The organism is Bradyrhizobium betae (assembly GCF_004123905.1).
GTDB lineage: Bacteria > Pseudomonadota > Alphaproteobacteria > Rhizobiales > Xanthobacteraceae > Bradyrhizobium > Bradyrhizobium betae_A.
Map to the genome: position 1 here is coordinate 1 of NZ_MZXW01000050.1, position 57,671 is coordinate 57,671.

48 protein-coding genes and 3 pseudogenes (1 of these 51 running past the window's edge) are annotated in these 57,671 nt (G+C 61.1%); 34 read left to right on the forward strand and 17 right to left on the reverse strand.

What is annotated here, in order from left to right; translation table 11 throughout:
• The 3 genes from B5V03_RS32610 to B5V03_RS32620 all read left to right on the forward strand — a co-directional run.
• Nucleotides 1–6,782: cadherin domain-containing protein (locus B5V03_RS32610; RefSeq protein WP_206736216.1), on the forward strand; the 6,782-nt coding region annotated here is incomplete at its 5' end.
• A 151-nt stretch (nucleotides 6,783–6,933) separates the two neighbouring features.
• Nucleotides 6,934–8,604, forward strand: coding sequence for a type I secretion system permease/ATPase (locus tag B5V03_RS32615; RefSeq protein ID WP_129274925.1), 1,671 nt, complete (start codon nucleotides 6,934–6,936; stop codon nucleotides 8,602–8,604).
• Nucleotides 8,605–8,695: 91 nt separating this feature from the next.
• Nucleotides 8,696–9,985, forward strand: coding sequence for an HlyD family type I secretion periplasmic adaptor subunit (locus tag B5V03_RS32620; protein WP_245502404.1), 1,290 nt, complete (start codon nucleotides 8,696–8,698; stop codon nucleotides 9,983–9,985).
• 4 nt (nucleotides 9,986–9,989) lie between these two features.
• Here the strand turns inward: B5V03_RS32620 and B5V03_RS32625 are convergent, their stop codons facing one another.
• Both B5V03_RS32625 and B5V03_RS32635 read right to left on the reverse strand, forming a co-directional pair.
• Entirely contained in the window at nucleotides 9,990–10,172 is a 183-nt protein-coding gene (locus B5V03_RS32625) for a hypothetical protein (protein WP_129274502.1), read from the reverse strand.
• 828 nt (nucleotides 10,173–11,000) lie between these two features.
• A complete protein-coding gene (locus B5V03_RS32635) occupies nucleotides 11,001–12,404 on the reverse strand; it encodes a TAXI family TRAP transporter solute-binding subunit (protein ID WP_129274504.1) in 1,404 nt (467 codons plus the stop codon).
• Nucleotides 12,405–12,791: 387 nt separating this feature from the next.
• Between B5V03_RS32635 and B5V03_RS43085 the strand changes: the two genes are divergently transcribed.
• From B5V03_RS43085 to B5V03_RS32660, 5 genes are all read left to right on the forward strand, one after another.
• A complete protein-coding gene (locus tag B5V03_RS43085) occupies nucleotides 12,792–13,064 on the forward strand; it encodes a DUF6894 family protein (RefSeq protein ID WP_433995356.1) in 273 nt (90 codons plus the stop codon).
• Nucleotides 12,997–13,305: a DUF6894 family protein gene (locus B5V03_RS32645; RefSeq protein ID WP_245502405.1), complete on the forward strand. Its 309-nt coding sequence runs from the start codon at nucleotides 12,997–12,999 to the stop codon at nucleotides 13,303–13,305. The genes B5V03_RS43085 and B5V03_RS32645 overlap by 68 nt, the downstream gene beginning before the upstream one ends.
• 40 nt (nucleotides 13,306–13,345) lie before the next feature.
• Nucleotides 13,346–13,816 carry a metallophosphoesterase family protein gene (locus B5V03_RS32650; protein WP_129274505.1) on the forward strand — a complete coding sequence of 157 codons (471 nt, stop codon included), beginning with the start codon at nucleotides 13,346–13,348 and terminating at the stop codon, nucleotides 13,814–13,816.
• 255 nt (nucleotides 13,817–14,071) lie between these two features.
• Nucleotides 14,072–14,950: an NAD(P)/FAD-dependent oxidoreductase gene (locus B5V03_RS32655; protein ID WP_129274506.1), complete on the forward strand. Its 879-nt coding sequence runs from the start codon at nucleotides 14,072–14,074 to the stop codon at nucleotides 14,948–14,950.
• A 176-nt stretch (nucleotides 14,951–15,126) separates the two neighbouring features.
• Complete coding sequence (locus B5V03_RS32660; protein WP_129274507.1) at nucleotides 15,127–15,387, forward strand: hypothetical protein; 261 nt, start codon at nucleotides 15,127–15,129, stop codon at nucleotides 15,385–15,387.
• A gap of 379 nt (nucleotides 15,388–15,766) precedes the next feature.
• On the opposite strand, the gene B5V03_RS32670 is transcribed toward B5V03_RS32660, so the two are convergent.
• The 6 genes and pseudogenes from B5V03_RS32670 to B5V03_RS32695 form a co-directional block, all read right to left on the reverse strand.
• Entirely contained in the window at nucleotides 15,767–15,994 is a 228-nt protein-coding gene (locus B5V03_RS32670) for a DUF6894 family protein (RefSeq protein ID WP_129274508.1), read from the reverse strand.
• Nucleotides 15,995–15,997: 3 nt separating this feature from the next.
• Nucleotides 15,998–16,729, reverse strand: coding sequence for a Crp/Fnr family transcriptional regulator (locus tag B5V03_RS32675; protein ID WP_129274509.1), 732 nt, complete (start codon nucleotides 16,727–16,729; stop codon nucleotides 15,998–16,000).
• Nucleotides 16,730–16,878: 149 nt separating this feature from the next.
• Nucleotides 16,879–17,957, reverse strand: a pseudogene (locus B5V03_RS32680) (DUF305 domain-containing protein).
• A 406-nt stretch (nucleotides 17,958–18,363) separates the two neighbouring features.
• Nucleotides 18,364–18,606: pseudogene (locus B5V03_RS32685) on the reverse strand (alpha-amylase family glycosyl hydrolase); the annotation flags it as partial.
• 4 nt (nucleotides 18,607–18,610) lie between these two features.
• Nucleotides 18,611–19,162 (reverse strand): hypothetical protein, encoded by a 552-nt coding sequence (locus tag B5V03_RS32690; protein WP_129274510.1) that lies wholly within the window; start codon nucleotides 19,160–19,162, stop codon nucleotides 18,611–18,613.
• A gap of 14 nt (nucleotides 19,163–19,176) precedes the next feature.
• Nucleotides 19,177–20,352, reverse strand: a complete 1,176-nt coding sequence (locus tag B5V03_RS32695; RefSeq protein ID WP_129274511.1) for a zinc-dependent alcohol dehydrogenase — start codon at nucleotides 20,350–20,352, stop codon at nucleotides 19,177–19,179.
• 162 nt (nucleotides 20,353–20,514) lie between these two features.
• On the opposite strand from B5V03_RS32695, the pseudogene B5V03_RS32700 reads away from it, so the two are divergent.
• From B5V03_RS32700 to B5V03_RS32730, 7 genes and pseudogenes are all read left to right on the forward strand, one after another.
• Nucleotides 20,515–21,298: pseudogene (locus tag B5V03_RS32700) on the forward strand (SDR family NAD(P)-dependent oxidoreductase).
• A gap of 76 nt (nucleotides 21,299–21,374) precedes the next feature.
• Nucleotides 21,375–22,532 (forward strand): alpha-amylase family glycosyl hydrolase, encoded by a 1,158-nt coding sequence (locus B5V03_RS32705; protein WP_245502408.1) that lies wholly within the window; start codon nucleotides 21,375–21,377, stop codon nucleotides 22,530–22,532.
• A 631-nt stretch (nucleotides 22,533–23,163) separates the two neighbouring features.
• Nucleotides 23,164–23,880 carry a helix-turn-helix transcriptional regulator gene (locus B5V03_RS32710; RefSeq protein WP_129274512.1) on the forward strand — a complete coding sequence of 239 codons (717 nt, stop codon included), beginning with the start codon at nucleotides 23,164–23,166 and terminating at the stop codon, nucleotides 23,878–23,880.
• A 117-nt stretch (nucleotides 23,881–23,997) separates the two neighbouring features.
• Nucleotides 23,998–24,702, forward strand: a complete 705-nt coding sequence (locus B5V03_RS32715) for an ABC transporter ATP-binding protein (protein WP_129274513.1) — start codon at nucleotides 23,998–24,000, stop codon at nucleotides 24,700–24,702.
• Entirely contained in the window at nucleotides 24,699–25,907 is a 1,209-nt protein-coding gene (locus B5V03_RS32720; protein ID WP_129274514.1) for an ABC transporter permease, read from the forward strand. Before B5V03_RS32715 ends, B5V03_RS32720 begins: the two co-directional genes overlap by 4 nt.
• Before the next feature lie 88 nt (nucleotides 25,908–25,995).
• Nucleotides 25,996–27,429, forward strand: coding sequence for a TolC family protein (locus B5V03_RS32725; protein ID WP_164988452.1), 1,434 nt, complete (start codon nucleotides 25,996–25,998; stop codon nucleotides 27,427–27,429).
• 29 nt (nucleotides 27,430–27,458) lie between these two features.
• Nucleotides 27,459–28,802, forward strand: a complete 1,344-nt coding sequence (locus B5V03_RS32730) for an efflux RND transporter periplasmic adaptor subunit (protein WP_164988453.1) — start codon at nucleotides 27,459–27,461, stop codon at nucleotides 28,800–28,802.
• A 24-nt stretch (nucleotides 28,803–28,826) separates the two neighbouring features.
• On the opposite strand, the gene B5V03_RS32735 is transcribed toward B5V03_RS32730, so the two are convergent.
• The gene (locus B5V03_RS32735; RefSeq protein ID WP_129274517.1) at nucleotides 28,827–29,468 is read right to left on the reverse strand and encodes an acyl-homoserine-lactone synthase; all 642 of its coding nucleotides are present in this window, start codon (nucleotides 29,466–29,468) and stop codon (nucleotides 28,827–28,829) included.
• 155 nt (nucleotides 29,469–29,623) lie between these two features.
• Entirely contained in the window at nucleotides 29,624–30,355 is a 732-nt protein-coding gene (locus B5V03_RS32740) for a helix-turn-helix transcriptional regulator (RefSeq protein WP_245502409.1), read from the reverse strand.
• A gap of 493 nt (nucleotides 30,356–30,848) precedes the next feature.
• Between B5V03_RS32740 and B5V03_RS32745 the strand changes: the two genes are divergently transcribed.
• The 5 genes from B5V03_RS32745 to B5V03_RS32765 all read left to right on the forward strand — a co-directional run bounded on the left by B5V03_RS32745 (nucleotide 30,849) and on the right by B5V03_RS32765 (nucleotide 33,555).
• Nucleotides 30,849–31,283 carry a hypothetical protein gene (locus tag B5V03_RS32745; RefSeq protein WP_129274518.1) on the forward strand — a complete coding sequence of 145 codons (435 nt, stop codon included), beginning with the start codon at nucleotides 30,849–30,851 and terminating at the stop codon, nucleotides 31,281–31,283.
• Nucleotides 31,284–31,480: 197 nt separating this feature from the next.
• A complete protein-coding gene (locus tag B5V03_RS32750; RefSeq protein WP_129274519.1) occupies nucleotides 31,481–32,167 on the forward strand; it encodes a hypothetical protein in 687 nt (228 codons plus the stop codon).
• A gap of 117 nt (nucleotides 32,168–32,284) precedes the next feature.
• Entirely contained in the window at nucleotides 32,285–32,503 is a 219-nt protein-coding gene (locus B5V03_RS32755; RefSeq protein ID WP_129274520.1) for a hypothetical protein, read from the forward strand.
• A gap of 64 nt (nucleotides 32,504–32,567) precedes the next feature.
• Nucleotides 32,568–33,077, forward strand: coding sequence for a hypothetical protein (locus B5V03_RS32760; protein ID WP_129274521.1), 510 nt, complete (start codon nucleotides 32,568–32,570; stop codon nucleotides 33,075–33,077).
• A gap of 199 nt (nucleotides 33,078–33,276) precedes the next feature.
• Nucleotides 33,277–33,555, forward strand: coding sequence for a hypothetical protein (locus tag B5V03_RS32765; RefSeq protein ID WP_129274522.1), 279 nt, complete (start codon nucleotides 33,277–33,279; stop codon nucleotides 33,553–33,555).
• Between the two features lie 87 nt (nucleotides 33,556–33,642).
• On the opposite strand, the gene B5V03_RS32770 is transcribed toward B5V03_RS32765, so the two are convergent.
• Nucleotides 33,643–34,356 (reverse strand): MOSC domain-containing protein, encoded by a 714-nt coding sequence (locus tag B5V03_RS32770; protein ID WP_164988455.1) that lies wholly within the window; start codon nucleotides 34,354–34,356, stop codon nucleotides 33,643–33,645.
• Nucleotides 34,357–34,417: 61 nt separating this feature from the next.
• Nucleotides 34,418–35,296, reverse strand: coding sequence for a GNAT family N-acetyltransferase (locus B5V03_RS32775; protein WP_129274524.1), 879 nt, complete (start codon nucleotides 35,294–35,296; stop codon nucleotides 34,418–34,420).
• A 399-nt stretch (nucleotides 35,297–35,695) separates the two neighbouring features.
• On the opposite strand from B5V03_RS32775, the gene B5V03_RS32780 reads away from it, so the two are divergent.
• From B5V03_RS32780 to B5V03_RS32790, 3 genes are all read left to right on the forward strand, one after another.
• Nucleotides 35,696–36,619 carry a 2-hydroxyacid dehydrogenase gene (locus B5V03_RS32780; RefSeq protein WP_129274525.1) on the forward strand — a complete coding sequence of 308 codons (924 nt, stop codon included), beginning with the start codon at nucleotides 35,696–35,698 and terminating at the stop codon, nucleotides 36,617–36,619.
• A gap of 13 nt (nucleotides 36,620–36,632) precedes the next feature.
• The gene (locus B5V03_RS32785) at nucleotides 36,633–36,989 is read left to right on the forward strand and encodes a cupin domain-containing protein (protein ID WP_129274526.1); all 357 of its coding nucleotides are present in this window, start codon (nucleotides 36,633–36,635) and stop codon (nucleotides 36,987–36,989) included.
• Between the two features lie 280 nt (nucleotides 36,990–37,269).
• Nucleotides 37,270–38,727, forward strand: a complete 1,458-nt coding sequence (locus B5V03_RS32790; protein ID WP_129274527.1) for an NAD-dependent succinate-semialdehyde dehydrogenase — start codon at nucleotides 37,270–37,272, stop codon at nucleotides 38,725–38,727.
• 155 nt (nucleotides 38,728–38,882) lie between these two features.
• On the opposite strand, the gene B5V03_RS32795 is transcribed toward B5V03_RS32790, so the two are convergent.
• Complete coding sequence (locus B5V03_RS32795) at nucleotides 38,883–39,521, reverse strand: hypothetical protein (RefSeq protein ID WP_129274528.1); 639 nt, start codon at nucleotides 39,519–39,521, stop codon at nucleotides 38,883–38,885.
• 372 nt (nucleotides 39,522–39,893) lie between these two features.
• Entirely contained in the window at nucleotides 39,894–40,586 is a 693-nt protein-coding gene (locus B5V03_RS32800; protein WP_129274529.1) for a haloacid dehalogenase type II, read from the reverse strand.
• 315 nt (nucleotides 40,587–40,901) lie between these two features.
• On the opposite strand from B5V03_RS32800, the gene B5V03_RS32805 reads away from it, so the two are divergent.
• Complete coding sequence (locus B5V03_RS32805; RefSeq protein WP_129274928.1) at nucleotides 40,902–42,278, forward strand: aspartate aminotransferase family protein; 1,377 nt, start codon at nucleotides 40,902–40,904, stop codon at nucleotides 42,276–42,278.
• Nucleotides 42,279–42,341: 63 nt separating this feature from the next.
• Here the strand turns inward: B5V03_RS32805 and B5V03_RS32810 are convergent, their stop codons facing one another.
• Together B5V03_RS32810 and B5V03_RS32815 are read right to left on the reverse strand one after the other, a co-directional pair.
• Nucleotides 42,342–42,818, reverse strand: coding sequence for an Lrp/AsnC family transcriptional regulator (locus B5V03_RS32810; RefSeq protein ID WP_129274929.1), 477 nt, complete (start codon nucleotides 42,816–42,818; stop codon nucleotides 42,342–42,344).
• 113 nt (nucleotides 42,819–42,931) lie between these two features.
• The gene (locus B5V03_RS32815; RefSeq protein WP_129274530.1) at nucleotides 42,932–44,257 is read right to left on the reverse strand and encodes an NAD(P)/FAD-dependent oxidoreductase; all 1,326 of its coding nucleotides are present in this window, start codon (nucleotides 44,255–44,257) and stop codon (nucleotides 42,932–42,934) included.
• Between the two features lie 682 nt (nucleotides 44,258–44,939).
• Here B5V03_RS32815 and B5V03_RS32820 point away from each other — a divergent pair.
• The 8 genes from B5V03_RS32820 (at nucleotide 44,940) to B5V03_RS32855 (ending at nucleotide 55,472) form a co-directional block, all read left to right on the forward strand.
• Complete coding sequence (locus B5V03_RS32820; protein ID WP_129274531.1) at nucleotides 44,940–46,604, forward strand: ABC transporter ATP-binding protein; 1,665 nt, start codon at nucleotides 44,940–44,942, stop codon at nucleotides 46,602–46,604.
• 39 nt (nucleotides 46,605–46,643) lie between these two features.
• Entirely contained in the window at nucleotides 46,644–48,314 is a 1,671-nt protein-coding gene (locus B5V03_RS32825; protein ID WP_129274532.1) for a peptide ABC transporter substrate-binding protein, read from the forward strand.
• Between the two features lie 75 nt (nucleotides 48,315–48,389).
• Complete coding sequence (locus B5V03_RS32830; protein ID WP_129274533.1) at nucleotides 48,390–49,340, forward strand: ABC transporter permease; 951 nt, start codon at nucleotides 48,390–48,392, stop codon at nucleotides 49,338–49,340.
• A 34-nt stretch (nucleotides 49,341–49,374) separates the two neighbouring features.
• Entirely contained in the window at nucleotides 49,375–50,256 is an 882-nt protein-coding gene (locus tag B5V03_RS32835) for an ABC transporter permease (protein ID WP_129274534.1), read from the forward strand.
• Between the two features lie 322 nt (nucleotides 50,257–50,578).
• Nucleotides 50,579–51,463 carry a GNAT family N-acetyltransferase gene (locus B5V03_RS32840; RefSeq protein WP_129274930.1) on the forward strand — a complete coding sequence of 295 codons (885 nt, stop codon included), beginning with the start codon at nucleotides 50,579–50,581 and terminating at the stop codon, nucleotides 51,461–51,463.
• A gap of 10 nt (nucleotides 51,464–51,473) precedes the next feature.
• Nucleotides 51,474–52,667, forward strand: coding sequence for an alanine racemase (locus B5V03_RS32845; protein WP_129274535.1), 1,194 nt, complete (start codon nucleotides 51,474–51,476; stop codon nucleotides 52,665–52,667).
• Between the two features lie 73 nt (nucleotides 52,668–52,740).
• Nucleotides 52,741–54,018 carry an NAD(P)/FAD-dependent oxidoreductase gene (locus tag B5V03_RS32850; RefSeq protein ID WP_129274536.1) on the forward strand — a complete coding sequence of 426 codons (1,278 nt, stop codon included), beginning with the start codon at nucleotides 52,741–52,743 and terminating at the stop codon, nucleotides 54,016–54,018.
• Nucleotides 54,015–55,472, forward strand: a complete 1,458-nt coding sequence (locus B5V03_RS32855; RefSeq protein ID WP_129274537.1) for an aldehyde dehydrogenase family protein — start codon at nucleotides 54,015–54,017, stop codon at nucleotides 55,470–55,472. The genes B5V03_RS32850 and B5V03_RS32855 overlap by 4 nt, the downstream gene beginning before the upstream one ends.
• 35 nt (nucleotides 55,473–55,507) lie before the next feature.
• Here the strand turns inward: B5V03_RS32855 and B5V03_RS32860 are convergent, their stop codons facing one another.
• Nucleotides 55,508–56,359 (reverse strand): LysR family transcriptional regulator, encoded by an 852-nt coding sequence (locus tag B5V03_RS32860; protein ID WP_245502410.1) that lies wholly within the window; start codon nucleotides 56,357–56,359, stop codon nucleotides 55,508–55,510.
• A gap of 98 nt (nucleotides 56,360–56,457) precedes the next feature.
• Here B5V03_RS32860 and B5V03_RS32865 point away from each other — a divergent pair, with 98 nt between their 5' ends.
• Both B5V03_RS32865 and pdxA read left to right on the forward strand, forming a co-directional pair.
• Nucleotides 56,458–56,694 carry a hypothetical protein gene (locus B5V03_RS32865; RefSeq protein ID WP_245502411.1) on the forward strand — a complete coding sequence of 79 codons (237 nt, stop codon included), beginning with the start codon at nucleotides 56,458–56,460 and terminating at the stop codon, nucleotides 56,692–56,694.
• A 29-nt stretch (nucleotides 56,695–56,723) separates the two neighbouring features.
• Nucleotides 56,724–57,671: the 5' portion of a 4-hydroxythreonine-4-phosphate dehydrogenase PdxA gene (pdxA, locus tag B5V03_RS32870; RefSeq protein ID WP_433995357.1), read on the forward strand. The gene runs 33 nt beyond the window's last position; only the first 948 of its 981 coding nucleotides appear in the window; the start codon lies at nucleotides 56,724–56,726; its stop codon lies off the right edge, out of view.

Below are 57,671 nucleotides of genomic sequence, written 5' to 3' on the forward strand. Positions count from 1 at the left end.
ACGTGGCGCCCTCGACCCCGGTCGATGGCAACGCCGCCGCCAACACGGTCTCGGAAGCCGCCGCCAATGGCGATCTGGTCGGGATCACCGCGACCGCCAGCGACATTCATGGTGGCACCGTCACCTTCGCGCTGAGCGATGATGCCGGCGGCCGTTTTGCGATCGATGCCGCGACCGGCGTCGTCACCGTCGCCGATGCCGCACTGCTCGACTTCGAGACCGCCACCAGCCACGCCATCACCGTCACGGCCTCCGACGGCACGCTGACGAGCTCGCAGAGCTTCACCATCGCCGTCACCGACGTGGCACCCTCGACCCCGGTCGACGGCAATGCCGCCGCCAACACGGTCTCGGAAGCCGCCGCCAATGGCGACCTGGTCGGCATCACCGCATCTGCCACCGACGTCCATGGCGGCACCGTCACCTTTGCGCTGAGCGACGACGCCGGCGGCCGCTTTGCGATCGATGCCGCGACCGGCGTCGTAAGTGTGGCCAATGCCGCGCTGCTCGACTTCGAGACCGCCACCAGCCACGACATCACCGTCACCGCCTCCGACGGCACGCTGACGAGCTCGCAGAGCTTCAGCATTGCCGTCACCGACGTGGCACCCTCGACCCCGGTCGACGGCAATGCCGCCGCCAACACGGTCTCGGAAGCCGCCGCCAACGGCGACCTGGTCGGGATCACCGCGTCTGCCAGCGACATTCATGGCGGCACCGTCACCTTTGCGCTGAGCGACGATGCCGGCGGCCGCTTTGCCATCGATGCCGCGACCGGCGTCGTCACCGTCGCCAATGCCGCGCTGCTCGACTTCGAGACCGCGACCAGCCACAACATCACCGTCACCGCCGCCGATCCCAGCGGCGCCTTCACCAGCCAGAGTTTCAGCATCGCCGTCACCGACGTGGCGCCGACCCAGCCGGTGGACGGCAACGCCGCCGCCAACACCGTGTCGGAAGGCGCCGCCAATGGCGACCTGGTCGGCATCACCGCGACCGCCAGCGACGTTCACGGCGGCACCGTCACCTTCGCGCTGAGCGATGATGCCGGCGGCCGCTTCGCCATCGATGCCGCGACCGGCGTCGTGACCGTGGCCGATTCCAGCAAGCTCGACTTCGAGACCGCCACCAGCCACGACATCACCGTCACGGCCTCCGACGGCACGCTGACGAGCTCGCAGAGCTTCAGCATCGCCGTCACCGACGTCGCGCCGAGCCAGCCGGTGGACGGCAATGCCGCCGCCAACACGGTCTCGGAAGCCGCCGCCAATGGCGACCTGGTCGGGATCACCGCGTCTGCCAGCGACATTCATGGCGGCACCGTCACCTTTGCGCTGAGCGACGATGCCGGCGGCCGCTTTGCCATCGATGCCGCGACCGGCGTCGTCACCGTCGCCAATGCCGCGCTGCTCGACTTCGAGACCGCCACCAGCCACGACATCACCGTCACGGCCTCCGACGGCACGCTTGTGAGCTCGCAGAGCTTCACCATCGCCGTCACCGACGTGGCGCCGAGCCAGCCGGTCGACGGCAATGCCGCGACCAACACCGTGTCGGAAGCCGCCGCCAATGGCGACCTGGTCGGCATCACCGCCTCCGCCAGCGACGTCCACGGCGGCACCGTCACCTTCGCGCTGAGCGACGATGCCGGCGGCCGCTTTGCCATCGATGCCGCAACCGGCGTCGTCACCGTCGCCGATTCCTCGCTGCTCGACTTCGAGACCGCGACCAGCCACGACATCACCGTCACGGCCTCCGACGGCACGCTGACGAGCTCGCAGAGCTTCAGCATCGCCGTCACCGACGTCGCACCCTCGACCCCAATCGATGGCAACGCCGCCGCCAACACCGTGTCGGAAGCCGCCGCCAATGGCACCACCGTCGGCATCACCGCGTCTGCCAGCGACATTCATGGTGGCACCGTCACCTTTGCGCTGAGTGATGACGCCGGCGGCCGCTTCGCCATCGATGCCGCGACCGGCGTCGTGACCGTGGCCGATGCTGCGCTGCTCGACTTCGAGACCTCGTCCAGCCACGACATCACCGTCACGGCCTCCGACGGCACGCTGACGAGCTCGCAGAGCTTCACCATTGCCGTCACTGACGTGGCACCGAGCCAGCCGGTCGACAGCAATGCCGCCGCCAACACGGTCTCGGAGGGCGCCGCCAACGGCGACCTGGTCGGCATCACCGCATCTGCGACCGACGTCCATGGCGGCACCGTCACCTTTGCGCTGAGCGACGACGCCGGCGGCCGCTTCGCCATCGATGCCGCGACCGGTGTCGTGACCGTCGCCGATGCCTCGCTGCTCGACTTCGAGACGGCGACCAGCCACAGCATCACCGTCACGGCCTCCGACGGCACGCTTGTGAGCTCGCAGAGCTTCAGCATCGCGGTCACCGACGTGGCACCCTCGACCCCTGTCGATGGCAATGCCGCCGCCAACACGGTGGCGGAAGGCGCCGCCAACGGCAGCACCGTCGGCGTCACCGCGTCTGCGAGCGACGTCAACGGGCCGGCGGTGACCTATTCGCTGACCGGCGACAGCTCGGGCGGCGGCTTCACCATCAACGCGGCGACCGGCGTCGTGACCATCGCTGACTCCACCAAGATCGATTACGAGAGTGCGCCAGGCCACGCCTACACCGTGACGGCCCAGGCCTCCGATGGCACGCTCGTGAGCTCGCAGAGCTTCAGCATTGCCGTCACCGACGTGGCGCCCTCGACGCCGGTCGACAGCAATGCGGCGACCAATACGGTGGCGGAAGGCGCCGCCAACGGCACCGCCGTCGGCGTCACCGCATCCGCGACCGACGTCAACGGGCCGGCGGTGACCTATTCGCTGACCGGCGACAGCTCGGGCGGCGGCTTCACCATCAACGCGGCAACCGGCGTCGTGACCATCGCCGATTCCACCAAGATCGATTACGAGAGCGCGCCAGGCCACGCCTACACCGTCACGGCCCAGGCCTCCGACGGCACGCTCGCGAGCTCGCAGAGCTTCAGCATCGCCGTCACCGACGTGGCGCCCTCGACGCCGGTCGACAGCAATGCGGGGACCAACACGGTTGCCGAAGGCGCTGCCAACGGCACCGCGGTCGGCGTCACCGCATCCGCGAGCGACGTCAACGGGCCGGCGGTGACCTATTCGCTGACCGGCGACAGCTCGGGCGGCGGCTTCACCATCAACGCGGCGACCGGCGTCGTGACCGTCGCTGACTCCACCAAGATCGATTACGAGAGTGCGCCAGGCCACGCCTACACCGTGACGGCCCAGGCCTCCGATGGCACGCTCGTGAGCTCGCAGAGCTTCAGCATTGCCGTCACCGACGTGGCGCCCTCGACGCCGGTCGACAGCAATGCGGCGACCAATACGGTGGCGGAAGGCGCCGCCAACGGCACCGCCGTCGGCGTCACCGCATCCGCGACCGACGTCAACGGGCCGGCGGTGACCTATTCGCTGACCGGCGACAGCTCGGGCGGCGGCTTCACCATCAACGCCGCAACCGGCGTCGTGACTGTGGCCGATTCCAGCAAGATCGATTACGAGAGCTCGCCAGGCCACGCCTACACCGTCACGGCCCAGGCCTCCGACGGCACGCTCGTGAGCTCGCAGAGCTTCAGCATCGCCGTCACCGACGTGGCGCCCTCGACGCCCGTCGACAGCAATGCCGCGGCCAACACGATTGCCGAAGGCGCCGCCAACGGCACCGCCGTCGGCGTCACCGCGACCTCCAGCGACGTCAACGGACCGGCGGTGACTTATTCGCTGACCGGCGACAGCTCGGGCGGTGGCTTCACCATCAACGCGGCGACCGGCGTCGTGACCGTCGCCGACTCCACCAAGATCGATTACGAGAGCTCGCCAGGCCACGCCTATACCGTGACGGCCCAGGCCTCCGACGGCACGCTTGCGAGCTCGCAGACCTTTACCATTGCGGTCAGCGACGTCGCACCTTCGACCCCGGTCGACAGCAATGGGGCAACCAACACGGTGGCCGAAGGCGCTGCCAATGGCAGCACCGTCGGCGTCACCGCGTCTGCAAGCGACGTCAACGGGCCGGCGGTCACCTATTCCCTGACCGGCGACACCTCGGGCGGTGGCTTCACCATCAATGCGGCGACCGGCGTCGTCACCGTCGCCGATGCCAGCAAGATCGATTACGAGAGCTCGCCAGGGCACGCCTACACCGTCACGGCCCAGGCCTCCGACGGCACGCTCGTGAGCTCGCAGAGCTTCAGCATCGCCGTCACCGACGTGGCGCCCTCGACGCCCGTCGACAGCAATGCCGCGGCCAACACGATTGCCGAAGGCGCCGCCAACGGCACCGCCGTCGGCGTCACCGCGACCTCCAGCGACGTCAACGGACCGGCGGTGACTTATTCGCTGACCGGCGACAGCTCGGGCGGCGGCTTCACCATCAACGCGGCGACCGGCGTCGTGACCATCGCCGATTCCACCAAGATCGATTACGAGAGCGCGCCAGGCCACGCCTACACCGTCACGGCCCAGGCCTCCGACGGCACGCTCGCGAGCTCGCAGAGCTTTACCATTGCGGTCAGCGACGTCAACGAGGCGCCGGTGGCCAATGCCGACACCGGAGCGGTGAATGAGGATGCGACCCTGACGGTGACTGCTGCCAATGGCGTCATTCAAGGTACGACGGGTGGATCGGTGGCCGATACCGATGTCGATAATGCCACCAACACGCTGCTTGTCTCCGGCGTGGTCGCGGGTACGGGCGCAGTGACGCAGGGCGTGGGAGTCGGTAGCTCGCTCGTCGGCACTTATGGCCATCTGACGCTGAATGCAAATGGGTCGTACAGCTACGTCGCTGACACCGCCAACAGTTTGGCCGCCGGTATTCAGGCGGTGGACACGTTCACCTATACCGACAAAGACCCTGGCGGCCTGGTGTCCAACACCACGACGCTGAAAATCACGGTGACCGGCATCAACGACGCGCCCGTCGTAACGACGCAGAGCCCGGCAAACTTGAACGTCGCCAGCGGTGTCTTGGTGAGTTCATTCCGTAGCTCCACCGATGTCGACGCAGGCGCCCTCCACGGTATTGCGATCACGGCCTTGTCGTCGAACGGCGGGGGCGCCTGGCAATATTCGACCAACGGCGGCTCGTCCTGGACAAACATCGGGACGGTAAGCGCGACCTCCGCGCTGCTGTTGGATGATAGCAATCTCGTACGAATCATCGGTAGCGGCAATTCCGGTACTTTGACTTACAAGGCCTGGGATGAAACCACGGGCACGGTCGGGACGAAGGTCAATCCAGGTGCAGGAGGAGGTACCACTGCATTTAGTACGGCCACAAACACACTTTCTGCAACTCATCCTGCCGGTATTGCCGGAGAACAGATCAATCTCGGCTTGACCGATCCTTCCGCCGATCATCTTGGCGCGGTGACGTTGACGATTGCTGGAATTTCGGCCGGCTGGGCATTAAGCGAGGGGACCGATAACGGCGATGGGACCTGGACGGTGGTGACCAGCGACGTCGCATCGCTCTTTGTCACATCGCCAAGCACGTACACGGGTGCACTGGTGCTCAATGTGGCGGAGACGTGGACCAATGCCGACGGCAGCACCGGGCACGCAATGGTCGCTGACAATCTCGAGGCCTATGTGCCTGGCAATCCGGTCTTCGCGCTGTCTGGTGATGACTATCTGACCGGCTCCAGCGGGCATGACCAGTTCGTGTTCTCGCAGCCGATCGGGCACGACGTGATCTACAACTTTGACGCCACCTCGGATCAGATCGATCTGATTGGTTATGCCGGTTTCACCGGCTTTGGCGACATTCTGGCGCATATGGCCGATGACGCTGCCGGCAATGCGGTGATTGCGCTCGGAGATGGTCAATCGATCACGCTGCACGGCGTCGATGCGAACTCGCTCACCGCAAACGACTTCGTGTTCGAACAAACGCCGGTCACCGAAAATGCCGGCAACATGGTGATCAGCGACGGCGCCACCATGCCGCTGAGCGGCGTGCTCCATAATACCGGTTCGATCGCGCTGAACTCGACTGGCGACGAGACCGACCTCCATCTGATCGAGCATGGCATCACCCTTGAGGGCGGCGGCCACGTCGATCTGTCGGATAGCGGCCAGAACGTGATCACGGGTACGGCATCCGACGTCACGCTCACCAACGTGGACAATACCATTTCTGGTGCCGGTCAGTTGGGAGCAGGGCTGTTGACCGTGGTGAACCAGGGCACAATCGATGCAACCGGAACCAATTCGCTGGTCATCGATACCGGCACAAACGCGGTCATCAACTCCGGAACGCTCGAGGCAACGGGAACCGGTGGACTGGAGGTCCACAGCGACGTCATCAACACCGGCGTGTTGTGGGCCAATGGCGGCAACATCACAATCGACGGCAATGTCAGCGGTAACGGGACGGCTCAGATCAGCGGTTCGGCCACGCTCGAATTCGGAGCTGCCTCGTCTGCGAATGTAGCGGTTGATGCCCAAGCGACCGGGACAATCGTGCTCCACGACTCCTTCGACTTTAGCGGGGCCGTGTCGGGATTTAACGGGGATGACCACCTGGATCTCCTCGATGTGGCATTCGGGACCGGCGCGACCGCAAGCTATGTCGCAAATCAGGATGGTGCTGGAGGAACCCTGTCGGTGACGGACGGAATCCATACCGCCAATATTATTCTGCTCGGCCAGTACGACCCGGCAGGCTTCCAGACAGAGGCAGACAAGAACACGGGAACGCTTATCAGCTACCACGACCATCTGGCCTGATGCGCAGCTAGGAAATGGGTCAGGGCGAATGTTGCGGCCCGGACCTTGGCTTACGATGTCCGGCGTTCGGCATCGCTTTTGAAGAGGGGCGGATTTTCCGTCGATCCGTGTGAGTGCTCCGTTTCAAAGACCCAACGAACTCCGGCGCTTGATGCAGAGCTGTCAGGGCTATTTCGTCATTGCCGCGATCTTCAGCTTGGCGATCAATCTGCTTTATCTGGCCGCGCCGCTCTATATGCTGCAGGTCTATGACCGGGTCATCTCGAGCGCCAGCGAGATCACGCTGCTCATGCTCACGATCGCGCTCTTGCTGGCCTTTATGGCGCTGGCAGGGCTGGATGCCGTTCGGGCGCGCGTCTTGACCCGCGCCAGCATTCGTCTCGACCAGACGATCGCCGCGCGCGTGATGACTGCGATCATTCATCAACCCGCGAGCACCGGCGGGGTTCGCACTCAGTTTCTGCGCGACTTCGACACGTTCCGTCAGTTCGTCACCGGTACGGGGATCCATGCGGTCTTCGATCTGCCCTGGGCGGCGATCTACATTGTCGTGATCTTTGTGCTCCACCCGTCGTTGGGGGCATTTGCATTCGGCTGCTCCATTCTGCTGATTCTGGTGGCCCTTCTTAACGAGTGGCTGGTCAAGCCGCCGTTGACCGAGGCCGGCGAGGTGGCAAGCCGAAACTACACCTTCACCGAGATGAGCCTGCGCAACACCGAAGTGGTGCGCGCGATGGGGATGACCGCCGGTCTGCTTCAGCGCTGGAGCCGTGACCGCGACCGGATGCTCGAGCGACAAGTCATCGCAAGCGACCGCGCTGCCACGATGCAGAGCTTGATCCGCTTTTTGCGTCTTTCGATGCAGTCCCTGATCCTCGGACTTGGCGCCTATCTTGTGATCGAGCGGCTGACGACCGTGGGTGCGATGTTTGCCGCCAGCATCCTGCTTGGTCGCGCGTTGCAGCCTGTGGAGCAGATCGTTGGATCATGGCGCAGCTTGGTTGCCGCCCGCGGCGCGTTCCTGCGCGTGCGCGGGCTGTTGCAGGTCAATCCGCCGCATGAGCCCGAACTGACGCTGCCGCGACCAGAAGGTCGCGTTTCGGTCGAGGCGCTCTCCTTTGTTCCTCGAGGCGCTGCAAAGCCGGTTCTGCGCGGCGTCACGTTCCGGATCGAGCCGGGTGAGGTGCTCGGCATCATCGGGCCCTCCGGCGCTGGGAAGTCGACGCTGGCGCGCCACATCGTGGGTCTCCAGGCGCCCTCTGGGGGCGCCGTTCGCCTGGACGGATCCGACGTTTCGACCTGGATCGAGTCGTCTCTCGGCCATCATCTTGGCTATCTGCCCCAGGACATCGAGCTGTTTGCCGAAAGCGTCGCGGCCAATATCTGCCGATTCAATCGCGGCGAGGACCAGGAGATCATTGCGGCGGCGCGCATGGCCGGAGTGCACGAGATGATTGTGCGGCTTCCCAGCGGCTATGACACCCAGGTGGGGGAGGGAGGCGCGGTCTTGTCGGGAGGCTATCGCCAGCGCATTGGGCTCGCTCGCGCGGTCTACGGCAATCCGAGCCTGGTCGTGCTGGATGAGCCCAGCTCCAATCTCGATGCGGAGGGCGATGCTGCGCTTGCCGACTGCATCATGCAGCTGAAGAAGCGCGGAACGACTGTGGTCATCATCTCCCATCGACCTGTCACCATCGGCGTGGTCGACAAGATCTTGGTATTGCGCGAAGGCGCGGCGGAGATGTTCGGACCGCGCAGCGAGATTCTGGCTCGGCTAACGCGATCCGTGCCAGTTCATGCGGTTCAAGAAGCGGCCAGCTAGGAAGTTTCAGATGACGATGCTGGTTGATACAAATCGATCGAGACGTGGAGTTTCGAGTCCGAGCCGGGCGAGTGGCGCAGCGAGGGAGAGCTTGCCGAATGATTCCATCCGTCGCGTTGCAGTGGCGGGATGGCTGATCATCGCGATATTTTTCGGCGGGATCGGTACCTGGGCCGTGACCGCGCCGCTTAACGGTGCGGTGGTCGCCAACGCGGTTGTCAAGGTCGACGGCAACCGCAAAAGCGTCCAGCACCTCGATGGCGGCATCATCAAGGAACTGCACGTCAGGGAGGGCGACCGGGTGCTCGCCGGCGACCTATTGATTGTGCTCGACGAGACCCAGGCGCGGGCCGAGTATGAGGTGTTGACCCAGCAATATGGCGTATTTCGTGCGACCGAGGTGCGGCTATTGACCGAGCTCGATCACGGATCCGCACTTGTGATGCCCAACGATCTGAGGGCACGATCCGACGATCCATACTTGAAGAGTGTCTGGAACGGCCAGGTCAGCCAGTTCGAAAGCCGTCGCGCGGCCCTTGAAGGTCAGCGCAACGTGATCAGGGAAAAGATCAATCAGCTCGGCTCACAAATCGTTGGTGCGAACGCGCAAGTCAAATCCTTTACGGATCAGATCAACTCCGTCCGCAGTGAGGCCAAGGACATTGCGCCGCTCGTTGAACGCGGCCTGATCGCGCGTCCACGAATTATGCAACTGGAGCGCGCCTCCTACGGTCTGGAAGGCCAGATTGCCGATACAAGCGCCAATATCGCCAAGGCTCGTCAAGCCATTGCCGAGCAGGAGCAGCAAATAGCCCAGCTCGACAACGATCGCATGACTGACGTCACGAAGGATTTGCGCGATACCCAAGCCAGATTGTTGGAGGTGATCCCAAAGGCGTTGAGCGCCAAGGCGGTATTGGGCCGCATGGAAATTCGCGCGCCGTATAGCGGGCGGGTGGTGGGACTCAACGTGTTCTCGGTGGGGGGCGTCATCCAGCGCGGCGACAAGATCTTGGACATCGTGCCGGACGAGGATTCGCTCACTATCGAGGCGCAAGTTGCCGTGGAAGATATCAGCGACGTGCATCCAAACACGCGTGCTGAGGTCCATCTTACTGCCTATAAGCAGCGTATCGTGCCGATTATTCATGGCGATGTTATTCAGGTCTCAGCTGATCGCTTGACCGATCCCAAGACGAACAGCCCCTACTACACGGCCTTCGTTCGCATCGATCACGACGAACTGGCGGCCATGCCCAACATCCGGCTCTATCCCGGGATGCCTGCGACCGTGATGGTTCCAACCGTTCAGCGAACAGCTTTTGAATACATTGTCGGGCCGCTCGTGATGTCGTTCAATCAGGCCTTTCGGCAGAAATAATCCCTTATCGCTCTGACTTGGTGCCAGATGCTGTCGCAGCAATGGCACGCTCGACCTCTGAAGCTAATACGCTCAGATGATCGGCAAGCCTCGCGAATAACTCTCGCTTTTGCAGGTTGGTGGCCAGATCGCTGATCGATTTGCAATCGGCCGCATCGTTGCGGAGGTTCTCCAACTGCTCCTGCATATCTCTCATATTTGTGTGCCCAGAGGCACCCTCTGTTTCATTCAGTTGAATTGATGGAGGTGTACTTGAGCTCTCGCCGATCCATTTCCGAACGGAGCAATTCGGCATAGCTGCGCAGATTGTCACCAACAAAGCGGGAGCGACCGCCATTCGCGCGATCAGCCGACACTTGTCGCCGCACACTTTCCCAAAGAGACAATAAGGTCTGATCTTTCGAGCTTGAAAAGTCCATCCGCAGGCCCTCAGCACTTGGTGCCCGGATAGTACCGCCTACCTCATGAGGCGGATTGTTCGGTTGCGAACATTGCCGTGGAGAAACCAAGCGCCCGTTGCACATTGGCCACATCGTCTATGGTTGCCGCGATAACGGCCTCTCACGCCGAGAGCACGACGATTTGCGTCCTAATTGGTGCGATCGAATAGAGTTGCGCATCCTAAAAACGCTGCCGTCGGGTTCGTATGGCGTCGGCCGATACGTCTTGTGGTCGGGGAGCGACGTGCTTGGCCCGCGGCAAATTGTCGAGGTATGGGATCGGATCGGCGCCGCATACGGGGCATCGTGGGTGCGTAGAAAGGTCCCGCTATTACCCGCCATCCGGACCTGCGTTGTGCGAGCGTCGGGCCGCCGCTTTTAACCCGAGTGGAAGTCCGGAAACCCGGCCTGGGTCCGAACCAGGATAGAAAGTAGTCGCCTCATTTTTTCGTTGAATTCGGCTTCCGCCTCGGGGGCGGCCGACATGGAAGGAACATCAATCCCCCTCGTGGTGCCACCTTCGAGACGGCCTGGCACCAGATCCGACTCGGCGGGCCGGAGATGCCGGGGTGCGGCTATCGCCGAGAAGCGAGAGTTGGACTTGGCGTCCGCGCTTGATCGGCGTAACCGCTCTGCAGCGCCGCTCGCTTTTCTGCGACGGCATGATTGAACAGTTCAAGCACCAGACCGAAAGCGGTCAGGTCCTCTTGTTCGATCGCTCCATTATCGTAGCACTTGAGGGTCTCGCCGATGATCGCGTCGACTTCGCGTTGCGATGTGAGCAGGTCCTCTTCGGACCCGGCATCTCGAACCTCCGCGACCACGGCGAGAATGCGGTTGCGGTGGCTGGTGTTGTCGTCCCGTTCGTCGCGGTTCAGATAGCGACGCAGCCAGGCGGCGGCCGAACCGATTCCGGAAAGAAGAAGCAAGGCGAACCAGAAGTAGTCGCTGTACTTGTCCAGAAAGGTTCGTTCGGTCCCGTTGATGACCGCCGCGGCGCCCCGATGAACGGAAGGCTCCGCCTCCTTCTCCGTCTCCGGCTTTGTGATGTGCGCACCGCCGGCGACACGTTGCGTGATCGTGTCCCGTACGGCGAAAAGCTGCCGATAGAAGGCCGCCGCCTTGGCTTCGGAAAGGACTTTTCTGGCCAAGATGAGATGGTTGACGCTGATGGTGTCGACCTTGTCCTCCGGCCAGGCCGGCTTCGTGTTGAACACGCTGCCCGGAATTTCCTCGGCTTCGTAGCGGGCGTGCTTCAGTGCAATGGATTCGGATGCGTCGACCGGAAGAAACTTCGGCGCTCCACGTGATCGCGAAGTTGCGGCGATGGCGGCGGCCGTGATCTTGCTGTCGAGCGGACCGACGGCGAGATACGCATCGAGAGTGACGTCTTGCGCAAGCTTTTCGATTTCTTCGGTCCCGAATTGGACGGTCGCCACCTTGTCCGGTTCCACACCGGAGCCGACGAGAATGGTCCGTAGGACTGCGAGGTTGGCGCCCGTCCTTCCGATGATGCCGATCTTGTGGCCCTCCAGATCGGCAATCTCTCCGATCTTGCCGGTGGCCTTTTTCTTGGAGTCCTTGCCCGGTCGCCCGGAGGGCGACCACAGGACGACGTAGTTCTTGCGGAGGACGACCAGGGTCTGCGCGTCGGCCGGCATGTCTAGGTCGCCGCGACCGACCGCCAGATCGGTTTTGCCGGCGCCCAGCAGGGCCAGGGATTCGGCCGCTCCCCCGGTCGTAATCGGGGAGAGCCTGACCGTTCTGCTTTCCTCGTCGAAGGCCTCAGCCATTGCTTGGACCACCTGATGGTCTTCGCTGCCCGCGGGGCCGACGGCGATACGGAGGGTCTCGGGCTGCAAGACGTAGAAAAGGGCGGCCGTAGCGGCGCCAAAGACAACAAATCCCAAGGCCAACAGGGTCAACAACCTTGGTTGGCGTCGATCGTGAGCACTTCTGACTGGATCGGTCGGTGACATCAGCGGACCCTACGCGAACCAGCGCCTGCTTGGGAGCTACAAGTGCGCCGCCGGGAACTTGGGGCGAACCAATGGTTGATCGGAATGTTCCGTCGCTCCCCGGAACGAGCTCACGAAATTACCGGCAGCCAGTTCGCGGGCGGTCGATGCTCTGGAAATCTCGACGTGAGGTTGCGTTGGGAGGCGGGAGCCGGTTCGGCCGAACAAAAGTTCTTATGGTGACGGACGATCTCCGGTGGTCTGCCGGGAACCCGCGCCGTCTTTATTCGCGGCAACTCTGGCGAAGTTCTCGATCCTTAAAGACTCGAGCGTTCGTCGCCACGATGATTGAAGCTGGATTTCGCACAGCACCTAGGAACGCGGGGCGGGAACGTCTGTTGAGCGAACATGAAACGGTTTTACTTCGATCTAGCCGGCGCGTTCACGGCCTGCGACAAGGTCGGTCATCAATGCGCATCCAGTCGCGAGGCAAAAGAGCACGCCAGGTTCATTGCTCATCGCATCGGCACTGACAAATCGCCTTTCGCACAGCCCGGCAACTGCATTCGCGTCCGGGACGAAAGCGGGGCCGAGATTTTCAAAGCCCCGATACATGCCGGCTTTAGCCGTCTGTCGGGCAGACCGCCGACCGCGCGAAGCCGCGTCAGCGGGCGTTCCTGACAAGAAACTCGACGGGTTGAACGTGCCGCCCTACCATTTCGATCTGGTGGATTCCAAAACAGTGACCGACGAGGGTGGCGCCGAGCTGGCGGACGACATTCAGGCGCTGGATGTTGCTGAACAGATTGCAAGACGCCTGTCGAAGGAGCGTCCTGAGCTCCGAGGTCGTCACTTCGCCATCCTTGTGACGAACCAAGACGGCGAGGAAATTGGCCGGATGCCTCTAGACCTCCTGCACTGAGATTTGACCCGACAAGGCTCTCCGAAAGGCTTGATGTGTGATGTCGTTGAAAATCGGGGTGATCTCCGACACGCACGGACTGCTACGGCCAGGGGTGGAGAGCTGCTTCGCCGGCGTGTCCCATATCATTCATGCCGGCGACATTGGCGCTCCCGAGGTCGTGGAGGCGCTTCGTCGAATTGCGCCGGTCACAGCGATCAGGGGAAACGTCGACCGAGGCGCGTGGGCAAAATCCTATCCTGACACTGAAACCTTGCGCCTTGGCGGCTACTGCTTCTACGTCCTGCATGACCTCAACGCTCTGAGCGTCGTCCCGGCCGATCTCGGCATCGACATCGTGGTATCGGGCCATTCCCATCGCGTACAGATCGTCACGCGGGACGGCGTGCTGTATCTCAATCCAGGAAGCGCCGGGCGCCGGCGCTTCAAGCTGCCGATCACACTTGCAACGCTCGAATTGAACGAGCACCGCCCCCTCGATCCCGTCATCCACGACCTCGACCGCGTCTGACAAGCCCTGGCCGCGCCGAAGATCGGACATCGACCGGGTTTACGACGGCAGCAAGCGAGCATGACATCATGCTCCTGTTTTGCCCGACGGGGCAAGTTCAAATTCGTAAAATCCGCAAACTCTTGCGGCGGCCGGCCAAGTCATTGAATTGGCTTGTCCCGGCTACTGTGCATGGGGTTGTTTTGCAGTTTTGTTGGATATTGGAGCCAAAATGAGCCGAGGCGCTTATCCTCGCGAGGAATCGAGGGAGCGCTCATGCTTGATTGTCTCGTCGTCGGTGGGGGACCCGCTGGTCTTACGGCGGCCATCTATCTGGCACGCTACCGGCGATCGGTCGCCGTTTACGATGCCGGCCACAGCCGCGCCGCATTGATCCCGACAAGCCACAATTATCCGGGTTTCCCGACGGGAATCTCCGGCGCCGAACTGCTTGAGCGCTCCGCCCGGCAGGCCGCGTTCTATGGGGTGTCCGTCACGCGAGACTGGATCGCCGAGGTCGAGAAAACGCCGGCAGGCTTCGTTGCGAAGAGTGGCCAGGGCGAGGTCAGCGCCCGTACTATTGTGCTTGCGACGGGGATCGTGGACATCGCGCCGCAGATGGAGGGGCTCGACGAAGCTGTCAGGACGGGGCTCGTGCGCTACTGCCCGGTCTGTGATGCCTTCGAGGCCTCCGATCAACGTATCGCGGTGTTGGGGGCGGGCGAGGCCGCGATCAGCAAGGCGAAATTTCTGCGCGCCTACTCCAGTCAGGTGACCTTGCTCTGGCAACACGTTTCAGAGCCGCCGGGCCGGGAAGAGCTCGACCGCGACGGCATTCTCGTCTCGACGGGGACGAGCGAGCTCAGCATGAGTGGCCAGAAGATCTGGGCGGCCACAAAGGAGGGTGAGGCCTGCTTTGATGTTCTCTATCCAGCCCTCGGCTGCGATGTCAGATCCAGCCTTGCAGTGGCGCTCGGTGCCGCGACGGGGTCTGCCGGCTGTCTTGAAGTCGATGAGCATCAATGCACCAGTGTCTCGGGCCTCTTTGCTGCCGGCGACGTGGTTTCGGATCTTCACCAGATCGCGGTCGGCACCGGCCATGCCGCGATCGCTGCCACACGTATTCACAAGATATTGCCTGCGCATCTTCGCTAGGCCACTTGGGCGGGCCGCCGCCCGGGCGCCAGGTCAGCGCGCGGCGGCAATTAACCTTTGTGAATGAGCAAGGCTTTTGGCTTCTCTAAGCTTCGGGCGAGTGCGCTGATGGATCAACTCGGGCGGCTTACCGGCAGGGGCCACGGTCCGGTGGCCTGCTCCGGGGTAGAGAGGACATGATGCTGATCGCCGAACAATTCAATGAACGTACGATCGCCCGCATGGACGCGGCGCTGGAGCGCGCCTGCATGACATTTCCGGAAACGTTCGCTCATCACGGTGCGCGAACGTTTGTGGCCAAGCGAATCGTCGAGTGCGCGAAATCCCGTACCCAGACTCTAGATGGACTCACTGAGGCCGGCAATCATGCCGTCGCCGAGTTGTTGACGCGTCAGCGCGGCGCGACACTTGCCGACAAACGGGGGTTGTCCGCCTGAAGCCCTCCCAGCTCGCGTGCTTGCTCCACAAGTGGAGTCCGCCCTCGCGCACCGGTTCGCATTCTCCACATTTTCTCGCAAGGAAGACGCATATGAAGCTGGAGGCGGGAGAACCAAGAAGCGATCGGCGGCGCCGCACCAGCCCGACCGCTTGGGCGATCGGTGCGATTTTCATTTCATCATTGCCGTGGCTGCGACGATTATCTTTTATAGCGGTCGCGATATCCGCGACCTGACGACCTCGTCAAGTCCGAACTCGTCGCCCAGCGTCACGACCGGCGCCAAGTAGACTGCCCGCGTAGCTCTGACTTCCAGCAGATCGCCTCGCTTGCATAGCGGTTCTCAGGCGGCATCCATGGCCCAGATCGGACCAGGAACGTCAGTCCAATTGCCTGCGGGCCATCCTGACGGTCATTTCAAACAGAGGCCTGTCTTCGTTTCTCACGGTCACGGTGACTTGTGACCCCTTCGACGTGAACACGTCCCTGGCGATCGACGTTACGGCGATGATCGCTTCCTTCGTAGCGACTTCGAGACTGGCATATTCTGTCCCCTCGCTGTCCGACACGGCGAGGAAATCATCTGCGATGTCGAAATAATACCGCATGGCTCAGAGCGAGGGATCCAGGTGGAGATAGAGGGCGTCGAAGTCGGCCGCCTTTCGGAGTTTGGTTTCGTCGAGTATGGAAATACGCCCCCTGTCGAATTCCAGAAGACCCTGGTTGCGCAACTCCTGGACCACGCGGTTCATGTGGACCACACTGGTTCCGACGGCGTCAGCGAAAAGTGCTTGAGTTGCCGGAAAGCTGAAGCTGAGTCCGTCGGTCCTCCCGATGGCCTTCAACCTGGTGTACAATTCCAGCACGAGGTGTGCTACGCGGCTCGTTGCATCGCGCTGACCGACATTGCAGATCCATTCGCGGAAGATGGCCGCGTCCGTAAGGGTGTCTCGCCAAAGAGCCTGCGCAATGTTGGGACGATGCTTTATCAACTCCTGCAATGGAGTGTGGGGTATGAAGCCCAACACACAATTGCCGAGCACGCTGACGTCGTGATCCATGACGTGAAGGAAAAGGCTCTGCAGATCGGGAATGTCACCCGGCTGGTGGAATGCCATGATCTGGCGCTGCCCGACGCCGACGATCTTCGATCGTAGCACAAACCCCTCGATAACCAGGCAGCAGGCGGAAGGGCGATCCCCAATAGACGCAATTGCTTCACCATTGGCCATCTGCTTGGTCACTATCGGGAGACTCTTGATCGCGCGCTCATCTTCCTCATCGATCTCGGTGCTGACCTTCAGCCGTTTCAAAAAAGGTGCTGTGATTTCCGCTTTGGTCATCTCTCTTTCTCCTGCTCGCAAGCGCCATCTGAAAATAAAGGTTCCTCGGCGCTTGAGGGCAGGGGATCGGTGGTAGGGAAAGTGCCGTGCCAAGGTGGCGACGGAAAGCCCGGTGGTGGACCGATGACATGCAGGTGACGAAGCCTCGTTCAATTGACATTATCCGCCAGCATATTGCGGAAGGCCGCGAAAACAGCGGCAAGCCCCTGCACGTGCTCCATCAGGGCGATTTCGCCCTGCTGTTCGTGGCGAATGGCGTGCGCCATCACGCGCAGGCGAATATCTCCCGGGCTATGCCACATCTGATCGGCCATCTTCACCGCCCCCTGTGATGCTTGCTCATCAGTTCGACAAAGGCCGAGTCGAAATGGTCGACTGGCGCGGCCTTGATCTGACGCATCTCGGCCATGGTGAGAAAGCCGGGCATGGCCGCTCGTTCCTCGGCGCTGCAGTCCGGCATCTCGGTGTCGAACCAACTCAGCCACCAGGTTTCAAAAATCCGGTTCTCACCCGCTTGGCTCGCGACCATCAGCATCGCAAGCTTCCGCAGATGCGGATCCTGCGCGCGCTCCGCAGCGATCCGCGCCAGATCGATGCCTTGAGCGTGGTGTGCGCTCATGTGACGGATATAAGCTTGGTCTTCATCCTTGTCGCGGCCGATCCAGGGCAGCTCGTAGCCGTGAGCGCCGAACAACGCGAATATCCCGAGTACTGCGATGGCCGTTATCGCACCCATGACCCAGGCGCTGGTGAAGCGCACATCTCGCGCCGGGGCATGGCCCCATTTCCAACGCAGCCGCGCAAACAGTGGGTAGATGATGGCAGACGAGCCGTGGACGAGGGGGCCGATCCAATAAGGTTGTTGCAGCGTGAACAGCGGTTGCCAGAACGGAAAGAGAGGCACCAGCACGAACCATTCCGTCGCCGAGGAGAAGACGGCCCAAGGTAACGCGAACGACAGGATTGTCAGCGGCCGCAAGTCGGCGGTCCATCGGCCGAGCACGCCGAAAAACACCAGCGCCCAGGAAAAATCTGCCCATTGATGAAATGCGATCCCGGTGAGGATCGCGCTCCATGAAGGCTCCGAACTGAGCGCCCAGTCTCGCGCGGGAATCGCCGCGACGGTCATCCAGTCGACGGCCGCATCGCGGCCGATCCGCGCCGCAAACAGCTGGCTTACAACGGTGGAAAAAGTACTGCTGATCAGACCGAGCGTGGCCGCCGCAATGCACCGTGAGCGCCTATGCGACTTGTCGAACGGCCGACCGCTGGAATCAAAGTTCCGCGCGCCGGAAGCTTGAGGGGCGATGGCCTTCACTTCAAGCGCTTGCGCTGCTTCAGCCGGTCGGGTTCGTTCGGCGCATCGAGATCGTCGCGGCCTGCCTCAGCCTTGCCTTGCTCATGGAGATCCTGATCTCAGATGATTTCCCCGACGGCTTGCTTGGCCTTGCCGGCGGTCCGCTGGGTCAGGTCTTCGCCTCGCTCATCGTCAACCTCGACGTCGTGCGCTGATCCCGCCCCCTGAAGGCGGCGAGGGGGGCGGATCGCGGCTTTCTTCCGATTGACCTCCGGCCAGGGTTGGGGGATGCCAGAGATCCTGGTGAGACTCTTGGGAAGCCCGATAGTTCCTGCATCGAGATATCGTAGCCGAGATCCCGGAACGGACTTTTGTAAATCGGCGTCAGCCACACCGCATCGACGCCGAGCCACTTCAGATAGTCAACGCGCGACAGCAGGCCTGCCAAGTCGCCTTTGCCGTCGCCATTGGAGTCCTGAAACGAGATCAACGCGATTTCGCAGATTGTCGCGCAGTGCCACCACGGCCGTTCTACCGTGGCTTCAGCGGCCTCGCTTTGCTCGACGTTGTCGTGCCTCATGCGGTCAGGAAGGATTTAGCGACGGCGACTTGGGACGTGCCGCGATCTGCCTTGCAACGCCTCGCGCGCCCTCGAGTCCCTTGGGATAGCCGCTTCGGTTCGGAAAAAGTTTTCGCCTTGCCTCGCGCGCCGGTCGGCGCGGTTTGGTGTCCTGGGCGGCCCGGTAGTCGAGCATGGCAATGCCGCCGACCATCAGCAGTGCGAGCGCGATGTTGCCCTTCTTGGGATTGTCCGCGGTCAGGCCGGACAGCAACGCAGCCGCATCCAGCCCATCTCCGCCGACACGAGCCCAGAGCCCGGCATTCTTGTCCACTGACAGCGACATGATTCCGGCCATGATTTCCCTGATGCCGAAAGCTCTGATCAGGGTCTCGTTGCCTTCCATGCCCAGCGTTTCCGTGACGCGACGCGGCGCCAAAAGCTCGACTAGGCCAAGCCCAATGCTGAACCAGCCGAGCGCGCGCGCGAGTTGATCCGCTGGTTGCTTCGGGCTCGGTCCTCCCTCGACGATCTTGGGATCACCCTTGGTGCGCACGATGTTGGAAAAATGAAACATGTCTGACAGCTCCTTCAGGGTTTCAATACGACCTTGATGCAGGAGTCCCGCTTGTCGCGGAACATTTGGTACATCTCCGGTCCCTGCTGCAGCGGCACTGTATGGGTAATGACGAACGACGGATCGATATCGCCCTGCTCGATACGGCGGAGCAGATCATCGGTCCAGCGGTTGACGTGGGTCTGACCGGTTCGCATCGTCAGGCCCTTGTTCATGAACGCGCCCATCGGGAGCATGTCGGAGAGTCCACTATAGACACCGGCGACCGAGATGATGCCGCCGGGACGGCAGACATAGATCATCTCGCGAAGCACGTGAGGGCGGTCGTTCTCGATCATCACCATCTGCTTGGCACGGTCGAGCAACGTATCCGGCTGTGAGGCCATGACATGTGCCTCCATACCGACGCAATCGATGCACTTCTCCGGGCCCTTGCCGTCGCTCAGCTCGCTGAGCCGCTCGACCACGCTTTCGGTTTCGAAGTTGACCGTTGTGGCTCCGCCAGCTTCTGCCATGCTGAGGCGCTCGGGCAGGCAGTCGATCGCGATCACCTGATTGGCGCCCAGCAGAATGGCGCTGCGGATCGCCATCTGCCCCACCGGGCCGCAGCCCCAGATCGCGACGGTGTCGGTCGGCTCGATGTCGCATTGCACAGCGGCCTGCCAGCCCGTCGGGAAGATGTCGCTGAGGAACAGCAGTTGCTCGTCGGGGATGCCGGCTGGAACCTTGATGTGCGTGGCGTCGGCATAGGGAACGCGCAGATACTCGGCCTGTCCGCCGGGATAGCCGCCGGTCAGATGCGTGTAACCGAACAGGCCGGCCGTCGTGTGTCCGAACACCTTGTCGGCGAGGTGACGCTTCCGATTCGTGGTTTCGCAGACCGAGAAATTGCCGCGCTTGCACTGCTCGCATTCGCCGCAAATGATGGTGAAGGGGACGACGACGCGGTCGCCCTTCTTGATCTTGCCGTCGACCCCGGAGCCGACCTCGACCACCTCGCCCATGGTCTCGTGGCCCATGATATCGCCGGGCAGCATCCCCGGAATGAAATTATGAAAGAGGTGGAGGTCGGAGCCGCAGATGGCGCAGCTGGTGACCTTGATGATGGCGTCGCGGGGATCCTGTATCTCCGGATCGGTGACCGCGTCGCACCGTATATCCTCCTTACCGTGCCAAACCAGCGCCTTCATCTCTGTCCTCCGAGATCCGTTACGAGCCATCTAAGTCGAATGAAGAACGATGGTTGCTATCGCAGTCCGCAAAATCGCCGCGTCGCAACCGGCGTGCGCGTGAATAGGAACGACGGCGTGGGAGGGCAATTGGACGTCATCAACCCAATCGAGGATACCCTCATGCCAGAAAAGCAACTCGCCCTGGTGACCGGAGCATCTACCGGGATAGGTCTGGAACTTGCGAAATGTGCCGCCGAGGCCGGCTTCGATCTCGTCATTGCCGCGGACGAAGCAGCTATCGAAAGCGCCGCGGCGGAGCTCCGTCCCCTCGGTGGCAGCGTCCAGGCGGTGCAGGCGGATCTGGCGACGACAGAGGGGGTCGACAAGCTGTGTGCCGCGGTTGGAAGCCGGCCGATCGACGCGCTGCTGGCGAATGCTGGTGTGGGCCTCGGCAACGCCTTTCTCGACCAGGACTTCCAGCGCATCAGGCGCGTGGTGGATAGCCAACATTACGGGAACGCTCTATCTGATCCACCGCGTCGGTAACGAAATGCTCAGGCGCAATTCCGGACGCATCTTGATCACGGGGTCAATCGCCGGCTTCATGCCCGGCAGTTTTCAGGCCGTCTACAACGGCAGCAAGGCGTTCCTGGATTCGTTCTCATTCGCGTTGCGCGAGGAGCTTCGAGACAGCGGAGTGACCGTCACCTGCCTGATGCCGGGAGCGACCGAAACCGAATTCTTCCGCCGCGCCGACATGATGGACACCAAGGTCGGTACCGAGAAAAAGGACAATGCGCACGATGTCGCGAAGGCCGGCTTCGAGGCCATGATGAGCGGGGAATCTGACGTGGTCACCGGAATGAAGAACAAGCTTCAGACCACGCTCGCGAACGTCACGCCCAACGAGGTGCTGGCCAAGCAGCATCGCAAGATGGCTGAGCCTGGCACGGCGAAATCGTAGCGCCTTGCCCAAAATCGGCCGGCAACGTGCGTGTCGCCAGAAAAACCAAATCCGCCAGCCAGACTGCGAGGAAAGCTTGACCGAGAAGTTGGGAGTCGCCGGGCAACCCCGGCGGCATGGGGCGCACATCGCTGGGCACGGCGTTGTTTTCAATCTCTGGGCGCCGTCGGCGAAATCCGTCGAGTTGCTCGAAGTTGGCCAGGCGCCGCGGCGCATGCCCCGCGACCGGCAGGGCTGGTATCAGTCTCTTAGCGCGACGGCCCACGTGGGTACGCGCTACCAGTATCGGATCAATGGGGCGCTCGTGGTTCCCGTTCCGGCGTCCTCCTTCCAGCCCGATGATGTCGGCCAACCGAGCGAGGTCATCAACACGCCCGCGCTTCGGGATGCCGATCCTTATCGCGGGCGGCCGTGGACCGAAGCGGTCATCTACGAGCTGCATGTCGGTACATTCTCGGACGAGGGGACTTACGCGGGCGTAGAGAAGAGGCTCGATCACCTTCGCGATCTCGGGATCAGCGCAATCGAGCTGATGCCCATCAATGATGTCCCCGGCCGACACAATTGGGGTTATGACGGTGTCCTGCTCAATGCTCCAAACGCGCGCTACGGCCGTCCCGAAGATCTCAAGAGGCTGCTGCGAGCGGCTCATCAGCGTGACATGATGGTGTATCTCGACGTGGTCTACAATCATTTCGGACCACAGCTCAATTATCTGCACAGTTACGCCAAGAATTTCTTTACTGATCGACACACGACGGGCTGGGGGCCTGCCGTCAACCTTGAAGGCGAGCATGGCGCGTTCGTGCGCCAGTTCCCGATCGACAACGCCCTGATGTGGCTGCGTGACTACGGCTTCGATGGATTGCGCTTCGATGCCGTGCATGCCTTGAAGGACGATTCCGAACGGCATTTCCTCGTCGAGCTGGCGGAAACCGTTCGCGAGCAGGTCAATGGCCGGCACGTGTACTTGATGCTCGAGAACGAGGCCAATCAAGCGAGCCTGCTCGAGCGCCGGGACGGCCGTGCGAGGCTCTATGATGCACAGTGGGGCGATGACTTCCACAACGCCTTGCACGTGCTGCTGACCGACGAAAACGAAGGATACTACCGTGCCTTCGCCGACCGGACGCTCCAGCATCTGGCACGGTCGCTTACGGAAGGATTTGCCTATCAAGGCGAAGTATTTCCGCTGCACGACAAGCCGCGGGGCGAACGAAGCGTTCACCTATGAGCGCATACGGCCCCAGATCCGAAACTTCCCCCGTCATCCACGTGTCGTTGAAAGGCAGCGCCTCGGTCGTTTCCTGGCAAGCTTTGCCCTCGATCGCACGCCGCCAATTGGCCTAGGTGTAACTCGCAGTTTGCGGAACGGACGGAGGTTTCATGCCGGCTCGCTGTCAGGCCTTCCGATTAGACGATTTAAGGGCCTGCGGGCCCGCGGCCGTCAAGACCGAGGCGAGCGCCGCAAGCGGCGGCCTGTCGGGCCTTCCCGCTCATTGGCGCGGGCCTAGTCCGGTTACGGCGGCGCGCAACCGGGATATTCACTCGATCGACTATTCTTTAACGACCGAGCGATGCCTTCGACCCTGGGACTTCAGACGGAGGGGGAAGTGCCGCGCTATCGAGAACACCTGATCGTCAAGCCGTTTAGCTTTGCAGACCTAGCCGCGAAAGTTCGGGACGTCTTAGACAAGACGGATAGCTAACAGTCTTTCACGCGTGAACCGATATCGTCGGTCTTTGATTCGGGCGCTTTAAGGCTCGCGTGAGCCGCTATGTGTAGCCGGCCGCGGACTTGGCCGGTTTCGATAGTGCTTCGCTTTCGGTCTGTTAGTGCCTAATATGCTTGTGAGGTAGCAAGCATGCAACGAGAAGTAATTCTCCAAGAAATCGAACGTGCGGGAACCACCGAGGAGCTCGCACGCATTCTGCGCGATTGGCGAGACGAGCTCGGTCTGTCCCACCTCGTCTATCATGCATTATCTGTCCCCGCGTTCGAAAGGTCCAACGCGCTACTTTTGCTGACCTATGATGACGCCTGGGTTCAACATTATGTCCAGCACGACTACTTTCAGATCGATCCAGTGGTGCGAGCCGGCCGCAGGGGGTTTTTACCGATCGACTGGATGGCGGTCGACCATCATACAAAAGAAGCTCGGCATTTCTTCGCGGAAGCCGCCAGCTTTGGCGTTGGTCGGCACGGCATAACGCTTCCTATTCGCGGGCCAGCTGGTGAGCGCGCCTTATTCACGATCAATGCGGACGTGAATGATGAGTACTGGCACCGCTGGCGCCTCAATTATGTTCACGAGGTGCAGCTCTTGGCGCACTACTTCCATGATCGAGCAATGCGCGTTGCCGGATTGCGGGACATGCGCACATTGCGGCCTCTTGCCGCACGCGAACGGCAGTGCCTCGAAGGGATCGTTCGTGGACAGGCACCCGGACAAATCGCCTCGGATCTCGACGTGTCACTTAGCGCAGTCCATTCTTACCTGCGGAGCGTCCGCATGAAGCTTGAATGCGCCACGTTTGAGCAGGCGATCGCAAAAGCTATCCGTCTTGAGATTATCTCGTAGGGTACGACGATCAGATTTTCTTTCATCTGTCAATTTGCGAAAGCGACAGATTGTCGAACCTGGCGTTTCGGCCTCCCATCGTTGTCTTGAGACGGGCGGCGATCGTCGGGGTCGGCGATGTTGGTGATTTCAGACCTTTCAAAAACATACACCAGCGAGACGGCCGCGCTATCGGTGTTGCAGAAGGTCTCATTGGCGATCGAGCATGGGGAACTCTGCGCCATCACAGGCGCGTCGGGATCGGGCAAAACGACCCTTATGAATCTGATGGGCTTGCTTGACCGTCCAGACGCTGGCCGCATTACCATCAATGGCCTGCCGGTTTACGACCTGCAGGATGATCATATCGCTTCTCTTCGAAACAGGCTTATCGGCTTCGTTTTTCAATCGTTTCATCTGCTGCCTAACTTGTCCGCTCTGGACAATGTCGCACTCCCCCTGATCTACCGGGGAATATCGCTTTCAGCTCGCCGAGCGGCCGCGACAGTTTCTCTCAAGCGCGTTGGACTGGAAGCGCACTTCAATCGCCTCCCGGATCAGCTATCGGGGGGACAAAAACAGCGTGTGGCAATCGCTCGAGCGCTTGTCGGCTCTCCCGCCCTGATCCTCGCAGACGAGCCCACCGGCAACCTCGATAGCGGAACGTCCGACGAGATCATGAATCTCTTTCTGGATCTCAATCGCACCGATCGCACCACGCTGGTTCTGGTAACGCACGATCCTTCGATTGCCGCCCGTTGTCCGCGACGCATTATTGTCCGCGACGGAAGGATCGTCGACGATAATCGCGGCGAGCTCCGCGATGCAGCCTTTCGATCATGATGTCCTTCAGCCCAAAGCATCACATCGTGCGCGAGCTGGCTCTTGAGTCCGTTCGGAATGTCCGTTCGCTGAAAGGCAGATCACTCCTTGCGCTGATCGGTATCAGTATTGGAACTGCAGCCGTCATAGCCATGCTGCACATTGGCCACAGCGCGCGGATTGAAGCCAAACGCCAGTTTGAATCCCTGGGCATCGATCGCGTCATTATCACGCCGTTGATCGGGTCTGGCGCAACAACTCCTATTCCTTTCGCGTTTGCAAAAGAACTGGTCAACCAGCAAACTGGTTTGGCAACAGTTGCCCCGATCATCGTATCCGGTACGACCATCCGGGCAGGCAGGGCGACGCTCGGGGCCACCGTCATCGCTGCCGACGAGGAGTTTTACTCATTGGCGATGGCCGTCATGGCTGCTGGTCGCCCGACAACAGCCCTCGATGGCCTGTCTCCCTACGCGGTCCTGGGCGCGCATGTCGCGCGGGGCCTCCGCGCTGAAGTGGGAAAAGTCCTCGCGCCCGGCGATCAGCTCACCGTTCAGACCCAACGCGTCACGATTATAGGCATCCTCGCTGAAACCGACCCGAATCCGGTTCTCAACGTAGACCTCAACCAATCGATCATCATTCCGTTTGCGGCCGCAAGGCGGCTCTTGCCTGATCCGAAGATTTCGAGCATCGCAGCGCGACTTGCCGTGGGGGCGGACGAACGGAACATGATCGACGCCGTTACCCAAGCCTTCAAGAGCTACGACCGCCAAGGCGGAGGCGTTCGTGTCCAGACCGCGCGGCAACTCATCGCGGGAGTAGACCGCCAGATGGCCGTCTATGGCCTTCTGTTGCTGGCAATCGGCGCAATCGCGCTCGTTGTCGGGGGCGTGGGCGTGATGAACGTGATGCTGATGAACGTGATGGAACGGCGACGCGAAATAGGCATCCGAATGGCTATCGGAGCGCGGCGCCGGCAAGTAGCAGGCATGTTCGTCGTCGAAACGCTGGTTCTCTCGGCAATCGGCTCCAGCCTCGGAACCGTGCTCGGCACCGCAGCGGCGTGGGGCTTTGCGGCGTGCGCCGGTTGGGCATTTACCCCATCCCCGACGGCGCTCCCCCTCGGTATCGGGATGGCCGTTGCCGTCGCTCTATTCTTCGGCCTCCATCCGGCGCTTCGTGCGGCACGAATGGACCCGATCCTCGCCTTGCGGGCATCCTGACATGACTGTCGCTCGGTCAGTGAGGCTGGCCCGCTTGCGCCGAAGCTGTCTGACCGCTCTGCTTATCGCCTCGTTCCACCAGACAGGCGTGAAAGGTGCCGAACGTTCCAATTCGACCAAGCGCTCTTCACCGGCTTCTTTGCAGCCTTCCCGCATAACATCGGGAATGACGAAAGGAGTGCCTCTTAGCCTCGCCGATTCAATCTTCATCGCTTTGCGAAATAATCGCTCCATCAAGAGCGCCTACGTCGAACGGATTGCCCAGAAGTTTGAACTCCGCGTCGCTGAGGATCGTTTCACACCTAAAGTCGCGGTTTCTGGCACGGCCATTCGCCAGAATGTCGGAGGTATAGAGGTGACAAGTGCAAACGTTGCACCAAATGCCTCAATCCTCTTGCCGACGGGGGCGACCCTTGGCTTTGCCTGGAACAACAGCATCGTGAGCGGGAGCGGCGTTCAGACCCAGACGTCCACTGCGGACATCAACATGGTGCAGCCGCTGCTGCGGGGAGGAGGCGTCGACGTCACGCTTGCCCCGTTGCGCGGTGCCCGCCTTGAAGACAAGCTCAACCGGCTAAATTTGAAGAAAACGGTCTCCGAGACGATCGCGCAGGTCATTCTGGCCTATCGCGCGTTGCTGCAAGCCCAAGAGGAACTGAAACTTAGCGAAGCCGCCTTGTCCCGCTCCAAGGATCTAGTCGAGGTGAACCGCGCCATGATCCAGGCCGGACGGATGGCGTCCGTTGAGATTGTACAAAGCGAGGCCGACGTCGAAAACCAGAACATACGGGTTCTTCAGGCCACAAAGGGTCTCGATGACGCGCGCCTTGCCTTGCTCGTGCTGCTGTCGCTCGATCTAGCAACGCCCGCAGCCGCGACGGAGAGTACGGAGCCGTCGCGCATCGCTCCGGATCTTCCGTCTATGATGCAAATTGCCCTTAGCGAACGCCCCGACTATCTGGGGCAACTTCTCATCATCGAGCAAAACAAGCTCGGCATGACGGTCGCCGAGAACGAGAAGCTGTGGGATTTGTCCCTATTTGCGTCGGGCAGCTTCGGTCGAAGAAACATTTCAGGACCCGCTGCCATTCCAGGCGTTCAAAAAATAGCCGATACCACGATTGGCGTGACCTTCAATGCGCCGCTTAACGATCTCAGGCGGGAACAACCCGCCGTGCAAGCGACGGCAACTTTGCAAACCTCGGAACTGCAGCTCGCATCAATCAGGCAAGGCGTCGAATTGCAGATACGGAGCTCAATTAATAGCATCAATATCCAGTGGAAACAGCTTGAGGCGGCGCGTCGCGGCGTCGGCCTTGCGACCCGGGCGGTGGACATCGAGCGAGAGAAGCTGAAAGTCGGACGATCTTCCAACGTACAGGTAAGGTTGCTCGAGAGCGACCTGCGGAACGCCGAGGAGCAGCGCCTTGCTGCCGTTGTCGGCTATCTCAACGCGCTGACGACAATAGATCTCCAGCTTGGCACAACGTTGAAGACATGGCGCATAAACCTCGCGGATTAGATCACCGTCAAGGCGGGTCGTACTCGGCTATGACCACGAGCGGGATCACCGATACGGTCCTCGCCGAGACAGGTCCGATGGGCTCCGAGCCAATCCTTTCCCGGAAGATCCGGCTGTGGTGCATTGTTCTCATCGCGATCGGGGCGATTGCGCTCACTGGAATTGCTTGGGACCGGTTCGGGCCAGGCGATCGTCCGCCACAGGATAGCGTCAAGCCCATTCATGCATCGAAGCGATTATCAATCGTGCCCGTCGCCTTGACAACCCAGCTCGACATTCTCGGCAATGTTAGCGCTGGTCGCGGTGTCGTCATCATTGCTCCGTTCGACGGCGTCATCGGTGAGAAAAAGGTGTCGCTTGGGGAAAGCGTGGCCGCGGGCGACGTCCTGCTTAAGATGGACGATGGCGAGATTCAAGCGCGCCTGCGCGAGGCGCAGTCCGCGCTCCTCAAGGCCGCCATGGCCGAGAACGACATTAGTCATTGGGATAATGGTCCCGAAGTTACGCGGGCAAGACGAGCATTGGAGGCCGCCCAAGTCACGCTGACGAACCTTGACCGGAAAGTCATCGAAACAAAAGGCCTTCTCGATCGGGGCATCGTGTCCAGCGACGAATATGCCTCGCTCGTTCAACAGCGAGACAGCCAAAAGCTTCTCGTAGCCGGGGCGCAACAGGATCTTACGGTGGCGGCAGCGCGAGGCGGAGCGGAAGGACGGCGACTTGCTGAGCTGGACCTAGAGGTCGCAAAAGCGAAGTTCGCCGATGTCAAAAAGCAGGCAGACGGCGCCACATTGCGTACCCCTGCCGCCGGTGTCTTGATGCGACCGGCACCGAGTGGCCTGCCCGGTGCAGCGCCAACGGTGGTCGAGCTTGGCTCTCGCGTACAGCGAGGACAAGCTCTCTTTACGGTCGCAGACATGGAAAGCCTAGTCGTGGACGGAAAGGTGGACGAAGTCGACGTCAATCACGTCCGGGTCGGACAACCCGTCAATATAGCCAGCGATGCGTTTCCCGGCGCTCCGCTAAGTGGGCGCGTCATCAGCGTGAGTGCGGAAGCGGATCGGGACGCATCTTCCAAGGCGGCCGTGTTCAATGTTCGCGCGGCGATCACTGGCGGCGACGACGCTCGGCGTCGCTCCATTCGTATCGGGATGTCGGCCCGCCTCACGATCACCGTTCAAAGCAAGGCAGACGCAATCGTTATACCCCTCGGAGCGGTTCAGCGGAGGTCAACCGGCGATTGGGTGACCGTGGAAGACATGCAAACAGGAGAAACCGGGGATCGCGAGATCGTTCTTGGCTCGACAACAACGACCGGGGTCGAAGTCCTATCGGGGCTACGAACAGGAGACCGGCTCGTGATCCATCGATAGCTTGGCTCTGCCGGGCGCAGGAGGTCAAAGTTCGCCGACGGCGCGGGCCATGTGGGGGACGACGATCGGTCCCCCTAGCGCGTTCATCTGAGCCTTCTTCATCGACTGCAATGCGATGCGGGAAACGTCCCAGACGCCTACACGAAGATCGCCAGCCTCAGAATGGTTCCGTGCAATTCCACGAGGGCACCATCCGATCCGCCGGTAAACGCGGACCATGGGCGCTTCGTAGACGCCGACGATCCTTTCTATTCCGAAGTCCATCGCGAACTGGCAGAGGGTGATTAGCAGCTCGGCTGAAATCGCAGCCCCGGCGTGAGAGCTATCGCCCGCTCGCGGATGCGTGCAGAAGCGCGTGCATTCCCAGGTCCCCGGACCTTCAAGACCTGACAACTCGCCGAAATAAGCCGCGAATTCGTTTCGAAGCATGGTCTCTCCCGTGGTCGGAAGAAGCCGTAAGGAGCCGACCACTCTCTCTGCTGCGTCCGTGGCAATAAGGTAGCGAACGGTCGGTAGGCCGTCGTACCGATCACACTCCATCCCCTGCTCGACTTTCACGTTCCATCCGAGCCTTTCCGAAAACGTCCGGGCGCGTCCTCGAAACATCTGTCGAAAAAGGGTTTCCTGCTGGAGGCGGTCTGAGTAGGTAAGACTACGGATCATCATTGCCCTCGCAGGCGCAATCTCACGCGCCGTGATCGAGGGTCGCAATCTGACGAATGAGAAGCTTGACAGCCGAAGCGACTTCAGCGGGGCCGATAAAATGAAGCAAGCGGAACAACAGCGCGTCCAAAGACGCAGGCCGCCCGCATCCCTTGATGTTAAGCTTGGATGATATCGAGACTAATCGCTTTGGCGATCCCTTGCGTTAAAGTCGCACACTCGAGCTTGGATCGCGCCCCCTGCAAGTAAAGACGGACTGCCGTCGGCGACAGATGAAGGTCGGCAGCGATCTGCTTGGGAGCAAAACCCCGCGCCGCGAGCTGTAGGGTTTCACGCTCGCGGGCCGAGAGTTGTCGAGGTAACCCCGGGCCTCGCAACTGCGAAAGACGAACGGCTTGATCATGAACGACATGCGCCACGAGTTGGAAATCCCGCATGATGTTCAGCCGCTCGCGTTGCCAATCACGCGAAGCCACGTTGGAGGTGATTGATAGTAGTGCTCTTTCACCGCCTGGTCCCCGCACCGGCAGGGTCATTCCATTCTGTCCAACCTCGAACCTTGCAGCCTCCCGAAAGAACGCTTGGGCCTGTAGCGAGTCATGATCAACATCACTCCAATCGAGCGGAAGAAATCCGCGACGTCCCTGCTGCACAACAGGATCAATCAGGAAGTAGTCACGTGTGGTATAGCGCCGCACCCACTCAGGATCATAAGTTAGAAGCAGTATAGGATTGCTCTCGCTCGATTGCGGCAGATGGACCGCGTGATAGACAAGATGTGCAAGGCCGTATTCATCGCGTATTTCCCTGATAGATTCCGCGAGCTCGGCCAGAGTGTTTGAGCGCACTATTTTTTCGTACGTTTCCTCGAACGGAGGGAACATCACCATGCAGTCCTCGATTGCAACTCATGATATAACAATCGTAGGTTAGAACGCAAATCAAGGCTATTCCGTTACGCGCATAAGTGCTCTTTTCGAAACTCATACGGTTCCACCGCTTAGATTCGATCCAACTGATTTACACCGTCGTTCATACGCGACGGCAACTCGCGCCATTTCAGAGCCCGACCACATTGCGTGCGCCGGCGTCTGAATAAGCGTTTGCGCTCTTAGCGCGACCTGCACGAAGCGCGTGTCGTGTCAATCTTATAAAACCCAAACTTGTTGCAAGCGGTACATCAGCTCTCAATCAGTACCGTGATTGAGGCCAACATGACCGTCGCAGATTCTCTTCGCTTCCCGCCGAGTTCGGCCTCCCGATCTATAGCGGCACGCGTCGCAGTCCTGCGCTGCAGCGTGACCATTCATCAGTCTCGCGATCTCGCGAGACGAACGAGGCAGGTCGCATGACGCGGCTCTTGCAAAGCCCAGGGAGGTTCTCATGAAAGCTAAGTTTGGTCTGGTTTGGAAAGCGGTTGCGGGCGTCATCTTTGCCGGAGTTCTCGCTGTTGCGAGTACGACAGCAGCTTCGGCTCAGGCTACGGCGCGCTACACCAACGTCCTCAATCAATTCGGCGCCACGATCACTCTCGACACTTCGAGCTGCACCGGCGGGTCGATCTCGCCGCCGTTCTCGATCAGCTCATCGGGTTCGTCCGGGCAGTTCAACGGGACGACCACGAGTTCCTCCACGCTCTGCAACGTCAGGTACCAGAGTGGCATTTACGGCTGTCAGTTCCAGATCTCCGCCAGTAGCTCGGGCGGCCTCTTCTCCTCGGCCAACGCCTACAAGGGCAGCGGCGGGCGTCCGATCTGCGAGGTGGTCAGCGACGGCTCCATCTCGGGCGGCTGGCAGGCGACTTTCAGGATGCGCTAAGACCATCGATAGCGAGAAAAGCGGCGGTCGCATCGGCGGCCGCCGCTGCTTCATGTCGATTGGTCAGCCAAGGACGCCCGCGTCGTTTTAACGCTTTCTTCATCGTTATCGCGATTTCTATTGTATCTTCGCAGGTTGTCGATCGGCGTTCATACAACTACACTCTCCGGAATAGTGCTGCTTGGAAAGGTCTCGCCATGACGTCGATCGCTGCGACGAACAATTCGCCCGCCAATGTTCTAACTTCGCTGCTTGATCCGGCGTCATCGGGCACGGTGACCAGTTCGGCGGTCGTTGATACGCAAGCGCAAACGACGTCCAGCGATCCAGTGGACGTAGTAGACCTTTCTGACCGCGCCAAGCAAATTCTGGCGCGGGCGAATATCGAACAAGTGGCCGCTGACAAATTGAGTGGGTTTCTTCAATCGCTGAAGGACCCCGATGGGAAGAGTGCTACTTCTCACGACAGCACGAAAGGACAGGGCTCCCTGTTCGACAAATTGAGGGGGCAGGCGTCGGGCGCTACGAAGCCCACGACTTGGACCGCAGGATCGAAGGCGGGAGATGCGTCGATTTCCGATGCCGACTTCATCGCGAAATATCGGGATAGCCTTGAGGGCGCATTGCAGGATTTTCCCGCCGACAAGCGGGCAGCCTTGGAAGCGGCAATCAGCAACGGCACCTTGACGATTCAGAAGGGGTCGGACGTCGAAGGCTACAACACCAGGACAACAATTACCTATAATGTCGGTCCGGGCGGCGGCCAGGGTATGTCGACTTCGGGCTACAGGCCTCCGACGGGCGCCACGAAGGAGGCAATTGCCTCGGGGAATGCGGTCGGCTTTTGGACCGAAGATCGCGGTGATGTCTACATAAGTTGGTAGAAATAAAACTGATCCGCCAGGGATGTTACTCGTCCTCTATGGTCAGCTTCCGCGCAAAGGGTCCAGTTGCGCCGGCTTTAGAGCAGTCGACGAACCATCGGAAATCGGAGCGGCCGCATGGCGCGTCTTAAGCGACTCTCCAACGGCAGTTGGACGACGTCTTCGATCGAAGAGCACTTGAGCTACGTGAGAAATTTCGGCGATGCCATCGAGGAAATAAACCATTGCGGCGTCGACCTGCCGCAGTTCGCTCCCGAAGGTCTAGCATCACTGGAACGCGCGCACGCCTATGTCGGGCTGCCCTGGTTGTCACGGAGAGCAGCTCGGACGCCGTAATTCTTAAGCACGCGCTGAGATTGCTTAAGCCGCACGTTGCCGACTTTTTTTTACCTTCGTTGACATGGAAGAGGGATACCCATTCACGGGCACCGGCAATCTTTTCAAGTTCGTTCAGGGGCTGATTAGCATCAGCGTGCAGAACAACGTCATTGTGCTCTTCAATAATGACACCGGAGGGCAATTTAACTTTGACCGGTGTCGGCAGCTCAACGTTCCTGCGAACATGCAAATATTGAAGCTGCCCGATCTAGAAGAGTTTCGAAGCTTTCCAACCATTGGACCTGGGAGATCTCAGCTTCTCGACATCAATGGGAAGGCCGCCGCCCTTGAATACTATCTTCAACTCGATGAGGGCGCGTGCGCCAGGTGGACGAGCTACAATTCTGCGCTCAAAGCTTATCAGGGAGCTTTGATGAACAGGGATGCCTACAAGAACGCGTTTCTGGCACAGCAAGGGCGTGTTGACGAATACGACTATAGAAAAATCGAGATCGTCCTGGAGATGCCGATCCTGTCTTGCGTCACAATGAAGGAATCCGCAGCTGAAGCCGAGCTTAAGCGACAACCCTAGCTGAATATTGGCTAAGTCTGAAAGATGCGGGGAGACCTAGGCCGCCTCGTCTCTCCGATCGATTTCTTGAAACACGCCGGGCTGGTTACGGCGGTTTGAACAAATCCAAGCCCTGCCGCTCCTTTGGCTGGAAATCTCTGAAAACGCGAAGCCTTCCGCGCGCCCCACAAGCCCACGTTTGCCAGGCGACCTCGATGACTTGCCGAATGAGTTCTGGCACGCTCATATTCTACACGGCATTGCTATCGTCTTATGCGACGTGCCGAAGCGAGATGCATCTGAGCTGACTATTAGTCTCGTTTATATTGCCCCGGTTTTGCGCGGTGGGCCTGCCTTTTGGCGCGAAGTCGAGGTTAATCTCTTAACGTTTGCAAACCAGCCCGACATGGACGAGGCCAGGAAAAAGAAGGTCGTCGAGGCGCTTCGCAAGCTCTCCAAAAAATACCAACCATTCATCGAGGCGTTGACGGAAAAATAGCGCGGAAGCCGCTATGCGTGTACGAAGGGCCCGCAGCAGGGGCTGGAACGGCAATTTCGAGTTCACTGCGGGAATTGCCTACAGAGCCTACGCAACGACGACCGTCGCACCGGTTGTCACGTGGCCGGGGATCACGACGTCGCAATAGATCCCGAAATCACGACCGTGACGCTGGACCACTCTGCGCAGGATTTCGACGTCGACCGGCAAGCGATCCTGCTCGATCGTGATGAAGCCACAGCGTCCGCAAGGCCTCGTGCCCCGCAACACGACGTCTCCGATCCTGATCTCCCGGCCGATCCAGTCTTTTTCAGGCATCGCGTCGTCCTCATCTTGCCAGTCGACAAGAATGTTCGGACGAAAGCGGCGCGTGTCGATGACGCTGTCGGGCAATTCTCGGCTAAGGCTGCGCAGTGCAGCCGTGGTCAAGAGGTGGATCGGAGCGTGCTCGTAGCGAGGGCGGAAACCGCCGGACCCGACGGGGTCGAACGGCGTCAGCATCGGCTTGAAGCCGAAGATCGTCGACAGGGCTTCCCGCATAGAGGCGTCCTCCGGTCCAGCCCAACTCCTGCCATCGACCGAGACGGCGACGCCGCCATCAGCGATCCTGGCATGTGCGCGCGGCACGCCGATAAAGTGCTTTTCCCGCCCAGGGGAGGCGATGCGGCCGGTTGCTTCATCGAGCACTCCCCAGATCCGGTCGCCGGCAATGCCGCCTGCCTCGACGCGAGCCACGGTGAGCTGTTCGCCTGCCATGGAGCTCACCGGATAGCGCCAGAGTTCTGCGACCTGACCCATCATAGGCCCTCTAGCCTCTGGGGAACGCTCATCAGCCTCTTCTCTTGGATTGGTCCACATCGCTTCAACTCAGCGCATGGCCGGCCAACCCGTAGACCCACGGTTCGTCATCTTCCCGGTTCAAGAATCGCTTTCCCTTGGACATGGTCGCGACGGTGTCGTTCATCCCGAGGCGGCTCTGCTGGAGAAAGTCAGCAAACAGACCCGTCTGCTCCCGCGTATCCACACGGGCGAACTGTCCGGTGAGAGCCTTGAGATGCACGGCCGTGAGATGGATCGCGTCGCGATCATTGCTGGCCACGATGGGACCAATCACGCGACCACGCCCGAACTCGCGATTCATGGAGTAGCCGACGATTTCGCCGCGGCGCCTTAGGGTGCAGATTGAAGCATTCTCAGCAAGCAGAGCAAGCAGCCTGTGCCGGTTTATTCCAATCGCGCGCTCATCGAGTGCTGCAATCTCCTCGAGATCTTCTGCCGACGATGGCCTCAATTCACCGTCCAGAACTGGCAGTGCGGGATTGGTCGCTACGACCTCTCCTTGCCACTGAAACGCGGTCGCTTCCTTCGTGAAGCCTAGTGAAAGATAAAGATGATACGCTGCATCGGTCGAGTTCAGGGCCAAATTCCGATCGCCACAGCGCTCAAAGACCTGTTCCATAAGCCATCGCCCCGTGCCTTGTGCCTGGGTGCGGGGCGATGTGATCACCAAGCCGATGGTCGCGAATTCGCGGCCCTGTGGGAACCACATCGCGCTGCCGAAGACGCGTCCTATGCCATCAACGGCCACGATGCCATGACCTGCGCGGCGCAGAAAATCCCAATCCTTAGGTCGATGCGGCCAGCCAACCCCAGTGGAGAGCGCGTGGAGCAGCTTCACATCAACTTGGTTGATGTCCCTCGCGGCCAGTTCGAAGGACTTCACGCGTACCGTTCGTCCCATTCAGGTCATCCGTTCCGTTGCGGGACGCCAAAGCCTACGGCATATCGTTCCGTCGACCTTCTGCTGCGTGACCGCACAAGCCCTGTTTTGCAGCAGCGTAGCGCGGAAAGCCAGCAGGTTTCGCCTGTTTCGTGGTCGGTATTCGGAATGTTCCGCCTATAGCGCAACTGAATTCAGCAGGGAAAGCTCCGGCTTGCGGTTAGCCTTGGGGATATCCGGGATAGCACAGGCTGGTGAATGCAGTGAACGCTGAAGAATGTCTTGCAAGCCTCGCCGCATTTCCAACCCCCAGGGGAATGCCAAACTGCGCCGTGATCGGTCGGGTGCGCAACTCTTGTCAGGCTGGCGGAGGGGCTCAGTGCCCGGCCTCTCGGGCGAGGACTTGAAAGGCATACGTTGATGGCGTTCCTTTTCAATTCCGATGCCGCCCGAGGTGCAATTTTTCGCCAGGCCTTTGCGCGCGAGCTTCCCGATCTGGAATTCTACCATTCTAGCGAATGTATCGACCCGGAAAAGGTAAGGTACCTGCTGACCTGGAACGTACCGAACGATGTCTCGCGCTTTCTTAATCTGGAAGTGCTCTTTTCCATTGGGGCGGGGGTCGATCAGTTCAAGCCGGACAGCATACCCGACCACGTGAAGCTCGTGCGCATGGTCGAGGATGGCATCATCTGCATGATGCAGGAATACGTCGCCCTTGGCGTGCTGACGCTCCATCGCGAGATGCTCGCATATCGCGAGCAGCAGAGAGGGGGCGTCTGGCAGGCTCTCGCCACGTCGCAGGCAACCGATCGGCGTGTGGGTTTCCTGGGCCTTGGGATGCTGGCTCAAGCTGCAATCGATCGCCTGAAGCCGTTTCGATTTCCTCTTGCGGCGTGGAGCCGCAGCAAAAAAATCATCGAGGGCGTCACCTGCTTTCATGGCGACGATCAGCTTGGCGATTTCCTGAGAGGAACTGATATTCTCGTCTGTCTTCTGCCCCTGACGGAGCGAACAAGCGGCATCCTGAATTCAAGGCTTTTCTCGTTGTTGCCGATGGGAGCGAGGCTGCTGCATGTTGGCCGCGGTCCGCAGCTCGACCAGGGCGCACTCATCGAGGCACTCGACAGCGGCCGCCTTGCCGCAGCCATGCTCGACGTCACCGATCCCGAGCCGCTGCCGGAAAGCCATCCACTCTGGTCCCATCCGAGGGTGATCATAACGCCGCATATCGCGTCCGCGACGCAACCGCATACGGCAGCACAATCCGTCATTGAAAACATCCGGCGCCACCGCGCCGGGCGAAATCCCATCGGTCTCGTCGATCAAACACTCGGCTACTAACAGGAAAGATGCCATGTCACTTCTGGTCACCATCGACCCCAATCCGGACTTTGCACCAAAGAACGCCCTGCCTGCTCCGGAACGGCTCATTTCGGGCAATCCATCCTTCAAGACCTGGGCGCAGGATGCTTCGAAAGGCGAGAAGGTGCTAACCGGCGTCTGGGAAGCAACGCCCGGCGAGACCCATTCCATCAAGGGCACCACCTACGAGTTTTGTCACATCATCTGCGGTCTTGTTGAAATTGAGGAAAAGGGCGGTGAGACGAAGATCTACCGCGCTGGCGACAGCTTTGTGATGAAGCCGGGCTTTGTCGGTGTCTGGCGCACGATCGAGACCGTGCGAAAGATCTACGTCTGCGCTTATGACTGAGCACGATGCTCAGGGCGGCGCCAATATGCGATCCGTCAGAACAATCGACTTCGCGGCCGCGTCTGACCCGATTCAACGCCGTCAGGCAATTCATTATCGATAAATAATGTGGCGTACGGTCCTGTATTGCTCGAATGAGACGGCTTTGTCTCGCCAATCGAAAATCCAGGAGCGCGCGCGTCGAATCCTCGTCGAGCAGGTTCGCCCGTTGGCAAGGGACATAAAGCGATTGCGCAAACAGGGTTGGCGGGTTTGAGCCCGACGGCAAAGGAAAACGTAGATGGTTGCATTGAAAGACATGGATCTGTTTCGCCAGCAAGCGCTGATCGGCGGCAATTGGCGGGATGCGAGCGCGAAAGCCAACATTAATGTCGTCGATCCTGCCAACCAGGACGTCCTTGGCACTATCCCCGACATGGGGCGTGAGGAGACTAGGGCAGCAATCAACGCTGCGGCCGATGCGTTCAAACAGTGGAAGACAACGGCTCATGCAGAGCGTGCGGCGCTATTGGAGCGTTGGTATGAGCTCATGCGGCGCCATGAGCAGGATTTGGCTCTCTTGCTGACGCTGGAGCAGGGCAAGCCGCTTGCTGAATCGCTCGGAGAAATCCGCTATGGGGCCTCCTTCGTAAAATGGTTTGCGGAAGAGGCGCGCAGGATCAATGGATCGACCATCCCTTCCCCAACTGTCGATCGCCGCATTCTGGTGCTGAAAGAACCGGTAGGCGTCTGCGGAATTATCACTCCCTGGAATTTCCCTAACGCGATGATCACGCGCAAGGTGGCACCTGCACTTGCCGCGGGCTGCACCGTGGTCATCAAGCCATCCGAATTTACGCCGTTTTCGGCCCTTGCAATCGGCGTTCTGGCGGAGCGGGCAGGGATTCCGGCGGGCGTCATCAATATTGTGACGGGTATGCCGACGGAAATCGGCGAGGAGCTGATGGCCAATGAAACCGTTCGCAAGATCTCGTTTACCGGATCGACTCGCGTAGGCGGTTTGCTGATGAAAGGCGCCGCCGATAACATCAAGAGGCTCAGTCTCGAGCTCGGCGGGAATGCACCATTCATCGTCTTTGACGATGCCGATGTCGACCTGGCGGTTGAGGGGGCGATTGCGTCGAAATTCCGCAATGGCGGACAGACCTGCGTCTGCAGCAATCGCATTCTCGTACAATCAGGCATTTACGACGCCTTTGCAGAGAAACTCGCCGGCCGGGTCGTGAAAATGAAGGTCGGCGCGGGCACGGAAGACGGGGTCGCGATCGGGCCGATGATCAATGGAGCTGCGATTGAGAAGATCAAGCGGCACGTCGCGGATGCCTTGGAAAAAGGCGCGAGGATCATCTCTCAGAGCGAAGAGGTGCCGGAGGGTCGGCAATACGCCCGCCCTGTCGTCCTTGGCGACGCGACGACCGAAATGCTGCTGGCTTCCGAAGAAACCTTTGGCCCCGTTGCTCCGCTTTTCCGCTTCGAGACCGAGGAAGAAGCGATTGCGATTGCGAACGGAACGCCGTTCGGTCTTGCCGCCTACTTCTACACCGAGAGCCTCAAGCGGTCGTGGCGGGTGGCCGAGGCGCTCGAGTTCGGCATGGTGGGATTGAATACCGGCATCATCTCGACAGAGGTTGCGCCCTTCGGCGGGGTGAAGCAGTCAGGATTGGGGCGTGAGGGATCCCAGCTCGGGATAGAGGAATATCTCGAGATCAAAACCCTTCATGTTGGAGGGTTGGATTAGAGGAGGCTGCTGAAACGCCCTTTGCGGCTTTCGCCTGAGCTCAACGGTGCCGGCCCACGCGATCGGTTGCGGGCCGCCTTCCGCGATTGTCGTCAAACGTGGATGGCGCCCGGTTCAGTACCCGGCAATAGCGGGCGCTCGGCTTGGCGCCGAGCTTACCCTTGCTGAATGTCAATCGCTCCGAGCTTATGTTCCAGCCAACCGAAGATGCAATCGTCCGCAATCGCGAAGTTATCGATTTGCCGTCCAAGACGTCGGACCATCGGTGGTATGGCCAATTCCAAATCAATGCGCGCATTTGTGCAGTCGGTGTGCAACTGAATTGCCTCCAATACGCTAACGATGCCGCGCCCGCCCGCGACGACCAGAATCGGGCATTCCAATCGCCGAAGGAACTGCAGGCGGCGCCGCGACGAGGCATCTTGTTCCGTCGCGCTCGCGCTCCTGGTCAGCCACCCGATAGACGCCAAAGTTTTTGTGCACTTCCATTGACCCGCATCGCAATCCGCAGCCGCAACTCGCAGATCGGACGCGGCAAAGTCACCAACCCGCCTCGGATCAACTTCAGGCCGTTCTGCCAAATAATCCAGGCAAGAAGCCAACAATGCTTCCGACTGGCCCCACGAAGCGCAGGCGATGTCGTCGTGCGATACAACGAGAATCGAGACCTCCCGACCGCTCACCACGGGCAACAGTCGCGCGAGCAGGGTCGCTGCTGTTTCCGCTTCCATGCTGATGCAAATAACTGCGGGAGTGCTTTGATCCGAACGATGCTGGCGGAAATATCCTCCCACCTGGAATCATCTTCATCTATCAGTCGCCTGGCGACTTCAAAGGCAGTTAGTGCGCAAAGCCGGGATTTCGCCGCTTCCTCCAGTGCACCCGACCTGATGTTCAGGTCACCGACTAAACTTTCGGCATTGCCGATGTTCGCCGATGTCGCGATCGACTCCTCGCAGCATGCGGGGTTGGGGGATGTCCCCGACGGACAACCCATCCAGGAATGCCGCGGCATTCCGCCGTATGAACGCAAGGTCCCGTTTCGACCGGCGCCGAGCTGCGTACTCCATCCGACTCGTCCCCGGGGCCTTCATCGAGCACGGAGCCTTGGCGCGCGAGCCGAGAGTATTGCGCACCAGGCCCGTTCGAGATGCAGGCTTGCGGTCTCACGCGCTCCTCTGCATGTCCATCTGCAGGCCAACCGCGCCGGCAAGGCCCGAAATGTCCTTGATCTCGGTGTACTGATAGAACGGGTTGGCGGGCTCATGACCGCGATTCACCCATACCTTGCTCTTGATGCCCAGGTCATAGGCGGTCATCAGGTCATAGCGGAATGAGGATGAGACGTGGGTGATGTCTTCCGGACCGCAGCCCAGCTTGTCAAACATGTACTCAAAGCCCTTCATGTGCGGCTTGTAGGCGCCGGTTTCCTCGGCCGTGATGACCGTGTGGAAGGGGGCGCCGAGCTTCTCCACGTTCGACATGATGAGGTTCTTCATGGAGTTCGACAGGATGACCAGCGGAATCTCCCTGGCAACTTTGGTCAGACCCGCCGGGACGTCGGGATGCGGGCCCCATGTGTGGATCTCTTCATTGATGCGCTGGGCGTCCTCCGGCCGAAAGACGACACCGTTGCGCTTGCACGCGCGCTCTACCGCATTATGCACGACCTCGAAGTAGGGCTTCCACGCGCCAAGAACCTCGTCCAGGCGATAGGCCGCGAAATCCTTGATGAAACTTGCCATCGTCGCGGCTGAAAGCTGCGAGCCGTAGACTCTCGTTGCCGCACCCGCCATGTCGAAATTCGTCAGCGTGCCGTAGCAATCGAAAGTGATGTATTTCGGTCGGAACTTCGTCATAGCGCGGAATCCTCCAATCCTCTCGGCACTGCGTGCCAGGACGACAAGCATCATAACGCGCATCGCATAAGATAAAGCACCGCATTCGCTGGAGCCAAAAGCAGATTGTGTTGTATCGGATCGAAGCTTTGGCAGAGAGTTGCGCACAAGCAACCTTCCGAGTTGAGCCGCACCGCCACGCGCCGGGCCCGTTCCCGTATAAGATGCGGCGTCGATCACCAACGAAAGTCAAAACCCCTTTGGTTCAGGCGCAGTTTGGGAGGAACTGCTGCCCTCGATCACCTACCTTGCTTTCGGGTTGATTTGGAGGACGACATGTTCAGCAACTCGCTGATCGAGCTGGACCGCGCACATCTGGTTCATCCGGTCTCATCCTATCGCAGTCACGAGGCATCGGGTGTGCGGGTGCTGAAATCTGCGAAGGGCGCAACCCTGACCGACGCCTCGGGACATCAATTGCTCGATGGGTTTGCCGGTCTGTGGTGTGTCAATGTCGGCTACGGACAGGACAGCATCGTTGAGGCGGCCACGAGGCAGCTGCGCGAATTGCCTTATGCGACGGGCTATTTCGGGTTGGGCTCCGAGCCGGCTATCCGTCTCGCCGCCAGGCTCGCTGAACTGGCGCCTGGTGATCTGAACCATGTCTATTTCACGCTGGGCGGCTCCGATGCCGTCGACAGCACGATCCGGTTCATTCGGTACTATTATCATGCCAAGGGTACGCCACGGAAAGACCAGTTCATTTCCGTCGAGTATGGCTACCATGGGTCGTCGACGGCAGGGTCCGGTCTGACAGCGATACCAGCCTTCCATGCAGGTTTCGGGGTGCCTTACGACTGGCAGCACAAGATCCCGTCGCACTATGCCTATCGCAATCCTGTCGGGTCCCATCCCCAGGGCATCATTGCTGCGTCGGTCGCGGCCCTGCGAGCCAAGATTGCCGAACTGGGCGCAGATCGCGTCGCCGCCTTCTATGTCGAGCCGATACAGGGGTCGGGAGGCGTCCTCGTGCCGCCGCCGTCCTGGCTGAAGGCCATGCACGCTGTTTGCAGGGAGCACGACATTCTATTCGTCGCCGATGAGGTCATCACCGGCTTTGGCCGTACCGGCCCGCTCTTCGCCTGTGAAGAGGACGACGTCGTGCCGGATTTCATGACCACGGCAAAAGGACTGACGTCGGGCTATGTGCCGATGGGGGCCGTTCTCATGTCGGACCGTGTCTACAACACGATTGCGGATGGCGCCGGCAGGGCGGCGGTCGGGCACGGTTACACCTATTCCGCACATCCGGTCAGTGCAGCGGTTGGGCTCGCGTGCCTTGACCTTTACGAAAATGGCCTGCTGGAAAACGGGCGGAAGGCCGGCCATCGGTTGATGGAGGGGCTTCGCTCGCTTGCCGATCATCCGCTTGTCGGCGATGTCCGTGGTCGCGGCATGTTGGCCGCAATCGAGCTTGTCACGGACAAGGAGCGCAAGGCGCCACTGCCGGCGGAGGCCGACGCGGCGCGCCGTATTTTCGACCGCGCTTGGGACAACGGCCTCGTCATCCGCGCCTTTGCCCAGGGCGTGCTGGGTTATGCGCCGCCGCTCTGCTGTACGGACGCGGAGATCGACGGCATCATCGCGCGGACTCGGAGGACGCTCGACCAGACGCTTGAAGATCCGGACGTCCGCGCGGCGATGAAAGGTTGATTTGTTGCACCGGGATGATGCGATTATCGGCCAAACGCCATCGCCAGGGTCAGAGACCGTTTCTCAGCTATTGAATATGCTTTCGAGAGGCGGGTGGGATTTCACAATGGGGGACTTCAGCACGACAAAGCTGAAGTATTTATCGATGCCGATATCCATTTCGACTAGACGTTCCATCAGCGCTTGATATTCGCTGATTCCCGCTGTGATAAACTTCACGAGGTAGTCATATCCGCCTGAAACCAGGTGGCATTCGACGACCCCATCGATCTTTTCGATAGTCGTGAGAAAACGAGCGAAATCGATCTGTCGATGATTCTTCAGGGTGATTTCGGCGAAGACGGTCAGAGTTTGTCCGAGCTTGGAAACGTCGATCAGGGCAGAATAGCCGGTGATGAAGCCCTCTGTCTGAAGCCTCTTGACGCGCATCAGACATGGGCTCGGGGAAAGGTTGACCAGCTCTGCGAGCTCGACGTTGGATACCCGCCCGTTTTTCTGCAGTTCGCATAAAATCCTGATGTCGATCTTATCGAGCTTCATAGCCATGCCATGAGATAGGGGGGACAGCGGCGTCAAGGCTTTGAGGCTTCAGCGTCATACATGCTGTCATAGCATCAACCAGCATCTTTTCCCACCGGCGGTGGACTTGCTTTTCAGAACTCGGCGACCTTGCCCCAGGCCTCCATTTTCAGGCGCTCCGGCCTGTAGGGGCGGGGGTCGACGATCGGCGCAGTACCGGTAATGATGTCGGCAATCATATGACCCGCGCCGGGGCCAATCCCGAAGCCGTGGCCGCTGAACCCCGCCGCCAGGATGAAGCCTGGGATCGCCTCTACTTCACCGATTGCGGGAATGCCATCCGGCGTGCTGTCGATATAACCCGCCCAGACGTTCGAGATGGCGTGGCGCCGGAGCTCCGGCAGCAATTCGCAGGCTCGTCGATGCGTCAGTCGTATCTGTCCCATGTCGGGCCGGGGATCAAGTATCCGGTTCAGCTCCATCGGAGTCACTTGATCGAGCGGCCACCTCGCCAGGGATTCATGGCCTTGCCGCACGCCCTCGAAGGCGCCGGGGGCGAGACTTCGCCACCGGCGGGCGAACATGGGCAGGAATTCGCGGGCGAACCTGAACTGCTGCGGCGTGGGATCGACTCGCGCGCGGCCACTGATTGCCAGGGTGTAGCCGCCGTTGCTACGTCGCGTCAGCGACACGCGCGCAGTATGCAGGGCATCAGGCAGGCCGGCGGCCCGGGGAGCGACGGCGAGAATGGATTGGCGCACGGACGCTTGCGGGAAACGAATTCCAAGCTGGTTGCAGAACGAAGAAGCCCACGCGCCTCCCGCCATAACCGCCGTCTTTGTCCGGATCGTGCCAGTTTCGGTTACCACTCCGCTGACTCGGCCGCCACTGAGTTCTAGGCCGCGAGCCGCGCAATGCTGGTGCACCGAGCCACCGGACGCAATGATCGCACGCGCGGCAACGGGCACGGCTTTCGATGGATCGGCCGTCCCGTCGGTTGGAGAGAAGACGCCGCCTTTCCATTTGCGGCCCGTCGCCTTGCCTCTCTCGTTCGCTTCTTCTGCACTCAACATATGAGTTGTGACGCCGACTGTCCTGGCGAAATCTCGCCACTTCGCCCAGCCCGCCAGCTCCTTCTCGTCGTTCGACAGATACAAAAGACCGCAGCGGCGAAAACCCGTATCTTCACCAGTCTCTCCGGCAACTCTCTCCCAGAGATCGAGGCTTTTGGTTGCAATCGGCAGCTCGCGCGCATCGCGGTTCTGTTGGCGGCACCACCCCCAGTTGCGACTGGACTGCTCGGCGGCAACACGGCCCTTTTCGAGCAAGGCGACCTTGAGGCCGCGACGGGCGAGATAGTAGCTTGTGAACACACCCACCACTCCGCCGCCGATGACGACAACGTCTGCCTCTCGGGGCAGGGACGGACTGGATTCGATATGCATGAGCGGCGCGCTCATTGGGCGGGACTCCGGTGAATGCCGTATCGTAACCGAGGCATTGCGGCATGCGCGCCGCGGACATCAGTTATTGGGCGGAATATCCTGCGGTTTGCTGCCTTCGGCACAGGCTATTATTGCGAGAAGTGTTCGCTTGCAGCGCATCTCGTAGGTGTGGAGACCGACGCACACTCTCCGCAATCGGATCGGCGGCCCCTCGTCGAGCAGGGCATGCACAGACCCAATACGCGCGTCCGCAGGCCTGGCGGCGCAGACCGAAATGCCAAATCGGACTTCGTTTTCAGAACTTCATGCTGCCCGAATGCCGCCTTTCGGCGACTCCAGGGCGATTGAAGTCGTCAAAATCGGGAGAACCATACAAGATCTATCGATTGGTCGAAGTCCATAGAGGCGAACTGCATGAGCCTTGTCCAGGAACAGACCTTCCGCGACGCGATCAAGCCATGACGGGGGCGCTACATACTGAACTCGATGGAGCGGCCGACCTAGTCGATGTTTCGTTCTGAGCAACAGCTACTGCCTATTGGGCAACGAGGCCTGAATCATGTCGCAGCCGCCAAAGAGGGAATGTCAATATGAGCGGCGAACTTCCGACCTGTCCAGGGATCGTCGGGACACAAGGAGCCGAAGACTCGGCCCGCAGCAGGATGACCCGAGGCGGTTGAAAGGGGAGAATGTTCAAATGGCCTCTGCCCCCCTGGCTGCAGCCTCCGAAGACGTCGCGCTCTCGGTGCGCGACCTGACCGTGAGCTTACCCGCAGGGATGGAGCGGGTGCACGCCGTCGAGAGCGTCTCCTTTGATCTAAAGCGCAGTCAGATCCTGTGCATCATCGGGGAATCCGGATCGGGCAAGTCGGTCACGGCCAATGCGATCATGGGGCTCCTGCCCAAGTCGATCCGCGTGTCCTCAGGGGCAATCTGTCTGGAAGGGATGGATCTCGTAGGACTCTCGTCCGACAGGCTGCGCGACCTCCGCGGCCGGGTCGTGTCGATGATCTTTCAAGACCCTCTCTCGGCACTCAACCCCTTGATGACCGTAGGCGCGCAGATCGAGGAGGTGATGGCATCGCATGACGTTGGGACTCCACACTCCCGTCGGAGTCGCGCCATAGACCTGTTGATTGAAGTGGGTCTGCCCGATCCGCAGCTCATGTACCACCAGTATCCATTCCGGCTTTCGGGCGGGCAGCGGCAGCGTGTGATGATCGCCATGGCTCTGGCTCTCGAGCCCGCGATCCTGATTGCTGACGAGCCGACCACAGCACTCGACGTGACGACCCAGGCGCAGATCCTCCAATTGATCCGGGACATTCAGCGCCGCAAGGGCATGAGCGTCATGTTCATCACCCATGACTTCGGCGTTGTGGCGGAGATCGCCGATTCCGTTGTGGTGATGGAGAAGGGTCGTTGCGTAGAGCAGGGTAGTGCCGAACAGGTGCTGAAGTCGCCCAGCCACCTCTATACGCGCCGCCTGATCGCGGCCGTGCCGCGCCTGACCGGCAAGGATCGCATCGCCTTGGAAGCCGCGGCCACTGCGTCCGTGCTGAAGGTCGAGTGTCTGGTCAAGACCTATCGCAGCGGCAGCGCGCTTTTCGGCACGCAGCGCATCGTGCCTGCCGTCAATGGGGTCTCGTTCGATCTCACGCCGGGGCGCACGCTGGGCGTTGTCGGGGAAAGCGGTTCGGGAAAGTCGTCGCTCGGCCGGCTGCTGATCAAGCTCCTGGAAAGCGACAGCGGCTCGATTTTGTTCGAAGGTCGCGACGTTGCCGGGCTTTCCGAAGCCGAGTTTCGGTCGCTGCGGCCAAAAATCCAGATGATCTTCCAGGACCCTTTTGCGTCACTCAATCCGCGATCGACGGTCGGGCACATTCTCACGGCCGGTCCGGTGGCGCATGGGATGCCCTACAGCGAGGCTTGTGAGCGGGCGCGGGAGCTTCTGTCTCATGTCGGCCTGGATTCAGGAGCCTTTGACCGCTATCCGCACGAGTTCTCCGGCGGCCAGCGCCAGCGCATCGGCATCGCGCGGGCGCTGATGTTCAAACCAAAATTGCTGATTGCCGACGAAGCGGTCTCGGCTCTCGACGTGTCGATCCAGGCGCAGATCCTGGAGCTGCTGGACCGGATTCAGCGGGAGACGGGCGTCTCCATGATCTTCATCACGCATGATCTGCGCGTCGCAAGCCAGATCTGCGATGAAATCGCCGTCATGCATCGAGGACAGATCGTGGAACGCGGGCCGCCGTCGCAGATCTTCCTCGATCCGAAATCCACCTACACGCGTGAACTCGTGGCAGCGATCCCGGGGGAGCAGCCGCGCAGTCTGCCCCAACATGTAGCAAATCCATAAAGTCCACGGCGGCTACCGCCACAAGCGAGGAGAGACGTGATGACCAGGCGTTCTGTGACTACATCGAGCTACTCGCGGCGTGATGCTCTGCGAATGGTGGCATTTGGCGGAGGTGCGGGGCTCATCGCGCCGAATCTTCTTGGCCAACCTGCATTCGCGCGCACCTCTGCGACCAAGCCGACCGGCCGCGTGATCGTCGGGCTCGGACAAGAGCCGACCGTCTTCAATCCGCTGATGGCCCACATCGAAGTCGACGATGGCGTGCATTTCTCGGTCTTCGACGCGCTCTTCCGCGTCGATCCTCAAGGCGTCATTCAGCCCAATCTTGCGGTGGACGTGCCGAACCAGAAGAACGGCGGCATTTCGGAGGACGGGCTCAAATGGCGCATTCGCTTGCGTGACGATGCCCGCTGGCACGACGGCAAGCCTTTCAGCGCCGAGGACGTGAAGTTCACTCTGGAACTGATCACGAACCCCAACTTCCGGAGTTGGCGCACGGCCGGCCATGCTCTCGTGCGCGACATCACGGTGATCTCGCCCACGGAGATCTCGTGGCGGATGGAAGAGGCCTTTGCGCCGTATCTGTCCTTCCTGACCGAAACCTTCATCGTGCCCAAGCACATTCTGGAGAAGGAGGCCAATCCAAACAGCGCCGCCTTCAATCAGGCGCCGGTCGGCACCGGTCCGTTCAAGTGGGGCCAGCGGGTCGCCGGCGATCATCTCGAACTCGTGGCCAATGCCGACTATTTTGGCGAAGGCCCTCATATCGAGAGACTGGTTTTCAAGTACATTCCCGATCTCACCGTCCTGTACACCCAGTTCAAGAGCGGCGACGTGGATCTTGTGGGGCAGCCTTACATCACTGCCGATCATTACGGGGAGGCCAAGTCTCTGCCGAACCGCGTGGTGACCCTCGTCCCAAAAACGTCGTTCGAGTCCTTCTACCTGAACCTGGAGCGCCCGCAGTTCAAGGAGCTTGCAGTTCGCGAGGCTCTCTACGCGGCGATCGATAAAGAGTCGATCATCCAGGGGCTCTATTACGGAGTTCCGTCTCCGACGGAGACCTTCATGCCGAGGCAGTCCTTCTACTTCAATGCCAATCTGCCGATGCACGAATTCAACCTGAAGCGGGCGGGCCAGATTCTGGACAAGGCTGGTTGGGCGCCGGGAGCGGACGGCATTCGTACCAAGAACGGCGTTCGTCTGTCCTTCGCCAATTCGACCACCTCAGGCGATCCCCTACGTGAGCAGGTACAGCAGTTCCTGCAGCAGACATTTGCTCAGTTGGGCATTGAGATGAAGATATCGAATCTGCCGGCTGCCGTGATGTGGGGCGAGTTCTGGATGCAGTCGCAGTTCGATTCCGTGATCGTCGGCAGCTCGTATCTGATCGGCGCAGACCCGGATGTCACCAATCGCCTACACTCGCGGTCGATCGGAGCGAAGGGCGGCCGCGGATCGAACAATGCGCAGTATGCCAATCCGGAGGTTGACGCCCTGCTCGACAAGGGAGCGCGCACTTTCGATTCCGAAAGCCGGCGTGCGATCTACCAACGGGTACAAGAGCTCGTCCGTCGGGACCTGCCCTTCCTTCCGTTGTACCAGACCAATGCGGTCCAAGGCACCAGGAAAGGGATTTCGGGCGTCGTACCGAACGGCAACACGCGCACAGAATCCTGGAACGCGCTGGCCTGGTATTGGGCGAGTTGATGTATCGCCGCCCGAGGTCTGCAGAGGCGAAGGGCGGCGACCGACTGGCACTGTCAAGCTAACTTGGAGACTCGAATGCCCAGGTTCCTGCTCAACCGTCTTTCGCAGAGCATCGTGCTGCTGGTGATCGTATCGATCATCGGCTTCACGGTGCTCAACCTCATGCCGGGCGGGCCTCTCGCGCAATTCGGGCTCGATCCTGGCATGACCCAGAAGGACATCGCGCGGCTCTCGGAGCAGCTGGGGCTGAACCGGCCGCTCTGGATTCAGTATTTCGACTGGGCCTGGCGACTGGTTCAGGGCGACTGGGGGCACTCCTATCGTGATGGCTCCTCGGTGCTGACGGTGATCAGCCGACATCTCTTGGCGACGCTGCTGCTGATGGGCACGTCCACCGCATTGGCGATCGCGATCGGGTCCTGGATCGGAATCCGCGGTGCCACCCACCGCTATTCCCTCTTCGACTACTGCGCGACGGTCGGCGCCATGGTCGCACTGTCGGTCCCGACTTTCTGGTTCGGGCTCATCGGCATCTATATCTTCACGCTGAAGCTCGGATGGGTGCCCGCAGGCAACATGTACGCAATCGGCGACGGCTCGGTGCTGGACTATTTGCATCACCTGATTTTGCCAAGTGTGGTGTTGTCGCTGGTTCATGTCGCGATCTGGAGCCGCTACATGCGCACGGCGACACTCGATGCGCTCACCCAGGATTTCGTCAAGACGGCTCGCGCCAAGGGCGTCAGCGAGCGCCGCATCCTGCTGAAGCACGTCGTCGGCAATGCGCTGTTGCCGATGATCACGCTGGCAGGGGTGCAGCTGCCCAGCCTTCTGACCGGCGCATTGGTCACCGAGACGGTCTTTACCTGGCCGGGAATGGGACGGTTGTTCCTCGATAGCCTTGGTTACAGCGACTATCCGGTCGTGATGGGGCTGTTGATATTCTCGGCCGTCCTGGTCGTGTTGGGTAACCTGATCGCAGACATCGTGGTCGCTGTCGTCGATCCGCGCATTCGCTTGAGCTGAGACGCAGGTTCGTGCCACTAACAGGAGCCGCATTATGACCGCCATCACCACCGCGAACCTGACCCCGACCCGCTGGTGGCGAAGCCGTGCGGTGAACCGCTTCACGCGCCATCATCTGGCGCTCGCGGGCATAGCGATGATCACCTTGCTTGTGCTGGCCTGCGTCGTCGCTCCCTACGCGTTGCCTTACGACTCGCTCAACATCGATTTGCGCGCGCGCTTTGCTCCGCCTCTGAGTGGTCATCACTACCTCGGAACCGACCCGCTGGGGCGTGACCTGGCTGCGCGGCTATTGATGGCCGGCCGCGTTTCGCTGCTGGTCGGATTCTCGGCGATGTTGTTGTCGACGCTAATCGGAACGCTCGTCGGGGTGACGGCGGGTTATCGCGGCGGCTGGATCGGGGCGGCGCTGATGCGCATGGTGGACGGCTTCCTGTCCTATCCGTCGATCTTCCTCGTGTTGGCGCTGGCCGCAACGCTGCGGCCCAGCCCGGTGATGATCACCGTCATCATCGCCGTCACGAGCTGGATGGAGACTGCCCGAATTGTCGAGGCGGAGGTCCGCTCGCTGCGCGAGCGCGAGTTTGTCCAGGCTGCGCGTATGGTGGGGCTCCGCGGGAGGAATATCATGTTCAGCGAGATCCTGCCCAATGCCATGGGTCCGATCATCGTCGCCGCGAGCCTGGCCGTCGCCCGCGCGATTCTTCTGGAAGCCTATATCAGCTTTCTCGGCTACGGGATCCAGCCGCCGCTGCCCAGCTGGGGCAACATGCTCAATGGCGCTCAGCAGTATCTGGCGAGCGCGCCATGGCTCGCCATCATTCCCGGTGCCGCAATCACGATTGCGGTGACGAGCTTCAACTTCATCGGCGACGGGCTGCGAGATGCCTTGGACGTTCGAGACGACCACATTTGATCGTTTGAGCTCGATGCGGTCCGAGGCGCAAAGCCAAGGCGCGCCCGTACACATCACCTTCCCGCGGATACACAGACGGTCAAGAACCATGATGTGCAGGAGCGACCGGCTGAATAGTTGGGACGCGCCAGCCCGTGACAGCAGATTGGCCGTTCTGTCGCATCATCAATGAAATTCTGTGCTGAACTTTGCTCCAGTCCGATTGCGTAATGCTGTCGAGGCCAAGATACGCTGCAGACTGCGTGAGGATCATCAGGTGGCACTCGCCCGGTCGGGCAGTGGCAATTGGCCGGGCAATCAGAGCAAGAGACGTCGACCCATGATGACAACCGCAGCTTACCAGGCCGGAGACCACGACAATGAAGCCGTAGCCCTGGTTCCTTTTGCGAAAGCACATCTGGAAGGCGCCCTGAAGCTCTCGCAGGAGATGTCTTGGCCTTATCGGCTTGAGGATTGGGATTTTGCGCGGCAGTTAGGCCATGGCTTTGTTCTGCAGCGCGCCGGTGTGGTGATCGGGACCGCGGGCTGGTGGCTATACGGCGACACCCACGCTTCCGCTGGCATGATCATCGTCTCGAAAGCTGTTCAGGGACGCGGTTACGGGGCCCGACTGATGGACGCGCTGCTCGCGGCGGCACGACCACGGATCATCACGCTGAATTCGACCGCCGAAGGCATGGCACTTTACCAGCGCCGCGGCTTCGTCCCCATCGGGGTCATCCACCAGCATCATGGAATTCCCAAGGAACCCCATAAGGAACGCCATGAGGCGCCGCGGCCATGCCTCGTCAGGGCGATGGCTCCATCGGATTTCGAGGCGATCGTGGGTCTCGATCACGAGGCCACCGGCTGGACGAGGCACGAGATGTTGAGTCGGCTGATGGAGGTCGGCGGCGGCTATGTCCTGCTGCGTAACGACAGACCCTGCGGCTACGCTATTTCCCGTCTCTTCGGCCGGGGGCATGTCATCGGTCCAGTGGTCGCCGAGAGCCCGACCGATGCGCGCGCATTGATCGAGGTCGCGCTCGCGCCCCTCGGGAGTGTTTTCGTCCGGATCGATACCCCTATCACCTCGCAACTCGGGGAGTGGCTCGAAGGCATCGGGCTGCAGCAAGTCAGCGGCGCCACCACCATGGTCCTTGGGACGCAGATGCCATCGACCGGGCCGGCGCGCTTGTTCGCGCTCGCCAACCAGTCCTTCGGCTAGGAGACGTCGGATGATGCGCTTGAAGCTGTACGGAACGGATATCCCGAACGCCGGGTCCGGCGAGACGGCCGCAACGGTCGGCACGTTGGCGACACCGGCCCTCCTGCTCGACAAGGACCGGCTGGATCGTAATCTCGCCCGTTTGTCCTCTCGCATGGCAGCGCGAGGCGTCGTGCTGCGCCCCCACATGAAAACCGCGAAATCCATCGAGGTCGCCCGGCGCGCCTATCCGTCCGGGTCGGGGCCGATCACCGTTTCAACCTTGGCGGAGGCGGAGTACTTCGCGCAGTACGGCTTACGGGACATGACTTATGCCGTGGGCCTGGCACAGCACACCGCCGAAAGGGCGATGCGTCTCCGGAAGGTTGGCATCGACCTCAAGATGCTGCTCGATTCGCCCGAACAGGCGACGATCCTGGGCGAGGCCGGCCGCGCCGCTGGTGTGACACCGTCGGCCTTCATCGAGATCGACTGCGACGGCCACCGCGGCGGTCTCACCGCCACCGATCCCCGGCTCTTTGCCGTTGCAGACGCCCTGGCCGAAGCCGGCGTCAAGCTCGCCGGCATTCTCACCCATGCCGGGGAATCCTACAGCCTCTGCACGTCCGAGGCTCTCGTAGAGGCTGCGGAGAACGAAAGGGCCGTGGCCGTCGCTGCGGCGGAGAAATTGCGCGAGGCGGGGTACGAATGCCCCATCGTCAGTGTCGGCTCGACGCCCACCGCCCATTTCGCCGAAAACCTGACCGGCGTGACGGAGATGCGGGCCGGCGTCTACATGTTCTTCGATCTGGTGATGCACGGTGTCGGTGTCTGCACCACAGACGACATTGCGGTCTCAGTTCTCGCCACCGTCATCGGCACGAAGCCGGAGAAGGGCTGGATCTTGATCGATGCGGGCTGGATGGCTCTATCGCGCGATCGCGGCACCGCGGCGCAGCGGGCCGACCAGGGTTACGGTCTCGCCTGCGACCTTTCCGGCAAACTCTACCCGGATCTGATCGTCTCGCAGGCGAGCCAGGAGCACGGCATCCTCGCCATTAGGTCGGGCTCGGCTGAAGCTCTGCCGGATCTCCCGATAGGCACGAAGGTCAGGATCCTGCCCAATCACGCGTGCGCGACGGCGTCACAGCACGAGCTGTACAATGTCGTTGCCGCGGGCAGCGACGCAATCGAAGCCCAGTGGCCGCGGATGCGCGGCTGGTAGGGTTCTCAAACGGTGATGGGCGCCGCGAGGTGCGGATGCCCGGCATTCAGATCGACGAGATTTCGGAGCCGGTATGAAGCTTACATCCTATTGGCTGGATACATCGGAGCCATTCACGCGCGCCGCCGCAGGACCGGTGCAAGGCGTCTGCGACGTTGCGGTGATCGGCGGCGGCCTGACCGGTTCATCGGCCGCTCTGGCGCTCGCCAAGAAGGGCGCGCGCGTCGTACTCCTCGAAGCCGAGACGATCGGGCACGCAGCGTCCGGCCGAAACGGCGGCATGTGCAACAATGGGTTCGCTCAGGACTACGGCACGCTCTCGGCCAAGCTCGGTAAGGACGTCGCTGATCGACTCTATCGGGCCTTCGATGCCGGGGTTGCCACGGTCGAGCGGCTGGTGACGGAAGAGAAGATCGACTGCAGCTTCGCGCGCGTCGGCAAGATCAAGCTTGCGGCAAGGCCTGAGCACTATGACAAGCTGGCGCGCAGTCAGGAATTGCTGGCCGCCAATGTCGATCCCGACACGGCGATGGTGACCCGTGCTGATCTCGCCGGCGAGGTGGGGTCGCAGCGCTATTACGGCGGGCTGATCTACCGCAAGAGCGCCGGCATGCATGTCGGGCGCTTCGTCCGCGGTCTTGCGGACGCGGCGGCGCGGCGCGGCGTCGAGATCCACGAGCGTACGCCGATGATGGGCCTGCGACCCGCCGCCGGCGGAGGCCACGAGATCGAGACGCCCAAGGGCCGGCTTCGGGCCTCGCAAGTTCTGCTCGCGAGCGGCACCTCGCATACGGGACCGCTGGGTTGGATTCGACGCCGGATCGTGCCGGTGGGCGCCTTCCTGATCGTCACCGAGCCCTTGCAGATCGCGACGCTCGATCGACTTCTGCCCCGCCGCCGAATGGCGGTGGATACGAAGAACCTGGTCAACTACTTCCGAACGACGCCCGACAATCGGCTGCTGTTCGGCGGACGCGCGCGCTTCGCCATCTCCAACCCGGCGTCGGACGAAAAAAGCGGCGCGATCCTGCAGACCGCGCTGCACGATGTTTTCCCCGAGCTTCGCAGCGTGCGCATCGACTATTGCTGGGGCGGGATGGTCGACATGACGCGCGATCGGCTGCCACGCGCCGGCGAACGCAACGGCATCTATTATTCCATGGGCTACAGCGGCCACGGCACCCAGATGTCGACCCTGATGGGGACGATCATGGCGGAAGTCATGGACGGGCGCGCCGAGCTCAATCCCTGGAAAGACTTCGCCTGGCCCGCCATTCCGGGCCATCTCGGTCCCCCCTGGTTCCTTCCGCTGATCGGCGCCTATTACCGGATGAAAGACCGCTTCCAATGATCTCGTCGGTTCGACACCTGATGGAAGCCGGCTTCCTCTGCAAATTCTACATCGACGGAGAATGGCGGAAGCCGATCGGATCGGCCACCGCGGCCGCCGTCAACCCGGCGACCGAGCAGCCGATCGCCGAGGTCGCGCTCGGCAATGACGAGGATGTGGAGCGCGCGGTCGCCGCCGCCAGACGAGCCTTCGCCGGCTGGTCTCGTAAGCCGGCGGCCGAGCGGGCGGCGCTGCTCGACCGGGTCCATGATCTGATCCTCGATCGGCTGGAACTGTTCGCGCAGGCACTCACGAGCGAGATGGGGGCCGCGATCACCTATGCGCGCCGCGCCCAGGTGCCGCTGGCCGCCGAACATATCCGTGTCGCGCGTGACAATCTCGCGACCTATTCTTTCATCAACCCGCGCGGCAACACCGCCATCATGCGCGAGGCCATCGGCGTCTGCGGCCTCATCACCCCCTGGAACTGGCCTCTCTACCAGATCACAGCCAAGGTCGGTCCGGCCCTCGCGGCGGGTTGCACGGTGGTGTTGAAGCCGAGCGAATTGTCACCTCTGAGCGCCTTGCTGTTCGCGGAGGTGATGGACGATGCCGGTTGCCCGCCCGGCGTCTTCAACCTCGTCAATGGGATAGGTCCAATCGTGGGCGCCGCTCTCGCGTCGCATCCGCACGTCGACATGATCTCGATCACCGGCTCGACCCGGGCAGGGATTCTCGTCGCGCAAGCGGCGGCGCCCACCGTCAAGCGCGTTGCCCAGGAACTCGGCGGCAAGTCGCCGAACATCATTTTACCTGATGCCGATCTGAGCCGGGCCGTTCCACTCGGCGTTGGTGCCGCTTTCCGCAATCTCGGTCAATCCTGCAGCGCACCCACGCGCATGCTTGTGTCCCGCTCGCAGATGGCGGACGTCGAGGTTCTCGCCGCGGCGGCTGCTTCCGAAATGGTGGTCGGCGATCCGCGCGCGGAAAGCACGACCCATGGTCCGATCGCCAACCGGCCGCAGTTCGAGCGTATCCAGGCCATGATTGGTGTCGGTCTGGAGGAGGGCGCCAAGCTTGTCATTGGCGGGCCGGGGCGACCCGACAACCTTCAGGTCGGCCTCTATGCGCGGCCGACGATCTTCTCGAACGTCCGTCGCGACATGAGGATTGCGCACGAGGAAATCTTCGGCCCGGTGCTGTCGATCATTCCCTACGATACGATCGATGAGGCGGTCGAGATCGCCAACGACACCGTCTACGGCCTCGGTGCCCACGTGCAAGGTACGGATATTGAGATGGTGCGGGCGGTCGCCGGGCGGATCCAGTCGGGTCAAGTGCATCTCAACCATCCCGACTGGGACCCGAACGCACCTTTTGGCGGATACAAGCGGTCCGGCAACGGCCGGGAATATGGGCTCGAGGGTATGGAGGAATATCTGGAAACAAAGGCTGTTCTCGGATTTTACCGGTAGCTCGATATAGGCTCCGAACGCCACGCCATCGCGCTTCAGATGAAATTCTTGCACTGTCCTTGCAGCCATAGAGCAAGATCGTGGGCTTTCCCGGACAGTTCGGGTTCTCCTGTCCAGATCAGGCCATAGTGGCTTTCGTCGGGATCGAAACCGGCGGGTGCGATGAGCCGCCCTCGATCGATGTCGTCGGTTGCAAGGACCCGCGGGCTGAGGGCAACGCCCAACCCCGCCGATGCGGCTTCAACGATCAGGAAGTGGTGGTCGTAGAACCGAATCTCCGTGGGGCGCCGCACCGACGGGTGGATGGAAAGCCATCGCGACCAGGCGTCAGGCCGGGTCTTTGAACCCAAGGCGATGTACTCCCCCGAGGCAAACGCTGGCGCGAGCCGAGGGCTCATGACCGGTCCTACCTTCTCGGGAAAAAGGCGCCGGACGTGCCACGCCTCCGGGAGCGCAAAGTCGAGCCGCCGTATGGCAAGATCGATCCGGTCGCGGCGAAACTCGACGGGCCCGCCACCGACTGACAGATGTAGAGCGATATCGGGGTGGGCGGCCTGGAAGCTTGCAAGCCTCGGAATAAGCCAGCGCATCGCGACTGAAGGCTCGCATGAGAGAACGAGGGAATTCTGGTGAGCGTTGGCAGCACGCAAGCTCTCAACGGTCGTCGCCAGCTCAGTGAAGAACCGGCCGAGTGTGAGGTTGAGCACCTCTCCAGCAGCCGTGAGTCGCAAGCCGCGTCCGCTTTTTTCGAAGAGTTTGAAGCCGAGGTCCCCGGAAAGTTTGGTGATACGGCGGCTCACAGCCCCATGGGTCAGGGCAAGGCTGTCGGCGGCAAAGCGGACGGACCCCAGGCGCGCCGTGGTCTCGAACGCACGCAAGTCGTCCAACGAAGGTATTTCTGACCGCTTCATTGGTGATAAAATATCACCAATGAAGCACAAAAACTATCGCTTCTTATACTGGTTTGGTTTGAGATAATTGATCCATGCGAACCAATAGCCAATACACGATCGGTATTCTCGCCGACGACTTGACCAGCGCCACCGATGGGGCTGGTCCGCAAGAGCTTGAGCCAGGCTTTCCGCTTGGCCGCGCATCCCTCGAAGGTGGGCGGGAGCTACTTATCGCCACGAAGGCAGGCGGCTTCGGCGACGACAACACGCTGCGTCGTGCGATCGCGCAGCTCCGCTTTGGCGCCTCCGTATCAGAACAGGTTTTGTGATGACCCAAACCGCTCCCCTCGCCATCACAATGGGCGATGCCTCCGGCATCGGCCCGGAGATCGTGGCGAAGACATTGGCCAAGGGCCATGAACGCACGGTCGTCTTCGGCAGCTACGTCGTGATGGAGAACATCGTCCATCGTCTGGGTCTCGACCTGACGGTCAGGCGTATCGCCGGACCTGAAGAGGCACGTTCTGAGCCGCGCTCCATTGAGATAGTCGAGGCGACGCAAATCATCGCGCCGCCCCCGCTAGGGGTCGTCAGTGCCATTTCCGGCCAAGCTTCTTTCGACGCGATCGTCGCCGCCATCGCGGCAGCCAAGGCCGGCAAGGTCAGCGGCATCGTCACCGCGCCGATCAACAAGGAAGCGATGGGAAGCGCGGGCATTCGCTATCCCGGGCACACCGAAATCCTCGCCGATTATGGTGGCGCGAAGCGCGTTGCGATGATGCTGGCCAACGACGATATCCGCACGGTTCTCGTCACCATCCACACGTCGCTGCGCAAGGCCATCGACCAGGCGGATTTCGACGCGCAGATGTCGGCGATCCGGCTCGCAAATGAGGGCGGCAAGGCCCTCGGGATCGCGGCGCCGCGCGTTGCGGTCGCAGGGCTCAACCCCCATGCCGGCGAAGGCGGTCTCTTCGGCGACGAGGAAATCCGGATCATCCGGCCCGCGATCGAAGCCGCGCGCGCCGAGGGCATCGACGCCAGTGGTCCCTGGCCCGGCGACACTGTCTACATGCAGGCCCGCAAGGGCCGCTTCGATGTGGTCGTGGCCCAATATCACGACCAGGGCCTGATCCCGGTAAAATATCTCGGCCTCGAAAAAGGTGTGAACATCACGCTCGGCCTGCCGTTCGTCCGCACAAGTCCTGACCATGGCACGGCGTTCGACATTGCTGGTCAGGGCATTGCCGATCCTACCAGTCTAGAGACCGCGCTCGCTTATGCGCGGAGGCTCGTTGCTGCGCAA

What these genes read in the sequence shown, in the direction of transcription:
- B5V03_RS32615 (WP_129274925.1), top strand. Translation starts at nt 6,934, where the DNA reads ATGCAGAGCTGTCAGGGCTATTTCGTCATTGCCGCGATCTTCAGCTTG.
- B5V03_RS32625 (WP_129274502.1), bottom strand. Translation starts at nt 10,172, where the DNA reads ATGCAGGAGCAGTTGGAGAACCTCCGCAACGATGCGGCCGATTGCAAA.
- B5V03_RS32635 (WP_129274504.1), bottom strand. Translation starts at nt 12,404, where the DNA reads ATGTCACCGACCGATCCAGTCAGAAGTGCTCACGATCGACGCCAACCA.
- B5V03_RS43085 (WP_433995356.1), top strand. Translation starts at nt 12,792, where the DNA reads ATGAAACGGTTTTACTTCGATCTAGCCGGCGCGTTCACGGCCTGCGAC.
- B5V03_RS32645 (WP_245502405.1), top strand. Translation starts at nt 12,997, where the DNA reads ATGCCGGCTTTAGCCGTCTGTCGGGCAGACCGCCGACCGCGCGAAGCC.
- B5V03_RS32650 (WP_129274505.1), top strand. Translation starts at nt 13,346, where the DNA reads ATGTCGTTGAAAATCGGGGTGATCTCCGACACGCACGGACTGCTACGG.
- B5V03_RS32655 (WP_129274506.1), top strand. Translation starts at nt 14,072, where the DNA reads ATGCTTGATTGTCTCGTCGTCGGTGGGGGACCCGCTGGTCTTACGGCG.
- B5V03_RS32660 (WP_129274507.1), top strand. Translation starts at nt 15,127, where the DNA reads ATGATGCTGATCGCCGAACAATTCAATGAACGTACGATCGCCCGCATG.
- B5V03_RS32670 (WP_129274508.1), bottom strand. Translation starts at nt 15,994, where the DNA reads ATGCGGTATTATTTCGACATCGCAGATGATTTCCTCGCCGTGTCGGAC.
- B5V03_RS32675 (WP_129274509.1), bottom strand. Translation starts at nt 16,729, where the DNA reads ATGACCAAAGCGGAAATCACAGCACCTTTTTTGAAACGGCTGAAGGTC.
- B5V03_RS32690 (WP_129274510.1), bottom strand. Translation starts at nt 19,162, where the DNA reads ATGTTTCATTTTTCCAACATCGTGCGCACCAAGGGTGATCCCAAGATC.
- B5V03_RS32695 (WP_129274511.1), bottom strand. Translation starts at nt 20,352, where the DNA reads ATGAAGGCGCTGGTTTGGCACGGTAAGGAGGATATACGGTGCGACGCG.
- B5V03_RS32710 (WP_129274512.1), top strand. Translation starts at nt 23,164, where the DNA reads ATGCAACGAGAAGTAATTCTCCAAGAAATCGAACGTGCGGGAACCACC.
- B5V03_RS32715 (WP_129274513.1), top strand. Translation starts at nt 23,998, where the DNA reads ATGTTGGTGATTTCAGACCTTTCAAAAACATACACCAGCGAGACGGCC.
- B5V03_RS32720 (WP_129274514.1), top strand. Translation starts at nt 24,699, where the DNA reads ATGATGTCCTTCAGCCCAAAGCATCACATCGTGCGCGAGCTGGCTCTT.
- B5V03_RS32730 (WP_164988453.1), top strand. Translation starts at nt 27,459, where the DNA reads ATGACCACGAGCGGGATCACCGATACGGTCCTCGCCGAGACAGGTCCG.
- B5V03_RS32735 (WP_129274517.1), bottom strand. Translation starts at nt 29,468, where the DNA reads ATGATGATCCGTAGTCTTACCTACTCAGACCGCCTCCAGCAGGAAACC.
- B5V03_RS32740 (WP_245502409.1), bottom strand. Translation starts at nt 30,355, where the DNA reads ATGGTGATGTTCCCTCCGTTCGAGGAAACGTACGAAAAAATAGTGCGC.
- B5V03_RS32745 (WP_129274518.1), top strand. Translation starts at nt 30,849, where the DNA reads ATGAAAGCTAAGTTTGGTCTGGTTTGGAAAGCGGTTGCGGGCGTCATC.
- B5V03_RS32750 (WP_129274519.1), top strand. Translation starts at nt 31,481, where the DNA reads ATGACGTCGATCGCTGCGACGAACAATTCGCCCGCCAATGTTCTAACT.
- B5V03_RS32755 (WP_129274520.1), top strand. Translation starts at nt 32,285, where the DNA reads ATGGCGCGTCTTAAGCGACTCTCCAACGGCAGTTGGACGACGTCTTCG.
- B5V03_RS32760 (WP_129274521.1), top strand. Translation starts at nt 32,568, where the DNA reads ATGGAAGAGGGATACCCATTCACGGGCACCGGCAATCTTTTCAAGTTC.
- B5V03_RS32770 (WP_164988455.1), bottom strand. Translation starts at nt 34,356, where the DNA reads ATGATGGGTCAGGTCGCAGAACTCTGGCGCTATCCGGTGAGCTCCATG.
- B5V03_RS32775 (WP_129274524.1), bottom strand. Translation starts at nt 35,296, where the DNA reads ATGGGACGAACGGTACGCGTGAAGTCCTTCGAACTGGCCGCGAGGGAC.
- B5V03_RS32780 (WP_129274525.1), top strand. Translation starts at nt 35,696, where the DNA reads ATGGCGTTCCTTTTCAATTCCGATGCCGCCCGAGGTGCAATTTTTCGC.
- B5V03_RS32785 (WP_129274526.1), top strand. Translation starts at nt 36,633, where the DNA reads ATGTCACTTCTGGTCACCATCGACCCCAATCCGGACTTTGCACCAAAG.
- B5V03_RS32790 (WP_129274527.1), top strand. Translation starts at nt 37,270, where the DNA reads ATGGTTGCATTGAAAGACATGGATCTGTTTCGCCAGCAAGCGCTGATC.
- B5V03_RS32800 (WP_129274529.1), bottom strand. Translation starts at nt 40,586, where the DNA reads ATGACGAAGTTCCGACCGAAATACATCACTTTCGATTGCTACGGCACG.
- B5V03_RS32805 (WP_129274928.1), top strand. Translation starts at nt 40,902, where the DNA reads ATGTTCAGCAACTCGCTGATCGAGCTGGACCGCGCACATCTGGTTCAT.
- B5V03_RS32810 (WP_129274929.1), bottom strand. Translation starts at nt 42,818, where the DNA reads ATGAAGCTCGATAAGATCGACATCAGGATTTTATGCGAACTGCAGAAA.
- B5V03_RS32815 (WP_129274530.1), bottom strand. Translation starts at nt 44,257, where the DNA reads ATGAGCGCGCCGCTCATGCATATCGAATCCAGTCCGTCCCTGCCCCGA.
- B5V03_RS32820 (WP_129274531.1), top strand. Translation starts at nt 44,940, where the DNA reads ATGGCCTCTGCCCCCCTGGCTGCAGCCTCCGAAGACGTCGCGCTCTCG.
- B5V03_RS32825 (WP_129274532.1), top strand. Translation starts at nt 46,644, where the DNA reads ATGACCAGGCGTTCTGTGACTACATCGAGCTACTCGCGGCGTGATGCT.
- B5V03_RS32830 (WP_129274533.1), top strand. Translation starts at nt 48,390, where the DNA reads ATGCCCAGGTTCCTGCTCAACCGTCTTTCGCAGAGCATCGTGCTGCTG.
- B5V03_RS32835 (WP_129274534.1), top strand. Translation starts at nt 49,375, where the DNA reads ATGACCGCCATCACCACCGCGAACCTGACCCCGACCCGCTGGTGGCGA.
- B5V03_RS32840 (WP_129274930.1), top strand. Translation starts at nt 50,579, where the DNA reads ATGACAACCGCAGCTTACCAGGCCGGAGACCACGACAATGAAGCCGTA.
- B5V03_RS32845 (WP_129274535.1), top strand. Translation starts at nt 51,474, where the DNA reads ATGATGCGCTTGAAGCTGTACGGAACGGATATCCCGAACGCCGGGTCC.
- B5V03_RS32850 (WP_129274536.1), top strand. Translation starts at nt 52,741, where the DNA reads ATGAAGCTTACATCCTATTGGCTGGATACATCGGAGCCATTCACGCGC.
- B5V03_RS32855 (WP_129274537.1), top strand. Translation starts at nt 54,015, where the DNA reads ATGATCTCGTCGGTTCGACACCTGATGGAAGCCGGCTTCCTCTGCAAA.
- B5V03_RS32865 (WP_245502411.1), top strand. Translation starts at nt 56,458, where the DNA reads ATGCGAACCAATAGCCAATACACGATCGGTATTCTCGCCGACGACTTG.